This window comes from Arthrobacter sp. UNC362MFTsu5.1, from assembly GCF_000685965.1.
Lineage (GTDB): Bacteria > Actinomycetota > Actinomycetes > Actinomycetales > Micrococcaceae > Arthrobacter.
Map to the genome: position 1 here is coordinate 1 of NZ_JMLE01000034.1, position 46,402 is coordinate 46,402.

The window sequence follows — 46,402 nt, forward strand, 5'->3', positions numbered from 1 at the left end:
GCCGCCGGCTCGCGCTGGCCGGGGCGGTACTGCCGCGGACCGGGATCACCGGGCACACCCAACCACCGGAACGGCCGGAACTCGCCGCCGCCGTCGAAGCCGGGACCGTCGCGTCGCGGTCCGCGACCATCATCACGCTCGCCCTGGACAGGGTTGGCCACCACGCGGATGCGGAAGTCACCGGCCGGATGGAATATGCCCTGACCCGGGCCGCGGTGGAGCACGACACCGACTTCGTCGCCCGGGTCGCCCGGCAGTGGACAGAGGCGATCGACCAGGACGGGTCCGAACCCACCGAAACCGAGCTCCGGCAACGTCAGGGTGTCTTCCTCCGCCAGCCCCGCCGCGGACTGCAGCGGATGGAAATCTTGGCGACCAAGGAGCAATCCGAGCACCTGCTGACGGCGATGAACATCGCCACCAACCCCCGCACCCGCGCTGGTGAGGGCAGCGCCGGTGATGACGTGGAGGATCTGGACCAGCGGACCCGGCCGCAGCAGCTCCTGGACGGCCTCGTCGGCGCGGTTAAAGCAGGGCTGGCCACCGGCGGCCTTCCTGCCGCGGGCGGGCTCCGGCCCCAGGTCATGGTCACCATCGACTACCGCGACCTCCTGGCCCGGTTGGAGAACTTCGAACACGGCACCGAGACTTCTGGCACCGGCCAAGGCACCGCCACCACCACCGGCATCCCCGGCACTCGCTTCCCGGGCACGGGCTCCTTCACGTTCACCGGCCCCGTCACGCCCGCCACCGTCCGCAAAATCGCCTGCGACGCCGACATCATCCCCGTCCTGCTCGGCAGCCAGGGGCGCATCCTCGACATCGGACGGACCACCCGGGTCTTTCCGCCGCACATCCGCAAAGCCCTCACCGCCCGCGACCAAGGCTGCGCGTTCCCGGGCTGCACCATCCCCGCACCCTGGTGCGAAGCCCACCACATCACCTACTGGTCACGCGGCGGAACCACCAGCGCAGAGAACGGCACGCTGCTCTGCAGTTCCCATCACCACTTGATCCACAAGGAACAGTGGCAGATCCAGGTCAAAACCGGGATCCCCTGGTTCATCCCGCCACCCCACATCGACCCACGGCAGGTGCCGCGACGAAACAACTACTTCAGATGCTGAGAGGTGGATGCCCTGACTAGGGGCGTCGAAGGTGGTCGACGCCCGTGGCGGAGAACCTGCCTGTCCATGCCGCACTCCGGGCTATCCGACCTACTCGGCGGCGGGCGGGATGTTCTGGTTGCCGCGGAACACATTGTCCGGATCGAATTCCCGTTTGACCCGGGACATCCTGTTGAAGTTCTCATCCCCGAATGCTGCGCGGACCCGCGCCTGGCCTTCGTCGCCGATGAAGTTCAACCACACCCCGCCGGTGGCATGGGGCGCGATATCGTGGCGAAAATCCTTCACCCACGACCTGGCCTCGTCACCCTCCTGCGGTGTCTCGCCAAGGCCGAACGGGTGGCTGACCCAGCTCGCATTGCGGTTTAGCAGGGGCGTGGCGGCCGCGGCAGGTCCGCCCACTGCGCCTCCCCAGTGTGCGATCAGCTGCTGGGAGTGCTGGCCGGGCAGCTTGCGCGCCGAATCAATGATGATGTCCAGGGCGTCGTCGGAAAGTTCGTTGTGGTAGTCGGCGCTCCAGTAGTTGTACAGGCCGGGAGGGTCATCCAGCGAGCACTGGAAGTCGGCGTAGTTGGTATCCTCCACCAGATCCACCGCAGGGTTCAGAGCGCGGTACGGCTGGGCCCGCTCGGCGCCTTCACCGGCGTCGCCGGCATAGATGTACACCACGCCAAGGGCCATCTTTCCCACCATCTCCGGCGGCATGAACGGCTCGGGCGGGGCGGTGAAATAGAGCAGGGTAGCGCATTCCTCGTTGGGGGCGGCGAGGGCAAGCTCCCGATATCCGCGGCTGACTTCGGTGGCGGCCTCCCCGGGCCAGATCATCAGGCCGGCGTGTACTTTCGGCCCCAGCTCATGCAGTCCGAAGGTGAAGGATGTGGCCACGCCGAAGTTTCCGCCTCCGCCGTGCAGGGCCCAGAACAGGTCGGGGTTCTCGCTGGCGCTGGCGGTCACCAGTTCGCCGGCGGCGGTGACCAGGTCCACCGAGATCAGATGGTCGCAGGCGAATCCGAAGGCCCGTTCCAGCCAGCCGGAGCCGCCGCCCAGCGTGAAGCCGGCCAGTCCTGTGGTGGAGACGCGGCCTCCGGTCAGGGCGAGGCCGTATTCCTGGGTAGCACGGTCAAACTCCCCGCAGGTGAGGCCGGCGCCGGCCGTGATGGTGCGGTTCTCCGGATCCACACTGACCGATTTCATGGGACGCACGTCCACCACCAGGCCGCCGTCGTTCATGGACATTCCGGCCACGGAGTGCCCGCCGGCACGGACAGCCACGGCCAGTTCGTTGTCGCGGGCATGCTTCAATGCCTCGGCCACCTCGCCGGGGGTGCTGCATTGCGCAATGACGGCCGGGCGACGGTCGATCATCGCGTTGAAAAGTTTCCGGGATTCGTCATAGTCCGGACTGTCAGGCCTGATCCATTTCATGGCAACGCTCCTCGGCGCTGGCGGCTCCGCCCCCACCGGAAATCGTACTGCCGCAGCTGGCGGCGGGGCTATGGTTCACGCCAGCCAATGCCCGCGGTACGGATCGTCGGTTCCGGAACGAGTCCCAGAGTTCAGTACTTGCGGACAAATTGACCCCGTTGATCCGCAAATGAGGTTATTCTGAAGAAATGCCAACCATTCGAATTGCCGAAGCAGCCCGGTTCCTGGGTGTCAGTGACGACACCGTCCGCCGCTGGACCGAGAACGGAAGCCTCACGCCCGTGAAGGACGAAACCGGCCGCCTTGCTGTTGACGGGTTCGAGCTTGCCACCCTGGCCCGCGACCAGGCCCAGCTTCCGGAGGATCCCACCAGGGTGGGCAGTTCGGCCCGCAACCGGTTCGTCGGCCTGGTCACCGGAATCACTGCGGACAAGGTTATGGCCCAGGTCGAACTGCAGTGCGGGCCGTTCCGGGTGGTGTCGCTGATGAGCAGCGAAGCCGTGCGGGAGTTGGGTCTGGAGCTCGGGTCCATTGCCACGGCTGTCGTCAAGGCCACCACGGTGATCATTGAAACGCCACAGGGAAAGAGCATCGTGTGAAGTCCTGGATTCCGCGTGCCACCGCACTGCTGGCGGCCACCGCGCTTACTCTCGGGCTGGGTGCCTGCGCTCCGTCAGCGTCAACGTCGACAGGCACCGCGGGTGCCGGATCCTCGGAGACGGCCGGGCAGCTCTCCGGGACCCTTACCGTTTTCGCCGCGGCCTCGCTCAAGGCCACTTTCACCAAGCTCGCCAGCGACTTTGAAGCAAAGAACCCCGGCACCAAGGTGACGCTCAGCTTCGCCGGCTCCTCGGACCTGGCCACGCAGATCTCCCAAGGTGCGCCCGCTGACGTCTTTGCCTCGGCGGACACCAAAAACATGGGCAAGCTTGCCGACGCCGGACTCCTCGAAGGGGCGGCGGCGAACTTCGCCACGAACACCCTGCAGATCGCCGTCCCGCCCTCCAATCCGGCGTCGATCGCGGCCTTCGCCGACCTCGCCAAGCCGGGAGTCAAGGTGGTTGTCTGCGCCAGCCAGGTCCCGTGCGGGGCAGCATCGGACGCCGTGGAAAAGGCCGCCGGCGTCACCCTGTCGCCGGTCAGTGAGGAATCGTCAGTCACGGATGTGCTGGGCAAAGTGACCTCCGGTGAAGCCGACGCCGGCCTGGTGTACATCACGGACGTCAAGGGCGCCGGGGACAAGGTGAAGGGAATCCCGTTCGCGGAAGCCGGCAAGGCCGTCAACACGTATCCCATCGCCACAGTAGGCTCGAGCAGGAACAAGGAACTCGCCGCCGCCTTCATCGCCCAGGTGACCGGTGCCGAAGGCAGGAAGACCCTCGCCGACGCCGGTTTCGGAGCGCCGTAAGGAGACCATGAATCGGGGACGGGGAAGCGGGTACCACGGAGTCCCGCGCTGGGTCTACGCCATCGCCGCGGCGGGCGCAGTGTTCGTGCTCCTTCCGCTGGCGGCCATGGCCGCCCGCGTCAACTGGCCGCAGTTCATCCCGCTGGTCACGTCCGAATCGTCCCTGACGGCGCTCGGCCTCAGCCTGCGGACCTCGGCGGCGAGCACCGCGCTGTGCATTGTTTTTGGCGTGCCGCTGGCCCTCGTCCTGGCGCGTTCGAGCTTCCCGGGCCAGCGCCTGTTGCGTGCCTTTGTGCTGCTGCCGCTGGTGCTGCCGCCGGTGGTGGGCGGCATCGCCCTCCTGTACACCTTCGGTCGACAAGGATTGCTGGGCCGGAGCCTTGGGGCCGCCGGGATCCAGATTGCCTTTTCGACGACGGCGGTGGTGCTCGCGCAGACCTTCGTGGCACTGCCGTTCCTCGTGGTCAGCCTGGAAGGTGCGCTGCGCACCGCCGGCGGCCGGTACGAGGCGGTGGCCGCCACCCTCGGTGCCCGGCCCACCACCGTTCTGCGACGCGTCACCGTCCCGCTGGTGCTGCCCGGCCTGGCCTCCGGGGCCGTGCTGTCCTTCGCGCGGAGCCTGGGCGAATTTGGCGCGACGCTCACTTTCGCCGGGAGCCTGCAAGGGGTGACCCGGACCCTGCCGCTGGAAATCTATCTGCAGCGTGAAACGGACGCCGACGCCGCCGTCGCGCTTTCCCTGGTCCTGGTGGCCGTGGCCGTGACGGTGGTGGGACTGACGTACCGGCGCCCCGGACGGCCGGGCCAGCGCAGTTCCCCGGCGGGCGGCGCAGCCGGCGGACGCTTGGACGGTGCCCGGTGAGCTTTCGCATGCAGGCAACCGTGGGCGCCCGTGGGTTCGACGTCGGCCTGAGCCTCGCGCCGGGCGAAACGGTTGCGGTCCTTGGCCCCAACGGGGCCGGCAAATCCACCCTCCTCAGCGTCATTGCCGGACTGCTGCGGCCCGATTCCGGCCGTGCCGTCATCGATGGAAAAGTGCTGTTCGACCTCGACGGCGGAGCCAGCGTTTGGACCGCGCCGCACCACCGCCGCACGGCACTCCTCGCGCAGGAGCCGCTGCTGTTCCCGCACCTCACCGCCTTGGAAAACGTGGCCTTCGGGCCCCGCAGCGCCGGAACGGCCAGGAAAGCGGCCCGGGAGTCGGCCCGTGAGTGGCTGGCTGCGGTGGATGCCGGGGACCTCGCGGCCCGGCGGCCAGCGGAACTCTCCGGCGGCCAGGCCCAGCGCGTGGCGGTGGCCAGGGCCCTTGCGGCCAACCCTGAAGTGCTGCTGCTGGACGAGCCCATGGCGGCATTGGACATCCACGCGGCGCCGCTGCTCCGGAGGCTCCTGAAGAAGGTCCTGGCCGGGCGTCGCGCCATCATCATCACCCACGACGTCCTGGACGCCCTGATGCTTGCCGACCGGGTGGTCATCCTCGAAGGGGGCAGAATTGCCGAGGAAGGGCCCACCCGGCAGGTCCTGCAGCGGCCCCGGAGCCGGTTTGCCGCCGGGCTGGCGGGGCTGAACCTCATTCCCGGAACCATCACCGCCACCGGCATCCGGACAGCAGGGGGTCTTGAGGTGGCCGGCCACCAGGACGAGGACCTCTTTCCGGTGGGATCCGGCACGCCAAACACGGGCGGGCAGCCCGGCGTTGCCGCGTTCCCGCCGTCGGCCGTCTCCGTGTTCCTGAGCGAAGCGCACGGCAGCCCCCGGAACTCATTCCCCGTCACAGTCACGGACCTGGAACAGCACGGCGACCAGATCCGGGTCCGGGCCGGCGGGATGTCCGCCGACATCACACCGGCCGCCTCTGCGGACCTGGGGCTTGCGCCGGGTATGACTGTCTACTTCGTGATCAAGGCGGCCGCAGTGGCCGTCTACCCGGCCTAACGTCTACCAGGCCTAACGTCAGCCTGCTTGGTCAGCCTTGCGTGGTTAGGCCTGCGCGGCCGGCTGTTCCTTGGCTTCGCGCCGCACGGGGTGCTGGCTGGTGATGGATACGCGGTTGAAGGCGTTCATCGTAATCACCAGCCAGCTCACCGCAGAGTACTCGGCCGCGTTTAGGTGCTGCCGGGCGTAGGCGTCCTCCCGTTCGCGGGTGTGGGCGTCCGGAAGGGTGGTGATGGACTCCGCCAGCGCCAGGGCCGCGCGCTCCTGCTCCGTAAACAGTGCGGTGTCCCGCCAGGCGGCCAGCACCGCGAGCCGTTGGGTGGTTTCACCCTTTTTGAGGGCATCGGCAACGTGCATGTTCAGGCAGTAGGCGCAGCCGTTGATCTGCGAAATGCGAACGTTCAGCAGTTCGGTCAGGGCCCTGCTGATGCCGGCTTCATCGGCGGCTTCGCGTGCTTTCAGGCCGAGCCCGTTCAGCGCCCGCCAGACGGCCGGGCTCTCCTTGTCGATGAATATGTGCTGGGTGGTGGGGGTGCCGGCGTCCTGGGTGTGCTCCATGGCTCCCACAATACCCACCGCCGTATGACTGCTTTTGTCATCTTCGTGACATGCCGGCAAATGCATTGTAGTGTCGTCACCGGACCGTCTGCCCGCCTCGCGGCGGGCGGCGGTCCACCAGAGAAGTCTCTGTGGGGAAGGTGCACTGCGATGCGCCGGCCACACCAGCCGGAGGGCGGTTCCTTGGGGGAGCCGCCCTCCTGCGTGTCCGGGCCGGCGTGTTGCGCGAGGGCTAACGTTTCCGCGGCCGGAGTCCTACCATATGAAAATGCGTTGCCGCCTGAAGGCCCGGATTCTCCGCGCTTTGCGGGTCATGGCTGCCGCTCTGCTTCTCCTGTCGCTGACGGCGCTCCCGGCGTCGGGTACGCCGGACCCGGGCGCCGCCGGACCTTCGCGCGGCGGGACGGACATCGCCGGCGGCGAGACGGTTTCCATCGCCGAGGCCCCCTTTGCGGTGCAGATCGCCTACGGCACCGCCGGCACCAGGGTGGCCTGCACGGGCAGCCAGATTTCAGCCAGCTGGGTGATCACTGCCAGGCACTGCGACTCTGCCAGCCTTCACTCCGTCCGCCTGGACACTCCCTCCCTCGGCGCCGGTGGCGTAGTACGCACCATTGCTGCCCGCTACCCGTCGCCCGTGGGTGACGTGCTGCTGCTCAAGCTCTCCACCCCGCACCCCGGAACCTATGCCGGCCTGTCCCGAACGTTCCCGGCGGCAGGATCGGACGCGCGCGTGTTCGGCTGGGGTGACGAGACGGAGGGGGCCGGGGCCATGTCCCCGCAGGTCAAGGCTGCCGGCGTGAAGGTGTCAGGACGGGGCTCGGACGCTTTTGGCGGTTTGTCCGTGCGGACGCAATCGCAGACAGGGCACCCGCTGGCGGGGGACTCCGGCGGCCCCCTCATCGTCGGAGGAAAGCTGGTGGGTGTGTTGTCGACGTCGAGCGTCCTGCCGAGGGGGGCTCCCTCCAGTTTCACCGGCTTCTACAACGACCACGCTGCCGTCTCCCGCCATCTGGGCTGGATCACGTTGGTCACTGGCGTCGGCGCCGACTAGCAACCTGCCGCGCCCGGGATGCCGCGTCCGGGACGCCGCCCAGGGATGCCCCGCCAGGGATGCCGCGTCCGGGGGCGGGGGTCGATCGCCCCTAGACAGCCATTTCGCCGTCGGCAAACATGGACCTAGAGGCCACGTCCGGCAAAGTTGAGTCATGTACACTCAACTTTAAGAGTTGATCTATCCCCGAAAGGAGCTCTCTTTGGACGCCAAGTTCACCACCAAGAGCCAGGAGGCTCTTTCGGCAGCAGCCATGAATGCCTCCACGGCAGGAAATCCCCAGGTTGAGCCTGCCCATCTGCTCAAGGCTCTGATGGACCAGCGCGAGGGCGTCGCCGTCGCGCTCCTCCGCGCCACCGGCGCCGATCCTGACGCCGTCAGCGTCCAGGCCAGCACCGCCATCAAAGCACTGCCGGCGTCGTCCGGCACCTCGGTGCAGCAGGCCCAGCTTTCCCGCACCGCCCTGCAGGCCATCAAGAACGCCCAGAACGAAGCCGACAAGCTGGGCGACACCTTCGTTTCCACCGAGCACCTGCTGCTGGGGCTCTCCGCCGGCAGTGACGCCGTCGGGAAGTTAATGCGCGACGCCGGCGCCTCCCACGAGGCCCTGCTCGCCGCCCTGCCGGGTGTCCGGGGGGACCGCAAGGTCACCAACGCCGACCCCGAGAACACCTTCCAGGCCCTGGAGAAGTTCGGCACGGACCTCACCGCGATCGCCCGCTCCGGCAAGCTGGACCCGGTGATCGGCCGCGACGCCGAGATCCGCCGCATCATCCAGGTGCTGAGCCGCCGCACCAAGAACAACCCGGTGATCATCGGCGAGCCCGGCGTCGGCAAGACCGCCGTCGTCGAGGGCCTGGCCCAGCGGATCGTCGCCAACGACGTGCCGGAAAGCCTGCGCGGCAAGACCCTGATCGCCCTGGATCTCGCCTCGATGGTGGCCGGCGCCAAGTACCGCGGGGAGTTCGAGGAACGGCTGAAGGCCGTCCTGGAGGAGATCAAGAGCTCCGAGGGGCAGATCGTCACCTTCATCGACGAACTCCACACTGTGGTGGGCGCAGGCGCCTCCGGGGACAGCTCCATGGACGCCGGCAACATGCTCAAGCCCATGCTGGCCCGCGGTGAGCTGCGCCTGATCGGCGCCACCACACTGGACGAATACCGCGAGAACATCGAAAAGGACCCCGCCCTGGAGCGCCGCTTCCAGCAGGTGTTCGTGGGCGAGCCCAGCGTGGACGACACCATCGGCATCCTCCGCGGCCTGAAGGAACGCTACGAGGCACACCACAAGGTGTCCATCGCGGACTCCGCCCTGGTGGCTGCCGCGACGCTCTCCAACCGCTACATCTCGGGCCGTCAGCTGCCGGACAAGGCGATCGACCTCGTGGACGAGGCGGCGTCCCGGCTGCGCATGGAGATTGATTCCGCGCCGGAGGAGATCGACCAGCTGCGGCGCCAGGTGGACCGGCTGACCATGGAGGAACTGGCCCTGGCCAACGAGAAGGACGCCGCGTCCGTGGAGCGCCTCGCCGCGCTGCGGGCGGACATGGCGGACAAGAAGGAAGCGCTCTCGGCGCTGAACGCGCGCTGGGAAGCGGAGAAGGCCGGCCTCAACCACGTGGGTGACCTCAAGGCCCGGATCGACGAGCTGCGTTCGGCTGCGGAGAAGTACCAGCGCGAAGGGGACCTCGCTGCTGCCTCCCGCATCCTTTACGGCGAACTGCCCGCACTGGAGCGCGAGTTGTCCGCCGCTGCCGAGGCTGAGTCCGCCCGGGTGGCAGGCGGCGGGGCGAAGCAGGAACTCATGGTGGCCGATGAAGTCACGGCGGGTGACATCGCCGAGGTGATTTCCGCCTGGACCGGCATCCCGGCCGGACGCATGCTGCAGGGCGAGAGCCAGAAGCTGCTGCACATGGAGGAGGAGCTCGGCCGGCGGCTGATCGGCCAGAAGAAGGCCGTCACCGCGGTGTCGGACGCCGTTCGCCGTGCGCGCGCCGGCATCAGCGACCCCAACCGGCCCACCGGGTCCTTCCTGTTCCTGGGTCCCACCGGCGTGGGCAAGACCGAGCTGGCGAAGGCCCTGGCGGACTTCCTGTTCGACGACGAACGCGCCATGGTGCGGATCGACATGTCCGAGTACGGCGAGAAGCACTCCGTGGCGCGGCTGGTGGGTGCCCCTCCCGGCTACGTGGGCTACGAGGAAGGCGGCCAGCTTACGGAAGCCGTCCGCCGTCGTCCGTACTCCGTGGTGCTCCTGGACGAAGTGGAGAAGGCCCACCCGGAGGTGTTCGACATCCTCCTGCAGGTTCTCGACGACGGCCGCCTCACCGACGGCCAGGGCCGCACCGTGGACTTCCGCAACGTGATCCTGGTGCTGACCTCCAACCTGGGCAGCCAGTTCCTGGTGGACCAGACGCTGGATGCCAACGCCAAGCGCAGTGCCGTGATGGCCACGGTGCACGCGTCATTCAAGCCGGAATTCCTGAACCGGCTGGACGAAGTGGTGCTGTTTGATGCTCTGGACGTCGAGGAGCTGGCCCGGATCGTGGAACTCCAGGTGGCAGAACTCGGCAAGCGGCTGCATGACCGCCGCCTCGAGCTGGAAGTCACCGAAGGTGCCCGCGCCTGGCTGGCCATGACGGGCTTCGATCCCGCCTACGGCGCCCGGCCGCTGCGCCGGCTGGTGCAGCGCGAAATCGGCGACCGGCTGGCCAAGGCCATCCTGGCCGGCGACATCGCCGACGGGGACACTGTGCTGGTGGATACCGCGGCCGACGTCGACGAACTCACCATCGCGAGCCTGGAGCGCCAGGAGCGCGACGGCGGTGCCCTCGCCGGCAGCGGGCTGTCCGTGCGGCGGAAGGACTAGGGGATGAGGGATTCCATGATGATATTGCCCTTGTCCGCGGTGACATAGCAGTCAACCCGCCGGTCGCCCTGCTCCCAGCTGGTGTCGCTCGGGTAGGCGTTGCGCTGCATGAGGACGTAGTTGGCCACGGCGTCGGTGAGTCCGGCGTCCTGGCAGATCTCGCGGCCCTTCTCGCGCAGTGCGGCAATGCCCGGGTAGGAGTCCGATTCCGGGAACCGGTACACGGCAACCAGCTGGGCCGAGTGGCCGGTGGTGCACGCCACCACCCGTGACTCCGTGGCTTCCGGATCGAAGTTCTCGAAGCAGTCGCCCCGCTGGTAGTCCAGCGCGCTCACGCCGTCCTGCGGAAGGTCGCCGCGGGTCGGCTGCGCGGACGGCGATGTTGACTCCGACACGGCAGCGGCCGGGGGCTGGTTGGCGGCCTGCTCATTCCCGCTCGCGATCAGGGTGGCCAGCCACCACGTGAGCAGGCCCAGGAACACGAGCCCGGCCACCACGAAGCCGATCTTGAACAGGGTCTGCGGCGGCTCGCCGGCTTTCGGGGCCGGCTTGTTGTCTGCGTCGACTGTGACGTCCGGCTCGACTGTTTTGTTTGTGACGTCTGTTTCGTCTGTGACATCAGTGACGGCGGGCGGCAGGACGGGGAGGCTGCTGGTTGGCGGCCGGGAAGGCGGCGGGGGGACGACCGGTGGCATTCCGGCGCGCGGGGATGTCTCTTGGTTCCCTGTGTCCGTTCCGTTCTGGTCATTCACGTGAAGATTCACCCTTCCCGGCGTCGTAATCCTGGCTTTTTCCTTGGATGAGGGCCGCCGGTGGGCCGCCCGCCTGGAGTCGCCCAAACGACTCTACCGAAGAAAATCTGCGGACCGGAGACGGTCCGGACCTGCATAAACGTGGCGAGTGTTTCCCGGGGGCCCGATCCGGGGCGCAGTTACCGCTGAAAGCATGTAATCTAGGTGTACGACAAATTGACCAAACATTCCGGGGCCTCACTAACGCCAATGGTGACCACCTCCGGTCCGAGTACAAAAGGGGGTCACGCCATGGGGCGCGGCCGTCAAAAGGCAAAAGCTACCAAGCAGGCTCGGGATATTAAGTACTATTCCCCGAACACCGACTACTCTGCGCTTCAGCGTGAGCTCAAGAGCACTGAGGGTCGTGCACCGAGCCGTTTCTCGAGTGAGCCGGTCGAACCGGATTATTCGGCTTATGTGGATAAGTACGCGGACGATTTGGAAGACGACGACGACGAGGTTGACACCCGTCGAATCGGTTAGTTGTCGCCCACTGAACCTGCCGTAAGGCACTCAGTGGCGTGCCGCCGTCGTACCATTCACCACAGTGATCCGTACGGCTCTTCGGCTCTTCTTTTCCAGCACCCCGGGTGCTGACCTCAGATATTGGGCCCGTCAGGCCGCGCCGGCTTCCGGTGTGCCCTGACGGGCCTTCCTGTCGTCACTCCTGCGTCGTTTTGGCCCGCCGAATCGGCATCAGCGTCCGTGGCGGACCAGTGGCGGCCAGGAAAGCAAGGATGACTCGGTTGAGCGCTTCCGGCTGCTCCAGGGGGAGCCCGTGCGAAGCTGCCGGAAACACCGCCAATTCGCCATTCGGCAGGGCCTCGTACAGGGACACTGTGTGCGGCAGCGTCACCAGGTCGTCGTCGCCCGCCACAACGAGCACCGGCATGCTGATCCGGGCGATGTCGGCCGTGGACAGGGTGGGCTCCGAAGCGACCATCCGGAAACTCTTGTTCATCACGACGTCCAGATGCCCGGGACCGTCCGGGGACCGCGCGATATAGGCTTTGCCAAGTTCCTGCGGCACGGCGGAGCCCGGGTCCAGCTCCACGGGGGCAATGCCCTCGAAGTGGTAGTTTGCGCCCACCACCACAAGCTTCCGGACCAGGTCCGGGCGGCGAAGCGCCACGATCAGTGCAATGATGCCGCCGTCGCTCCACCCGACCAGGTGGGCCGGCCCGCCCACCACTTCCTCCAGCACGCCGATCGTCTCGTCCGCCATGTCCGAGTAATGGAAGTCCGCGTCCGTGTCCGCGGTATAGCCGTGACCGCGCCGGTCGAAGGCCAGGACGCGGAAACCGTCCGACAGCCCCGGACCAATGCTGTTGAGCAGATCGTCGCTGTTGCCCAGGCCGCCGTGCAGCAGCAGGAGCGGCTCCCCTTTGCCTCCGCGGTCCTCCACCCAGGTGGGGTGCCCGTTAATGTCCACACGGCCGGCCATGGCTCACTCCGTTCCGGCGGTCCTACGGCGACTCGGCTGCGGTGGACCGTCTTAGCCGCCATTGTCCTCCTGCGGCGGGATGTTGTCAGTGCCGTAGCCCCGTACTAGGTTGATCGTGGGCTGTCCCGCTGCCGGTCCGGCTGCGGTTCGAATTTAGGGTCGAAGGGAAATGATTTTATGACCGGACGCACCACCTTCAACGCAGGCGAGATCTGCTGGACGGATCTGCAGACCAAGGATGTGCAGGCGGCAAAGGCCTTCTACGCCGCCGTGTTCGGCTGGCGCTTCGAGGACTTGCCAACACCGGACGGGCGCAGCTATTCCAAGGCCTATTTGGACGACGACCTCATCACGGTCATTGCGCCCCAGAACCCTCAGCAGGAGTCCTCCGGCACGGCCGCGCAGTGGAACATCTACTTTGCTGTCGCCGATGCCGGAGCCGTCGTGGACGAAACGCCGCATGCGGGCGGCACGGTGGAGTTCGGCCCCGAGGAGGTGGAGGACACCGGAGTCATGGTGTTCCTGGCGCCGCCCGGCGGCGGCACCACCGGGGTGTGGCAGCCGGGAACGCACACCGGCACGGCAAGGTACAACGAATCCGGTGCCCTTGCCTGGGCGGAACTGCTGACTCCCGAACCGCAGGCCGCCGTCGCCTTCTTCCAGCAGCTGTTCGGGCACGAGGTGACCGAATACCCGCAGGACGACGGCGGAACGTACACCACCCTGATGGTGGACGGCGCGGAGGTGGCCGGGATCGCGCCACTGCCGCTGGAGGACGAGGAAGATGACGAGGCGGCGGACGCGGGCGCGGACGCGGATGCGGGAGCCGGCGCGGGTGCCGACACTGAAGACCAGGCCCTAAAGGCTGGCTGGCAGGTCTACTTCGGCGTCGGCAGCATCGCGGAGGCGGTGGCCGCCGCGGTGGCCGCTGGCGCCGTCGTCCTGGTCGAACCGGAGCGGGACGGCGACGAGGACGCCGGCAGGGTGGCTACGCTGAGCGACCCGCAGGGCGGAATATTCAGCCTGCTGGAGGTTTAAACGCATCGAGTGCTCCGCAACTGCCGTTATGGACCTGCTAAACGGCGGTTGCGGAGCACTCGATGAGGGTTTAAAGGCCCTTAGGCGTAGGAGTTCACCAGTCGGACTGCGCCGCCGTCAACACCCTTGGCGCCCTGGACGTAGTCCGGGCCGGTCTTCACGATGGAGTCCGAGTTCTCTTCGACGGTGCCCATGATCCAGGACGGCAGGCCGCGGTCGTTGAGGCGGTTCACGGCGGCGTCGGCGGCCTCGGGGGAGACGATGGCCACCATGCCCACGCCCAGGTTCAGGGTGCGCTCGAGGTCGGCCAGCGGGACGTTGCCCAGTTCCGAGACCAGCTTGAAGATGGCGGGAAGTTCCCACGTGGCGCGGTCCACCGTGGCGATGAGGCCCTGGGGAAGGACACGGGCCAGGTTGGCTGCGAGTCCGCCGCCGGTGACGTGGCTGAAACCGTGGACTGCCTTGCCGGCCGCGGATCCGTTCACCGGGAAGGTGCGGGCCAGGTCCAGGCAGTCAGCTGCGTAGACGCGGGTGGGTTCGAGCAGTTCCTCGCCCAGCGTGCGTCCGAGTTCGGACACCTGGCGGTCCAGTGCCCAGCCGGCGTGGTTGATGACGCGGCGTACCAGGGAGTAGCCGTTCGAGTGCAGGCCGGAGGAGGCCATGCCGATCACCACGTCGCCGGCGCGGACGCGGTCCGGGCCCAGCAGGTCGGAGGCCTCAACAACACCGGTGGCTGCGCCGGCGACGTCGTACTCGTGCTCGCCCAGCAGGCCGGGGTGTTCGGCGGTTTCGCCGCCCACCAGGGCTGTACCGGCGACGGAGCAGGCTGCGGCGATGCCGCGGACGATGTCCGCGATGCGCTCGGGGACAACCTTGCCGCAGGCGATGTAGTCGGTCATGTACAGCGGCTCGGCACCCACCACCACGATGTCGTCCACCACCATGCCCACGAGGTCGAAGCCGATGGTGTCATGGATGTCCATAGCCTGGGCGATGGCCACCTTGGTGCCCACACCGTCCGTGGACGTCGCCAGCAGAGGCCGCTTGTAAGTGAGGAGCTTCGAAACGTCGTAGAGGCCGGCAAAGCCGCCCACTCCGCCGATCACCGAAGAATTATGGGTGGCCTTGACGGCGTCCTTCATCAGTTCAACGGCGCGGTCTCCCGCTTCGACGTCAACACCGGCGGAGGCGTACGTGATGCCGGCGTTCTGGGCGGAGGAAGATGCGGAAGTCATACGGACTCTTTCTTGTCAGCGGTCAGACGGTCGGCGTCGGTCAGCAGGTTCTCGAACTCGGCGTCCGGTCCCGGGTCGCAGCCCGTGGCGCCGGGCTTGCCGGCCGGATCCTCGTCGGAGTCCACGGCTGCGGCGGCGGATGCCGGGGCGCCGGCGGCGGATCCGGCAGCAGGGAGGCCGCCGAGGTCCGTGCGCTCCAGCAGGTTCTTGCCGAGCTTGTCCGCGCCGGGCAGTTCGATGGGGTACTTGCCGGTGAAGCAGGCGGTGCAGAGCCGCTCGCGCGGCTGACGCGTGGCGTCGATCATGCCGTCTTCGGAAATGTAGGCCAGCGAGTCGGCGCCGATGGCCTGGGAGATTTCCTCGATGGTGGCGCCGTTGGCGATCAGTTCCGCGCGGGACGCGAAGTCGATGCCGTAGAAGCAGGGCCACTGCACGGGCGGGGAGGAGATCTTCACATGCACCGAGGCGGCACCGGCTTCGCGGAGCATCCGGACGATGGCGCGCTGGGTGTTGCCGCGGACGATCGAGTCATCCACCACCACAACACGCTTGCCGCGGATCACGGACTCGAGGGCGTTGAGCTTGAGCCGGATGCCCAGCTGGCGCAGCGTCTGGGAGGGCTGGATGAACGTGCGGCCCACGTAGGAGTTCTTCACGAAGCCGTGGGCGAAGGGAATGCCGGATTCCTCGGCGTAGCCCACGGCGGCCGGGGTGCCGGACTCCGGGACCGGGATGACGATGTCCGCTTCCTGGGTGTTTTCGCGGGCCAGCTGGCGGCCCATCTCCACGCGGGATTCGTACACTGAGCGTCCCGCGATGGCTGCGTCCGGACGGGCGAGGTACACGTACTCGAAAACGCAACCCGCCGGCGTCGGCTCCGCAAAGCGCTGGGACCGTACGCCGTCCTCGTCGATGGCGATGAATTCGCCGGGTTCGATTTCGCGGATGAAGCTTGCGCCCACAGTGGCCAGGGCCGACTGCTCGGAGGCGACAACCCAGCCGCGCTCCAGCCGGCCGAGGACCAGCGGGCGGATGCCGTAGGTGTCGCGCGCCGCATAGAGGGTGCCTTCGTCCATAAAGACGAAGCAGAAGCCGCCCTTGATCTTGGGCAGCAGCTCGATGGCTGTCTGTTCGAGGGACTTGCCCTCCTCGCCCTCCAGCAGCGCCGTGACCAGGGCGGTGTCCGAGGTGTTGCCCTGCTTCATTTCGCCGCTGAGCTGGCCGCCGTTGCGGTCGTTGATCATGGCGTTGAGCTCGGCAGTGTTGGTGAGGTTGCCGTTGTGGGCCAGTGCCACGGTTCCCGTGGCGGTCGCGCCAAGCGTGGGCTGGGCATTGGCCCAGTGGCTGGCGCCGGTAGTGGAATAGCGGCAGTGGCCGACGGCCAGGTGCCCGGTCAGGGTGTTCAGCGTGGTCTCGTCGAAGACCTGGGATACGAGGCCCATGTCCTTATAGACGTTGATCCGCTTGCCGTCGCTGGTTGCTATACCAGCCGACTCCTGACCGCGGTGCTGCAATGCATACAGCCCGTAATAGGTGAGTTTTGCTACTTCTTCACCTGGTGCCCAGACCCCGAAGACGCCGCAAGCGTCCTGAGGGCCTTTTTCGCCAGGGAGAAGATCATGAGAAAGTTTTCCATCGCCGCGTGCCACTGGTCGATTATCTCACGTGATGGGGTAGGACTTTCCCGGCCGCCCGATTATGACTGACGGCCGGCCTGGGGGCCGCTGTCCCCGCCGTCGTCCGGGTCGTTGCCGGAGTCGGTCTCCGGGACGGCCTCGACGACGGCGTGCTCGGCGCGGCGGACGCTGAGCCGGTCCAGCAGGAGGGCAACAATGGCGCCCAGAATCACGCCGCCGGCGCCGAAAAGGACCATAAAGAAGCCGAAGACGGAGCTGGGTTCGTAGCTCGGGTCCCCGGGCAGGGCAAACGCGATGACTGCCGCAACGATGATGCCCACGATTCCGCCGAGTATGAGGAACGGCACGTATTTGGGTGCCCGGCGCACGGTGATTTCGCGCCGTTCGGCGGGGGTGTCTTCAGAAGCCATGCCATCTAGCCTACTGCCCGGGGTTGAGTGGGTTGGCCGCCCCGGGCGTCCCCTAGCTGCCGCGGTACGTCGAGTAGGCGAACGGGCTGAGGAGCAGCGGCACGTGGTAGTGCTCGCCGGCGTCGGACACGGTGAATACCAGGTCCACTTCCGGGAAGAATGTGGCGGTGCCCAGGCCCTCGTAGTAGGCGCCCGTGGCAAAGTTCAGCCGGTAGGTCCCGGCCGGCAGGAGTTCCGGACCAAGGTCCTTCGCCCTGCCGTCGGCATCCGTGGTGCCCGAAGCAACGAGGTTCCAGCCGCCGCCGTCGCGCGCGTAAAGTACGACGGCGACGCCGGCAGCCGGGCGCCCGGCCCCGGTGTCCAGGATGTGGGTGGTCACCTGTGAAACGGTCATTCGCTGATCACTCCTTCGAGCCGGAGCAGGGCGATTTCGCGCAGCTGCTGGGCCACTATGGCGTCTTCTTCTTCGGCAGTGTGGTTGAGGCGCTCGTGCAGGGCTGCCAGGATTTCGGGAGCGGTCCGCCCGGCCGCACGGATCAGGAACACCCGGCCGAACTTTTGCTCATAGGCACGGTTGCCTTCGGCGAGTGCCGTGGTGATCGCCTGGTCCGCAGGATCCACGCCGGCCTGCTCCGAGCGGGACATGGAGGCCTCGGTGGTGGAAGCCGTGGGCCGTTCCCCGATCCGCGGGTGGTGGGCCATGGCGGCTTCCACCTCGTCGGGAGTGAACGGGCTGGCGGCGTTGCGGGCGAAGTCCAGCAGGGCCTCGCTGCTGGCAAACGGGCGTGCGTCGGCGATCTGGTCCACCCAGCGCCGGACGTCGATGCAGGGGCGAAGTGCCGCGGTGACTTCCGCGCGGTCCGCCCCGTTGAATACGGCAAGCTGCATGCTTGAACATCCCTCGTGCAAATGCTGGCATCCATGGCGTCGGCTATGCGGATAAGGGGCTGCCCCGATGCAGAGGGACGCACGGGCCGTTCCCGGCCGCAGCGCACCACTACATTCCGCATCATGGAACTGTTATTTCAGCATGCGTAATAGTCAACCCGAAATTTGCGCTTGGTGTCAAGAGACTACAGGACCCCGGCTGGCGGCATCCGGCTCCGCTAGAATCCTGCTGGGGGGACTGCGGCGCCTGGCCGGCTGTCCTGATTGGTGAGAGGGACTCCAGTGGCTCAAGCAGATGGGCACAGCCTTGTTAGCGCTGACTTTGAACGGCGCTCAGTGCTGGGCGAATACGGACTATTGCCGAGAGACCCGGCGTCCGCCGCGGACGAAGGTGCCAGCGTCAGTGCCAGTGCCAGTGCCAGCGCCGCGCGGGCCCTGAACTTCCTGGTGGACCTGGCCGCGAAGCTTTGCGGAGTGCCGTTCAGCGTAGTCAACATCATCACTCCCGAGCAGCAGCTCCAGCTTGCGGCCGCGGGCCTGGAACCCGGGCTGTGCGCCCGGGAGGACTCGATGTGTGCCAGGGTATTCCAGCAGGGCCACACCACCGTTGTGCCGGATGCCAGCGATGATCCGAGATTTGCGGACAACCCGTTTGTGACCGGCGAAATTGCGAATGTCCGGTTCTATGCCTCCTCACCGCTGCGGACCAGTTCCGGCTTCGCCCTGGGCTCCCTGTGCGTCTTCTCCGACTCGCCGGCTACCATCTCCACCGAACAGACCGCCATGCTGGACGTCCTCGCGGCGCAGGTGGTCGAAGTGTTGGAACTTCAGCACCGCACGCTGCAGCTCCAACATGCCCTGGAGGAACTCGGGCGCAGCAACCGCAAGCTCGCGGAGTTCGCCGGACGCGTCAGCCACGACCTCCGGATCCCGCTCACCACCATCCTTGGCTACGTGGAACTGAGCGAGGACGACGACGACATCCGCCCGGACAGCCCGGCGGCCGGATACCTGCAGCGCATCGGCGGCAGCGGGCGGCGGATGCTCGCCATGCTGGACGACGTCCTCAGCTACTCCCAGGTGGGCGGCATGCTGCGTCCCCGGCCGGTTTCCCTGCAAAGGGCAGTGGCCGAGGCCGTGAGCGACCTGGGCGACGGATTCGGCGCCGGAGCCTCGCTGGAATGTGAGGACGCAGAAGTGGTGGCTGATCCGGCCCAACTACGGACGCTGCTGCAGAACCTGCTGGGCAATTCATCCAACTACCGCCGCCCCGAGCAGAAACTCAAGGTCCGGATTGACGCCGTGGACGATGACCGCGGTGTCATCGTCCGGGTGGCGGACAACGGCAAGGGCATCGGGGCAGCCGACCGTGAACGGGTCCTTGAACCGCTGGTCCGGCTGCATCGGCCCGGTGACGCCCCGGGTTCGGGCCTGGGGCTCGCGACGTGCGTGCGGATCGTGCAGTCGCACGGCGGCGAACTCTCGCTCACGGAAACGCCTGGCGGCGGGACAACTGTTTCGGCGCTTTTCCCGAAAGGCGGCCGGGATGAGTCCGCTTAGAGCCTTCCTCCGTGCCTCCCTCCTGTTGCTCGCCCTGGTGCTCTTCCTGCCTGCCGGAGCCGCGCAGGCGGCCGGGGCAGCCGCTTTTTCGGCGCAGCCCGCCAGTACAACGCCAGCCGGCTTAACAGCGCCAGCCGGCCTAACAGCGCCGGCCGGCGTCCCGGCGTCGAACACTGCCGCCGGTGAGGACCTCGGGGCCGCACCCGGAAAGCCCCTCCTCGGTGCAGTGCTCGAATGGGGCGAGGACGACGCCGCCGGTTTCGCCGCCCGGCTGCAGGCCACTCCCGCGGTCCTCGGGCACGATGTTTCCTTTCCCGTCAAAGCCACGGAAAAGGCCTATCTGCGGGAGTTCCTGGCCCAAAGTGCGTCCTCCGGCGCCCACGCCCTGCTGACCGTGAACCCCGCGGTGCCCCTGACGGAGGTCACCGCGGACGCCGCCGCCGACTTCGCCGGGCAGCTCGAGGAGCTGGCGCAGGGCTTCCCCGGAAAGCTGCTGATCCGTTTCGCCCCGGACATGAACGCCAGCTGGGTTTCCTGGGGCCAGCAGCCGGGGGCCTACGTACCGGCATACCGGGCCGTGGCCCGGGCGTTCGACGCAGAATCCAACGCCGTCATGGTGTGGCAGCCCTTCCAGGCACGGGACTATCCGTTCACCCGGAACCGCAGTGCCCCGGCACCCGGCACCGCCGGGTTCGCCGCGCTGGACACGAATTCCGACGGCGCCTGGAACGGTTCGGATGCACCCTACGCGCCGTACTACCCGGGCGACGACGTGGTTGACTGGGCCGGCCTGACGGCACTCCATGACGACACCGGCGGGGGAGCCGCCGTCAATACGCTGCCAAAGGACGGGGAGCTTGCCGCCCTGTTGAATGGAACGGCCCAGGGGGCCGCGTCCGCTGCGGACGGCGGTGTGGCTTCCGACCACGGCGATGCCAACTTCTACGAGTCCTACGCCGTGAAGCGGGAGAAGCCGCTGCTGCTCCAGACTGCCGCCTACTACAGCCCGTCCGCGGGCGGGCCCTCCGAAAACGACATCAAGTCCGGCTGGTGGAAACAGGTGCTGGGCGACGCGGGGCAGGGGAAACTGGACCGGATTGCCGCCGTCGTCTGGGACGAGAAAACGGACGTGGGGGACGCCGGCAACACCATCATTGACTGGCGCCTGACCCGGAACGCGGACGTGGCGGCGGCCGCCGGCGCAGCCGTCAAGGAGTCCACGCTCACCACCGGTCCGGTCACCGCCACCGTTCAGGGGCTGGGCGGGTCATCCGGCAATGCCCTGGCGGGTGTTCCTGCGGCGGTCATGGCGGCCACCCTGCTTGCGGCCGCGGTCCTGCTGTGGCTGGTGCCGGTCCGCCTGCGTACGGCCACGAACTGGACCTACTCGGACAAGTCCTCGCGGGATGCCCGGGTGGACCTGATGCGCGGCGTGGCCATCCTGTTCGTGGTGGTGAACCACGTGGGGATGACCTCGTTCTTCCAGCTGCTGACCCAGGAAACCATCGGCTTCGTGTCCGGTGCCGAGCTGTTCGTGCTGCTCTCCGGGCTTGTCCTGGGCATGGTCTACGGACCCAAGGCCCAGGACAACATCGGCCTCGTGGCGCAAAAGACCGGCAGGCGGGCGGCCAAGCTGTACGTCACGGCGCTGGCGGTAGTTGTCCTGGTGTTCCTGCTCAGCCTCATCCCGGCCTTCAACTCCGAGGTGCTGACCACGTTCACGGACCAGGGGACCGGCGGCGCCGGCAGGTCGGGAGCGGGCCGGACCTATGACCTCTACACCGGCATGCAGGGCCTGCTCCAGTTTCCCGTGTCGGGTGCCGTCATCCCCGCGGTGCTTCTCCTGCAGTTCGGTCCGTGGCAGTTCAACGTGATGGGGCTCTATGTGATCATGCTCCTGGTCAGCCCGCTGATCCTGCTGGCCCTGGCCCGCGGCAAGGTGCTGTGGGTCCTGCTGGCCACCACCGCCCTGTACGCCGCCGGCACAGTGTTCCGTTTCCGGCTCCTGCCGTCGCAGTTCGAGGACTCCTTCCCGCTGCTGGTGTGGCAGGTCCTGTTTGTGCTGGGACTGGTGGGCGGCTACTACCGCCGGACCATCGTGGCCTGGCTGTCCGCCCACCGCTGGGTGGTGGGTGCCTGCGCGGCCGTCACGGTGGCCTTTGCGCTGATGTCCTGGGCCAATCCGTACCTGGCCAACGAGTTCGACGTCCGGCTCGCCCTGACTTCGGACGCGAATTACCGCGCCGTCTACGACCGGTTCTTCGGCCGGACCTACCTGGAGCCCGGCCGGCTCCTGAACGTGCTCACCCTGCTGGTCACGGCCTACGCGCTGCTCACGGCCTACTGGAAGCCGATTGAACGCGCTGTGGGCTGGCTGCTGATCCCGCTGGGGCAGGCAACGCTGTACGTCTTCATCATGCACGTGGTGCTCATCGCCGTGGTTGCGAACATCCCGGCCCTGCAACAGGGGAACATCTGGCTCAACACCGCCGCGTACGCCCTGATCGTGGCGCTGCTCTGGGTGATGGTCCGGACCAAGTTCCTGTTCCGCGTCATCCCCACCTGAGAGCGTTCCTGGGTCAGCGTCGGGGTCAGCGGGCGGGGGCGGCGCCGCCGAGGCGGGCTGTGACCCGGTCCGCGGCCGCCTTGCAGGACTCCCCGAGGCGCTGCAGTGTGTCCGGGGAAACCCGGAAGCGGGGCGCCGGGATGAGGACCGCCGCCACGATGTCGCCGCGGTGGTCGAAGACGGGGGCGGCCAGGCCCACCTCGTCCAGGGATGACTCGCCGTAATTGGTGGCCCAGCCGCGCTTGGCAACGTCGCCCAGCCGGATCAGGTACGCCTCGAGGCTGGTTTCGTCCAGGCCGGGATGGGCAATTTCGCCGCTCCGGAGCAATACCCGCACGCGCTCGGCCGGCTCGGCCGCAAGGAAGACCTGCACCGAGGCGCTGAGGGCATCCTTGTACCGCGCGCCCAGCGGAGTGGTGTGCTTGATCTGGTGGTGGCTGGCGATCTGCTCCACGCACATCGACTCCGACCCGTTCCACACCATGAGCGCGCTCGTTTCGCCGGTCTGCTCCGTAAGTTCGCGCAGCACGGGGTAGGCCACACGGCGCTCTTCGAGTTCGGCCAGCAGCGGTCCGGCGACGGCGATCAGGCCCAGGCCCAGACGGAACCTGCGGGTCTCCGGATCGCGTTCCACCAGGTGTTCCTGTTCGAACGTGGCCAGAATGCGGGAGACGGTGCTTTTGTGCAGCCCGACGCGGTTGGCTATCTCGGTGACGCCGAGCAGCGGCTCGTCAGCGGTAAAACTCCGCAGAACGGCGATGGCGTTGACGATGACCGACGTGCCTTTGGTGTCGCCGTTCGTAGTGGTTTCAGGAGTTTCTTCAGAGGTCATGGTGTCCACCATCATTCCGTATGAGAGCCCGAAAGCGGCGCCACGGATGACGTGGCGCCGCTTTGGGGTGTTGGCATTTTCGGTGCTGGTTAGGCCCCGATGATGTTGTATTCCGGGCCGAACGGGAACTTGGTGATGTTCTCCGCGCCGTCTTCCCCGACCACCAGGATGTCGTGCTCGCGGTAGCCGCCGGCGCCCGGCTCGCCGTCGAGGACGGTGATCATCGGTTCCATGGAAACCACCATGCCCGGTTCCAGCACGGTGTCGATGTCCTCGCGGAGTTCCAGTCCCGCCTCGCGGCCGTAGTAGTGGCTGAGGACGCCGAAGGAGTGTCCGTAGCCGAAGGTGCGGTTGGCCAGGAGGCCGTGGCCCACGTAGATCTCGTTCAGTTCAGCAGCGATGTCCTTGCAGACGGCGCCGGGCTTGATGAGTTCGAGTCCGCGCTTGTGGACCTCGACGTTGATGTTCCACAGTTCCAGCGAGCGGGCATCCGGTTCGCCGTAGAACAGGGTGCGCTCCAGCGCCGTGTAGTAGCCCGAGGTCATCGGGAAGCAGTTCAGCGACAGGATGTCGTGTTCCTGGATCTTGCGGGTGGTGGCCCAGTTGTGGGCGCCGTCCGTGTTGATGCCGGACTGGAACCAGACCCAGGTGTCGCGGATTTCGGAATCCGGGAAGGTCCGGGCAATCTCGTGGACCATGGCCTCGGTGCCGATCAGGGCGACTTCGTACTCGGTGATGCCGGCCGTGATGGCGTTGCGGATGGCCTCGCCGCCGAGGTCGCCGATGCGTGCACCGTGCTTGATGACCTCGATCTCTTCTGCGGACTTGATCATCCGCTGGCGCATCGCAGCCTGGGCCACATCCACCAGGGTGGCGCCGGCGAAGGCGGCCTGGATCTTGTTGCGGTTATCCAGCGGCAGCGAATCGTCCTCGACGCCAAGGCGGCGGGGGTTGATGCCGCGGGTGCGCAGCACTTCCTGGATGGCGAAGATGTAGTTGTCCCGGCGCCAGTCCGTGTAGACGATGTTGTCGCCGAAGCTGCGGCGCCAGGGCATGCCGGCGTCGATGTTGGCGGTGACGGTGACGGTGTCGTCCTTGGTGACAACCATGGCGTAGGAGCGGCCGAAGGTGGTGAAAAGGAAGTCGGAGTAGTACTTGATCGAGTGGTAGCTGGTCAGGACAACGGCGTCCAGATCCTTTTCCGCCATGATGCGGCGCAGGCCCGCGATGCGGCGCTCGAACTCGGTATCGGAGAATGTCAGTTTGACCTTATCGCCGTTCTTGAGGACTTTGAGTCGCTCCAGTTCGGCGACGGAGGTTGCGTTCTCGGATGCTGTGGTGGTCATTGTGGTGGTGCCTTTCTGTGGTGCAGTTACTTTGAGGTGGGAGGAAAGTCTTTATTCGTGGCGCAGCGGCTCTTTGCAGGTTTCCCTGGAGAGCGCGACGGCGATCAGGGAGATGACTGCCGCAGCGACGAGGTACCAGGCCGGCGCCAGGTCGCTGGCGGTGGCGGCGATCAGGAGCGTTGCCATGAACGGGGCGGTGCCGCCGAAGAGCGCGTTGGAGAGGTTGAAGCTGACCGCGAAGCCGCTGTAGCGGACGCGGGTGGGGAACATCTCCGCCAGGAAGCTCGGAAGCGTCCCGTCGTTGAGCGTGAGCATGGCGCCCAGCAGGATCTGGACCAGGACAATCACCAGGAAGTTGCCGGTTCCCAGAAGCGCGAACGCGGGCACCGTCAGCAGGATGAAGCTGACGGACGCGGCAATGAGTACCTTCTTGCGTCCGTAACGGTCCGACAGCATCCCCGTCAGGAAGATGAAGCCGATGTACGTCACCAGTGCGACGGTGGTGGCCAGGAATGATTCGGTCTCACCGAGGCCCAGCTCCGAGGACAGGTAGGTGGGCATGTAGCTGAGGATCACGTAGAAGCCGACGGCGTTCAGCAGCACGGCTCCGACGGCCTGCAGCAGCTGCCGCCAGTGGTTCCGGAACAAGCTTGAAACAGGTGCCTTGACGGCATCGTCTTCCGCAGCCATCTCGCGGAATACGGGGGTGTCCTCCAGCTTGGTCCGGATGTACCGTCCGATCAGACCCATCGGGGCGGCCAGCAGGAACGGCAGCCGCCAGCCCCAGCTTTGCATCGCATCGGAACTGAGCAGCATAGTCAGCAGGCCCGCCAGCAGGGAGCCAAGCAGCAAGCCTGCTGCGGTGCTCGCGGGAACCACCGCGGCGTAGAGGCCGCGCTTGTTGGCCGGGGCGTACTCGACGAGGAAGGCCGACGCTCCGGCGTACTCGCCTGAGGCTGAGAAGCCCTGAACCACCCTGATGATCAAAAGCAGGACCGGAGCCCAGAGGCCGATCGTGTCGTAGCCCGGAATGAGGGCTATGCAGAACGTCGCACCGGACATGATCAGGATGGACAGGGAGAGGGCCGTGCGCCGTCCCACCCTGTCACCAATATGGCCCCAGACGAACCCGCCCAGCGGGCGCACCAGGAATGAAATTGCGAACAGGGCGAACGTCAGCAGAAGCCCGGTCTGGGGATCTGATTCAGGGAAGAAGACGGTGGCGATCGTGACGGCCAGGTAGCCGTAAACGGCGTAGTCGAACCATTCAACGAAGTTGCCGATGAAGCTGGCCGCGATGACCCTGCGGCGCGTGTCCCTGCTGACACCGTCGTCAGCAGGTTGGAAATTCTGGCCGCTCAACGTACTGCGGCCGGCGGGACGGCCCTCATGCATGCCATCCGGCTCTGCCTCCAGGCCTCCCGCAAGAGCGGGAGAGGAAGTTTCGTTACTCATGTATCCACCAAGTTGTTGGGGTTGCATTCAGCGCAACGCTGTTGCACCAGATTAGACGTGACATGTAACACAGTCAATACCTGCGGGTTTCAGATTCGTGAACATTGCGATCCAAATTGCGCCCAGACGGATGAATCAACGCCTGGTTGATGAAAATATGTTGCATTGAGAGCGACGCTGTTGCAGAAACCTTGCCTGCCGATAAGAATCTGGAGCGCTCCCGCCTATCGCTCTTCGGCGATCTGTTGACACGCCGTGTGGCGGCTGTCATATTGCCAGTACGCGCTTTGTGCATCGTGTTGTGTAATACGCAATTCAGCGGACCTGACTCCAGGGTGTGCAGGCCGGCTTCCCGATCCAAGGGGCGGCGTTCCCCGCCGGGTCCTCACGACGCACAAGGAGACGTTGCAGAATGACAGAGAGCACCGGCGTCGTGTTCCGGCTGTTCAGCACGTACCGCCTCGCCGTCCACCGGGGCGGCGTAATCTTCGTCGGTCCAGTCGCGATTGTCGGGGCACTGCTCTACCGTCTGAAGTTCAGGCACCGGACGGGCATCCTGGCAGGGCGTGCGGCGGCGCCGTCCGCACGCAGGAAGCCGTCCGCGCGCGGGAAGCAGCGCACACCGTAGTGCAGGCCCGACTGCACGAAGATTTGGAACCGCAACGAGTCAGCTAGATTGGCAACGGGTGCCGTTGCCAACGAGTCCCCCCGGGCTCAGGAGAGGAACACACAAATCATGGTTCACAAAGTAAAAGCCGTCATCGCCAAGGAAAAGAACGCTCCGGTCTCCGTGGAGACCATACTGGTGCCGGATCCCGGCCCGGGCGAGGCGCTGGTGGATATCCTGACCTGCGGCGTTTGCCACACGGACCTGCACTACAAGCAGGGTGGAATCACCGACGATTTCCCCATCCTGCTGGGCCATGAGGCCACCGGTGTGGTCAGCGCCGTCGGACCGGACGTCACCGAAGTGGCCCCCGGCGACCGCGTGATCCTGAACTGGCGTGCCGTGTGCGGCGAATGCCGCGCCTGCGCGAAGGGCCAGCCGCAGTACTGTTTCAACACACATAATGCGACGCAGAAGATGACGCTTGAGGACGGCACGGAGCTCTCGCCCGCGCTGGGCATCGGCGCCTTCGCGGAGAAGACACTCGTCGCCGCCGGGCAGTGCACCAAGGTCGACGACGACGCCGATCCCGCCGCCGTCGGGCTCCTCGGCTGCGGTGTGATGGCAGGTATCGGCGCTGCCATCAATACCGGTGAGGTCAAGCGCGGCGAATCCGTCGCCGTCATCGGCTGCGGCGGCGTGGGCATCGCCGCGATTGCAGGCGCCAAGCTGGCCGGCGCCACCACGATCATCGCGGTGGACATCGACGCCAACAAGGTGGAAATGGCCAAGTCCCTGGGCGCCACGCACGGTGTCGACTCCAGCAAGGAAGATCCCATCGAGGCCATCCGTGCACTCACGGGAGGCAACGGCGCCGACGTCGTGATTGAAGCGGTGGGCCGCCCCGAAACGTACAAGCAGGCCTTCTACGCGCGCGACCTCGCCGGCCGCGTGGTGCTGGTGGGCGTTCCGACGCCGGACATGAAGCTCGAGCTCCCCCTGCTGGATGTCTTCGGCCGCGGCGGTTCCCTGAAGTCCTCCTGGTACGGCGACTGCCTGCCGTCCCGGGATTTCCCCATGCTCGTGGCCCAGTACAAGCTGGGCAACCTGGACCTGGACGCTTTCGTCACCGAACGCATCACCATCGACCAGGTGGAGGAGGCATTCGCCAGGATGCACGAGGGCAAGGTGCTGAGGTCCGTGGTCGAAATCCACCCGGGCGCTGAAACCGTCACCGCCGCTGAGACCGCCCCGGAAGCCGCGTCGGTATGAGCGTCACCATCGAAAACCTGGTCACCTCGGGAACGTTTTCGCTCGACGGCGGCACCTGGGACGTGGACAACAACGTCTGGATCGTGGGGAATGAGAACGAATGCGTGATCATCGACTCCCCGCACGACGCCGCTGCGATCATCAACCAGGTCCGCGGCCGTAAGGTCCTGGCCATTCTGCTCACGCACGCCCACAACGACCACATCGGGGCCGCCCGGGCCGTGGCCGAGGCCGTGGACGCGCCGATCTACCTCCACCCGGACGACCTGGTGCTGTGGGAACAGGTCTATCCCGACGTCAAGCCGGACCGCTACCTCGCGGACGGCGACGTCTTCCAGGTGGGCGGGGCCACCCTGCGCGCACTGCACACCCCGGGACACTCGCCGGGATCCACCTGCTTCAACCTCGAGGATGAAGGGACGGTCTTCACCGGAGACACGCTGTTCAACGGCGGACCAGGTGCCACGGGCAGGTCCTACAGCGACTACCCCACCATCCTCGACTCCATCCGGCAACGGCTGCTGACCCTGCCTGCCGCCACGGTGGTCCGCACGGGCCACGGCGACAACACCACCATCGGTGCGGAGCGCGAGACGCTGGCCCGGGTAAACCAGTGAATCCCCTCAAGCTCGGCCGGCAGCCGGCGCCGGTCGAGGACATCAACGAGGACAAACTCGAAGTCCACAAGCCGAAGACTGAGGCCGCGGGGGTCAAGGCCGTCATGGTGGCACTTGAGCGTGCCGTCGCGCAGGCCGGCGTGACCCGCACGGCGCAGTCTCTGCTGCGGCTGAACCAGCAGGGCGGGTTCGACTGCCCCGGCTGCGCCTGGCCGGAGTCGGCCACGAAGCGCAAAGCGGCCGAGTTCTGCGAGAACGGCGCCAAAGCAGTGGCCGAGGAGAACACCCTCCGCACGGTCGGCGCCGAGTTCTGGGCCAGGCATTCCATCGCCGAGCTTTCGGGAAAGACGGAGTACTGGCTGGGCAACCAGGGCAGGCTCAGCGAGCCCGTGGTGATCCGCGAAGGCGAGTCCCACTATTCGCCGATCTCCTGGGCGGAGGCCTTTGACCTGATCGGTGAACACATCCGGGCCTCCACCCCGGACCGCTGCGTGTTCTACACCTCCGGGCGCACGGCGAACGAGACTGCGTTTATGTACCAGCTGTTCGCCCGCGCCCTGGGCACCAACAACCTCCCGGACTGTTCCAACATGTGCCACGAATCCTCGGGTTCGGCGCTGAACCCGACCATCGGCATCGGCAAGGGGACCGTGTCCCTGGAGGACATCCACGATTCCGAGCTCATCTTCGTGGTGGGGCAGAACCCCGGCACCAACCACCCCCGGATGCTCTCGGCCCTGAAGGAGTGCAAGGACAAGGGCGGCAAGGTGGTGGCGGTCAACCCGCTGCCGGAGGCAGGGCTGTTCAACTTCAAGGATCCGCAGACCGTCTCGGGTGTGGTGGGCGGCGGCACGCCGCTGGCCGACGAGTACCTGCAGATCAAGGTGGGCGGTGACCTGGCACTGTTCCAGGCGCTGGGCCACCTGCTCCTGGTGGAGGAGGAACGCAACCCGGGCACCGTCGTCGACCGTTCCTTCATCGACGCGCAGACCGACGGGTTCGATGCCTACCGCGAGGCCCGCGGCGAGCTGGACTGGGCGGAAACCGAGAAGGCCACCGGCCTGTCCCGCGAACAGATCGAAACTGTTGCCGGGATGCTGATCCGCTCCAAGGCCACCATTTTCTGCTGGGCCCTCGGTGTAACGCAGCAGCCGCACTCGGTGGACACCATCAAGGAAATGGTGAACGTCCTGCTCCTGCAGGGGAACTTCGGCAAGCCCGGCGCGGGCGCCTGCCCGGTCCGCGGACACTCCAATGTCCAGGGTGACCGGACCATGGGAATCTGGGAAAAGCCGAAGGAGTGGCTGCTCGAGGCGCTGGACAAGGAATTCGGCATCCAGTCCCCGCGCCATCACGGTTACGACGCTGTCGAGTCGATGGAAGCCTTTGAGCGCGACGAGGTGGACGTCTTTGTCTCCATGGGCGGAAACTTCTCCCTCGCCTGCTCGGACACGGAGACGCTGGAAGCGGGCATGCAGCGGATCGGCCTGACGGTGCACATCTCCACTAAACCGAACCGTTCCCACGTGGTGCACGGCCGCACCTCGCTGATCCTGCCCACACTGGGCCGGACGGACAAGGACGACAAGCACCCGGGCGGTGCGCAGTTCCTGTCCGTGGAGGACTCCATGTCAGTGGTCCACTCCACCCAGGGCAGGCTGGCGCCGGTCTCCGACCACATGCTGGCCGAGCCGGTCATCGTGGCGCGGATGGCCGAGGCGACCTTTGGCCCCGGCCATTCCGTGGACTGGAAGGCCATGGCCGAGGACTATGACGTGGTCCGTGACCACATCTCCCGCGTCCTGCCGGGGTTCGAGGACTTCAACACCCGGGTCCGGACCAAAAACGGGTTTGTGCTGCCCAACCCGCCGCGCGACACCCGGTCCTTCAAGACGGACATCGGCCGGGGCCGCTTCACGGTCAGTCCACTGGAATACCTGACCCCGCCGGAGGGCCACCTGGTGCTCCAGACCATGCGCAGCCACGACCAGTACAACACCACGTTCTACGGGCTGGACGACCGGTACCGCGGGATCTCGGGCGGCCGGCGCGTGATCCTGGTCCACCCGGAGGACCTGGCCGAGCTCGGCTTCCAGGACCGGGACCTGGTGGACGTGGTCAGCACCTTCCGCGGGCACGACCGGCAGGCGGACAAGTTCCGCCTGGTCGCGTACCCGACGGCGAAGGGCTGCGCGGCCGCGTACTTCCCCGAAGCCAACGCCCTGGTCCACAAGGAGAACGTGGCACGGGAGTCGAACACCCCCGGCTTCAAGGCCATGTTCGTCCGCTTCGTGCCGCACCTGGCGGAGACCGTAACGCACCATGAGGGCGCGGCTGCGCAGCCTGCTGCGGCGCTGGCCGGTCCGGCGGCCGGCTAGGCCGCTAGCCGATCCCGAGCACCGCCCACCCGAAGCCGGGCAGGCTGACAACGTTCCGTTCAGGACGCTGGCGGCCCTGCCCGGCCAGCAGTGTGCCTGCCCCGGACGGCACGGGCAGGTCCGCCGGCGTGGCCGAAAGGTTCAGCGCGACTGTCAGCGCACCGCCGTCGCCTGTTTCGCCGTTGTCCGCACCGCCGTCGTCCCTGGCTTGGTAGACGAGGTGCTCGTTGCTGAGCGTCAGCACGGTGGTGCGCGCCCGGTGCAGCCAGGAATGCCGCCGCCGGAGGCTGATCAGCTCCTGGTGCAGGTGGTAAACGGGCCAGCCGGCCGCTGCCAGTTCCGCGGGGCCGGCGGGGAACGCCGGACGGACGGCGTCATCGCCGCCGGCGCGGTCCTCCTTGACGCCGCGGAAGGCCTGCTCATCGCCGTAGTAGATACTGGGCGTCCCGCCCACCGTCAGCAGGACAGTGAGTGCAAGCGCCAACTGGTCCGGGTTGTCCAGCTTGCTGGCCAGGCGGGTGACGTCGTGGTTGCCCACAAACGTGAGCGGCACAAAGCTGTCCAGGAACCCGTTGTGGCGCTCCAGGGCGGACGCGAGTTCGTAGAAGTTGGCATCGTTGAGGGAACTCCAGACCGCCTTCCACAATTCGTATTGGGTCACCGAATCCAGGGTGCTCCGCTCCACCTCTTCGGCGAAGTCGCCGTGGATGTACTCGCCCACGAAGTAGGCCTCCGGAAAGTCGCGGCGCACCTCCGCCAGCACCGGCGCCCAGTACGACGCCGGCACGGCGTACGCTGCGTCCAGCCGCCATCCGTCCGCCCCGCGCCCCAGCCAGTGCTTCATCACGTCCGTGACCAGGACGCCAACCGCGGGTTCGTCGTGGTTGAGCGCCACCAGGTGGTGGTGGCCCTCGAAGTCGTCATAGCCGGGCTCGGTCCCCGGCGTCCACCCGGACTCCGGCCACTGCAGGCGGAACCATGAGGCGGCGGGAGCGCCGGGCCCTTCGGTGAGCACGCGTTGGAAGGGCCCGAAACTGCGGCCCACATGGTTGAAGACGCCGTCGAGCAGGACCTTCAGCCCGCGGGCGTGGCACTGGGCAATGAGCTCGTCGAAGTCCGCGTCGTCGCCCAGCCGGGGGTCGATGCGGAAGTAGTCCGTGGTGTCGTAGCCGTGGGTCTCCGAGGCAAAGACCGGCCCCAGGGCCAGCCCGGAAGCTCCGAGTTCCACGACGTAATCGAGCCAGGGAACCAGCTGGCCGAGCCGGTGGTCCGCGGTCCGGTCCGGGTGCCGGTCCGCAGCGCCGGCCGCCTGCTCCGCGCCTACGAAGCCGATCGGGTACACGTGCCACCAGATAGCGTGTTGGACCCAGTCCGGTTCCGTCATCGAGATCCACCTTTCGTCGGTTTCCCAACATACTCCGTCAGCCCGCCGGCCGGGTCTTGAGCAAATCCTTGCAGAGCCTTGAGCGGACGCTGAGCTGCCTTCGCCACACTCGAAGGAAGCACTCAACGACATGGGTCGGCGCACTGGGGATGGTGAAGGTCCGCATGGAAAGAATTCACAGCGGGGAGAAACTGCTGGGCGACGCCATGGCGCGCGCCGCCGTCCGCCTGATGCAGCAAGCGCCCGGCTACAAGAAACGGGCCGTCCACCACCTGAAGCACGTTTGGAAGGTCTATGCCCTGTCCCGCGCCCTGGCCAAGGCGCTCGAAGACTCCCGGGAGGCCTCCAGCTGGCCCGGTGACAGGCTCCAAGTGGGCACGCACATGTCCAGGAGGGTGGAGCTGATCACCCGCCGGCTGAAACGTGAAACCGACGTCTACGCCGCAGGCTGACCCCCGCAAAGGCCCGCCCCGCCACCCGAGCCGCCCGAGCCATCCGCCGTCGTGACCCTGTTTAAACCGCGAACGACGGCGACACTCCGGACTTGCCGGTGTGTCGCCGTCGTTCTGGCGTAGTACAGGGTCAGGACGGCCGGTGGGCCGATCCTGTCGAGACAGGGACTCGCCCGATCACCGGTTTGGTGCCTAATGCCCGGTGTAACCCATTTTTCCGCTGATGACCAGGCCGGCGTCCCGGAGGCCCTGGATCAGGCCGGGAGTGTTTTCCGGGTCGAAGCGGAACGACGGGCCGGAGATGCTCACGGCCCCGATGACCGTTCCAGCATGGTTGCAGACCGGGACGGCAATGGCGGTGAGACCGATCTCGAACTCCTCGTGGACCACCGCGTAGCCGTCGCGGGACACGTCGAGGAGTTGCTTTTCAAGTTCCTTGCGGCTGGTGATGGTCCGCTGTGTCCGGGCTGCCAGGCCCGTCTTCTTCAGGATCCGCTCCCGTTCATCGGCCGGCAAGGCTGCCAGGAGCACCTTGCCGCTGGAGGTGGCGTGCAGGGGTGTAAGGCTGCCCACCCAGTCATAGGTGGCCAGCGTGGACGGCCCCATGGCCTGGTCCACGTTCACCGCATAGTTGGAACGAAGCACCGCGAGATTGACGGTTTCCTTGAATTCCTCGGCCAGGCTTTCGAGCACCGGGCGTGCCTCCCGCACCAGGCTCAGCCTGCCCGGAATGGAACTGGCCAGGCGGAGGACGCCAAACCCCAGCTGGTACTTTCCCCGATCACTGTTTTGGTGCACCATCTCCCGGGTCACCAGCGAGCCGAGCAACCGCGAGACGGTGGACTTGTGAACGCCCATTTCTTCGGCAATCTCGCTGACTCCGGCATGGCCGTCACGGGCAAGGATCTGCAGGATCTGGAGGGCGCGGTCCACTGACTGGACACCTCCGCCTTGGATATCCGGATCCTTGTCAGTCCCTAGTTCGTCTCTTGCAGCCATCAGAGATGCTCCCGTGTTGTTGCCGTGACCGGAGGTCAGGCTCGCCCTTGTCCCACCTGATTCCCAATTCTGATCCTAGACTGAGGCGGGCGCGCGGACGTCATCACGCGGCTTTGTGTTAGCTGCCCGGGCGTCGGATTCGCAGGGGAGATGCCAGCCGTTCCGAGGACGTGAACGCCGGCGAGGGCAGGCCCACGGCTACAGTTCCGGGCGCCAGGGGAGACCCAATGCCGCCACCGGCTCGCCCCGTTGAGCCCCGCGCGCAGGGATTACCAAGAAGCCGTCTGCGGCAGCCAGCCCGCGCAGCATTCCGGGCCCGGCGTAGCGGGCCGGAACCGCCAGGCCGCTGATCCAGCGGAACGGCATGAGCCGGGTGGAGGCAGGGTGGGCGGAGATCGTCTCACCGCAGGGTACCTGAGTGGTCTCGGCCAGCGGCTGATGGCCGAGTGCGGCCAGAAGGGGACCTCCAACAGTGAAGAGTGCCATCAGGGCTGCCAGCGGGTCGCCGGGAAGTCCGATGATGAACCGCCCGTTGGGAAGTTTGGCCAGGGCTGCGGGGTGGCCCGGCCGCACGGCCACGCCATCGATGAGGAGCCGTCCGCCAAGGGCGGCGATGGCCTTCCGGAAATGGTCCGCACCGAAGCGTCCGGTCCCGCCGGTGGTCACAACGACGTCGGGCCACTGGGCCATCGGCGCTTCGGCGGCGCCCAGCCCTGTAAGCCATTCCTCGTAGGAATCGCCGATGCGGACCAGCGGTCCAGGAGTGCCCCCGAGCATGCCGATGACGGTGCCGAGCGGGGGCCCGAACGCATCCCTGACCTGCCCGGCTGCAGGGAACCGGGAAGTCACCACCTCCGAACCGCTGACCAGTATTTTGACCAGTGGCTTGCCTCGTACTTCCAGCCGATCGAAGCCGGCAACGGCCGCCAAAGCGACATGGGCGGGATTCAGGGTTGTCCCTGCGGGAATCAGCACCTCGCCGGCCGGTGCGCTGCCGTCCACCATCAGGATGGCGTGGCTGCTCCCGAGCGGCATCCCCGGTTCCCTAAGCACCCGGGGACCATCACCGCAGACTGCCCAGCCGTCCATTGCGGACGAAGCGTAGTGCGGCATCTCTTGCAAGGTGATGAGGTCGGCGGCCAGGGTTCGTCCGTTCGCCTCGCCAAGCGGGACGCGCTCCAGCCCGAGGGGGCGGGCGCAGTCGAAAGCCAGGCGGCGTGCTGCCGCCCAGGTGTGATCGCCGACGGCGGGCCGCCCGCCGTCTGATCCCGGCCCGCCGACGATCGCAAGGGTTTGAGCTGCCACTGGGTGCTCCCTCGTTGGTTAGATGGTTGGGCGGGCCTGTTGGTTCCCGAAGACGGGGCTCTGGTCACGCCATGTTGACCGTGATGATGTCCCCGTCCGCGCGAAAGAACATGCGGCGGCCGCGCCCCAGCGATAAGACGAGCCATACGATGGCGCCATCCTCGGTGACTTCGTCAATCCAGCCTGAACATGGGACTGTGAGACCCTCCAGCACTGTGACGAAATCACCCGGGATGAGCGCGGTCCAGTCTGTCACCACCTTGGTGCCGCCCACGGCGGGATCCGCGGCGCGGGGTGATGTCGCGACGCCGGTCATGATGCAAACACCGTCGTCCGGGCGGTGCGGGACTGTTCCCGTGCCGCTTCGGCGGCGTGGAGCAGCAGCAGCGCTGTTGTAACGGAGCCCACACCGCCGGGGACCGGCGTTAGCGCGGCAGCTACCGGGCGCACGCTGGTGCCGTCCACATCGCCGGCGAGTGAGCCGTCGGAAAGCACATTGGTCCCCACATCGATGACCACGGAATGTTTGGAAACGTCGTCCCCTGTGATCAGGCCGGTGCGGCCGGCGGCAACAACCACGACGTCGGAAGTTTTTGTGTACCTCCGCAGCGGACCGGACCTGGAGTGGCAGACGGTGGTGGTGGCGTCCTTCTGCAACAGCAGCAGGGCCAGCGGCTTGCCGACCACCGTGGAACGGCCCACAACCACCACGTGCCGCCCGGCCACCGGAATTTCAAAGTAGTCCAGCATTTCGACGACGGCGCGTGCCGTTGCTGGCGCGAAGGCGCGTTCACCCACGGCCAGGAGCCCCAGGCTCAGCGGGTTTGCGCCGTCGATGTCCTTGGCCGGGGAAATGTGCTTGGCCAGTTCGTCGGCCTTCACGCCGGGAGGCAGGGGAGTCTGCAGAATGATTCCGTTGACGGACGGCTCAGCGCTGAGGTCCTTCAGCACGGCGACGAGCACCTGTTCGGTGGCGTCATGGCCCACGTCGATGATCCTGCAGCCGATGCCGGCGTTTTCCGCGGCGCGCTCGATGGAACGCACATACCAGTGTGTAGAGCTGTCCTCCGTGGCAACCACGACGGCGAGGGTTGGAGCCGATCCCTCGTCGGCCAGGGCCTTGGCTTCGGCCCGGGCCTTCTCCTGGATCAGCTTGGCAAGAGGCTTGCCGGAGAGCACGGATGCGTCGGCCAGCCCCAGCGCTTCGCCGATGAGCTCGTCGGCCGCGGCCGCACCACCGCCGGGCGTGGGCTGCTGCGATGCAAGCCTGCCGTGGTTGTCGATAGTTTTTTCTGAACCGATCATTTGTCCATTCCTGGCTGCTAGGGGCTGGGGCGGAAAGGGTGCCGTGTGTTCCCGAGGGGCTTTGCGTGCTGGTTGACCGCCCAGCACGGTCACGAGGCTTGGCCGCAGTGGCGTACCTGCTGTCTACCGGAACCCGATGGAAGGCGGCAGATATATGACTAATAACTTTATTGATATATCAGTGATTCTGGCAAGCGTATACTGACGAGCCGGCGCGGTCAATAGCCGGTTTTGGCCGCCACCACTGACCAGACAAAAGGCTGTGTCCCCGTCGCTGACTGCGACGGGGACACGTGCGGGTGCGCGACGCGCACGAGCCGGTGGAGAATGCGTGCCGGTTAGGCCCGGGCAGCTCCCGCCGAGGCTTCGGCGCGCTGCTCGAACGGCGTCTCGTCCCATTCGATGAAGGGATCGTTGTCCTGGGCTGCGATGAGCGCGTGCGCTTCGGCTGCGGTGTCCACGCTCGGCATGGAGCCGGGCAGCGGGCGGCGTGCAGATTCCTTCAGGAAATAGATGGCGATCGCGCCGATCACCGATGTCGCCATCAGATAGTACGCGGGGGCCATGTCATCGCCCGTGGCCTCAATCAGGCCCTGCACCAGGAAGGGCGTTGTCCCGCCAAAAATCGCAACGGAGAAGTTGTAGGCGATGCCCATGCTGCTATACCGGCACGAAGTGGGGAACAGCGCCGGCAGCGCCGAGGCCAGGTTGGCTACGTAGAACGTCACGGGGAAGGCGACCAGGGACAGTCCGGCCAGGGTCGACCAGATCTCGCCCATCCCGATCAGGAGGAACGCGGGGACGGCAAACAGGATGGTGCTTCCGGCTCCGATCCACAGCACCGGGCGGCGCCCGATGCGGTCCGAGAGCTTCCCTGTGAGCGGAATGCACAGTGACATCACCACCAGCACGGGAATGGTCAGCAGCGTGCCGTGGACCGGGTCATAGCCCTTGGATTCGGTCAGGTATGTCGGCATGTAGGACGTCAGGGCGTAGCCCACGGTATTGGCCGCGCCCGCGAGGATCATGGCCAGCACGATCGGGCGCCAGTAGGTCCGCATGACGCCCAGCGGACCGCCGGCAACATCCTTGTCGCCCGCGGCAGCTTCGACGGCGGCCCCCTCCTGCGCGTCAAGGGTTGCCTGGAACTGGGGCGATTCCTCGATCTTGTTCCGGAAGTAGATTGCAACCAGGCCCAGCGGCCCGGCCACCAGGAACGGGATCCGCCAGCCCCAGTCCTCCATGGCCGCCTGCCCCAGGGTGACCTGCAGGAGGGACACCGTGGCAGCGCCCAGGGCAAATCCGATGTAGGAGCCCATGTCCAGGAAGCTGGCGAAGAACCCGCGCCGCTTGTCCGGGGCGTATTCGCACACGAAGGTTGTGGCGCCGGCGTACTCGCCGCCCGTGGAGAATCCTTGCACGAGCTTCAGGAGCACCAGCAGCGCGGCCGCCCAGATGCCAACTTGTGCGTACCCCGGCAGGAGGCCGACGGCGAAGGTGCTTGCCGCCATCAGCATGAGGGTCGCTGCCAGCACCTTTTGGCGGCCCACCTTATCGCCCAGCCAGCCGAAGACCATGCCGCCGAGAGGGCGGGCGATAAACGTTGCGGCAAAGGTGCCAAGCAGGAACAGGGTCTGGACGCCCTTGTCTGCCTCCGGCAGGAATACGGGTCCCATGGTGGTGATGAGATAGCCGAACACGCCGACGTCGTACCACTCCATGGTGTTGCCCACGATGGTGCCGCCGAGGGCCTTCTTAAGCATCCGCTGGTCCACGATGTTGATGTCGGACATCGTTAGCCTGCGGGAGTTCTGTCTGTCTTTGCTTCTTTGAGCGGTTGTTATGTCACCTTTGTTTGTCATAAAGGTTTCCTTACTGAGTATTGGCGGGGCTTCGATGCAGGGTGCCTGCGCAGGCCCCGCGGACAGGTTCGGTGGGTCCTCGGAGGTCAGGGCCATAAAGGCGCAGTCCAGGACCATGACTTTCTACGAAGGGAACTGGCACGCCGGGTGAGGACCGGATCGGTCGTTGCCTTCGTGTTCCGCAGTGATCAACAAGGTTCAGCTTATGCAACAGAGTGCGGTAGCTCACAGGCGTTGTCAAGAATATGACCTGACCCCTGCAGCGGACGTTCGAACGCTCCCGCCATACCCCCACCCGTTCGGGTAGGCGAAACCGTCCGATCATGCAGTGGCATCAGTCCGGGCCTGGGGGGAGGATGGCAGGAAGCACATTCGAATGGGCTCGGAACCGCTGCGGGGCCGGCGGTCAGCGCAGGTCGCGGCGCATCAGCACGCGCGGGAAACCGTTGAGGACGGAGTCGGTGTCCGCGGCCTTGGTGAAGCCTGCCTTCTCGAAAAGCCCGCGTGTGCCGACATAGGCCATCGTCAGATCCACTTTCCTGCCCTGGTTATCCACCGGGTAACCCTCAATGGCGGGGGCGCCGTATGAGCGCGCAAACTCGACCGCGCCCTGCAGCAGCTGATGGGAGATCCCCCTGCCGCGATATCCCGGCCGCACCCTGATGCACCAGACCGACCACGCCGGCAGATTGTCCACGTGGGGGATCCGGCGGTTTCGGGCGAAGCCGGTATCGGTGCGCGGATGGACGCCTGCCCAGCCCACTACCTCCCCGCCGTCATACGCCAGAACTCCGGGCGGCGGATCCTGCGCCACCAGCTCCTGCACCAGTTCCCCGCGGGCAGTGCTCTTCAGCGCCGCGTTCTGTTTGGCGGGAATGCGGTAGCTCAGGCACCAGCACACCGTCGCGTCCGGACGCCTGGGCCCCACCATCGTCTTGACGTCCTCAAACTCCGTTGCCGGACGAACTTCGATTCCCATTTAGTTGCGCAGCCCGTTGCTGTGCGCCAAGGCGATGGCCTCGGTGCGGGATGTGGCTCCGAGTTTGCGGTAGATGTTGCGCAGGTGGAACTTGACGGTGTTCTCGCTGACATGCAGTTTTCCGGCGATCGCGCGGTTCCGCTGCCCGGCGGCAAGCAGTTGCAGCACTTCCAATTCGCGGTCGCCCAGGTTCCAGGCGGCGACGTCGGGCAACGTGCGCCCGGGCGGGTCCAGCGGAATGGTGACGGCGACGTCGGCACCCCAGCCTTGCATGAGGTCGATCGCCATCCGGCCGTCCAAGACTTCCACCCGCTGCGCCAGGCGGGCGATGCTGGGGGCCTCTGCGGAGAGGCTGCCCAGGCCGTCGTCGCGCACATTGATGAGGAGGTTCGCGCCGTCGCAATCCCACTGGGTCCGGATGCGCCGAACATCCGGCTGTTCAACCATGGCGAGCACCAGTCCGCGGACGATCGCCCGGGCGGCATGCGCAACTTCCCCGGGGAGGGCGCGGCCGTTGACGGGCGGCTCGATGAACTGGACGTCGATACCGCTGAAGTGCATGAGGGGGCGGAGATCCTCGCGGAGGCGCTGGAACGCCGTGGCCACGGGTTCTTCGACGAGTTCGGTGGTGCGGTCGTTGAGTGTCCGCAGCTCCACAAGCGCTTTGGCGGCGAAGTCGGTGGCGGACTTTCGTGCAGTTTCGTCCGGAAGGGTGGGGGAGCGGAGGGCGGCGAGCAGGGTCTCCAGGGTTGTCGAGTGCCGGTCCACCAGCTCCGCCGTCACCCTGACGCGTTCGGCTGAAGCCGCCCGGGACTCAATGAGGTACGACGGCGGTGCATCCGCCACCTTTTCCCGGATCCGCTCGGCGGCGAGGTTCCAGAGGTAGCCGACCTGCCACGGCAGCTGTGCTTCCCCGCCGGTTCCGCCGGCTCCGGTGTCTAGGCTGGCTTGCCCCACGGGTTGCGGGTCGGTGAGGACCAGCAACGCGTTTGTGGGTGAACCCAGGGCCAGGGCCGTGCGGTCCGTGCCCCCGATCGCGGCCGTGCCGCGCCAGGTTCCACTCGAATTCAGCGACGTCCTGATGTGGTCCAGCTCGGCGATGGAGACCCTGCTGATGACGGACTCGTCGCCGGACTTCTTCTGCGGACGCCCCGTGCAGTCTTCGGTAAAGATCACCAGGGCGCTGCTGCGCAGGTACGGCGCAGTGGCCTGGTGCAGCCTCTGGGCAATCTCGGTCAGCGGAGCCGCGGACAGGCGTGTGATCGCCTCCAGCAGCGGCATCAGGCCCGCGGGCGGCTCAGGCGTGAGGGTGGAAAGGGTGGCTTCTGCGGTGACTGGCACCCATCCATTGTATGGAAATTCTCGGTTATGCCTATCCCTTTGGGTGGGGAAAACCGTCCGATTATGCCGTGGCGCCCACCCGTTCGGCGTCAGAGGATTGAAGGACAGCAACCGCCCCGAAGGAGGTAATCCCTTGAGTGTCATCACGGACGCCGAACCTGCAGCCCTGGCTGGAACGCCGGACACAGCCGAAGCAACATCGGTCACCAGGAACCAGCTCCTGGTGCTGGACGAGATCCAGCGGACAGCCGCCCGGGTGGATCCGAACCAGGTTGCCGCCCTTGCCGCGGAAATCCGCTACGGGAAGCGGATCTTCGTCACCGGCGCCGGCCGCAGCGGCCTCGTCCTGAAAATGGCCGCCATGAGGCTCATGCACCTGGGGCTGGCGGTTCATGTGGTGGGCGAGACCACCGCCCCTGCCATTACGGCCGGAGACGTGCTGCTCGCCGCCTCCGGCTCCGGCACCACGTCCAGTGTTGTCAAAGCGGCACAGACCGCAGCTGCCCAGGGCGCGCGGGTGGCCGTGTACACCACCAACCCGGGTTCACCGCTCGCGGAGGCGGCGTCCGCCGTCGTCGTAATTCCCGCCGCACAAAAGACGGACCACGGTTCGGCTGTCTCCCGGCAGTATTCGGGCAGCCTCTTCGAACAGGTGCTGTTCACCACCACGGAAGCGGTGTTCCAAAGCCTCTGGGATGAAGAAGCCATCGCGCCGGAAGACCTGTGGCTCCGCCACGCAAATCTCGAATAGCCGCACCAAACCAAGCCAACCAAACCCCTCAACAAGCAAGGAACAGACACATGAAACTGCAAGTCGCCATGGACGTCCTGACCGTCGAAGCAGCCCTCGAACTCGCCGGCAAGGTTGCCGAATACGTCGACATCATCGAGCTCGGCACTCCGCTGGTGAAGAACGCAGGCCTGTCCGCCGTGACCGCCATCAAGACCGCCCACCCGGACAAGATCGTTTTCGCTGACCTCAAAACGATGGACGCGGGCGAACTGGAAGCAGAGATCGCCTTCAGTGCAGGCGCGGACCTGGTGTCCGTCCTCGGCGGCGCGGACGATTCCACCATCGCCGGCGCGGTCAAAGCAGCCAAGGCCCACAACAAGGGCATCGTCGTTGACCTGATCGGCGTCGCGGACAAAGTCACCCGCGCCAAGGAAGCCCGTGCCCTCGGTGCCAAGTTCATCGAGTTCCACGCCGGCCTGGATGAGCAGGCCAAGCCGGGCTACAACCTGGATGTGCTGCTGAACGCCGGCGAGGAAGCCCGCGTGCCGTTCTCCGTGGCCGGCGGAGTGAACCTTTCCACCATCGAAGCTGTGCAGCGCGCGGGCGCGGACGTCGCCGTCGTCGGCGGTTCCATCTACAGCGCCGACGATCCCGCGCTCGCCGCCAAGCAGCTCCGCGCGGCGATTATCTAACGAGTATTCCTCGCTCTTTTCGGTGTATTACAAGGGCCGGATTCGAGTAGTGCGGGCCGTTCCGTCCGGGCCGCGGCCGTGCCACACTTGGTGGACTATCGATTGACTGGGGGGATCCACGTCAGGAGATTGATATGCGATCATCGATGCCCGCCAAGTGTCCACGCCGCAGGTTGGTGGTGAACAAGCCATGATGATCGGCTGGGCCTACCTCATGGCCGCAATCATGACCATTGACTCGCTCCTGCTGGGTCTGCTGCTGCTGAACGTCCGGTGGCCGAAGAGCTGGAAAAGAAACGGCTGAACCGCCACATTCAGGCAGCCATGACAGATGAATGACCTCCCGGCCCGCTTTCACAGCCTGCCGACAGGATCCGAACAGCAGTGCCCTATGTTGGCGCTGCATCTTTGAGTGAAGGACGGTGCATACCGGCCGTTCTTCCCAAAGAGCCGTTCACACGGCGGATCGAGGAGACATCAGATGTCACGCACAAAGAGAATAACCCTTGGCCTGACGGCCGGGGCCTTGGCGCTCGGCGCCGGCCTGGGAGTCACCGGAATGGCGTCGGCCGCCGAAACCCCGACGCCGAGTGCCACGGCGTCGGCGTCGGCAAGCACCGACGGCACCGCGGCCACCGACAGCGGAAAGCGGGGCGGCCACAAGGGAGGGGACCGCGGCCAGCTGGCCGCTGACCTTGCCACGAAGCTTGGCGTTGAGGAAGCCAAGGTGACCGAAGCGATCCAGGCCTTCCGGGACGCCAACAAGCCCACCGAGGCGGCAGACGGCACCGCGCCGGCCGAGGGTACGGCGCCAGCCGAAGGCACCAAACCGGACCGCTCCGCCATGGACGCGGCGATGGCCAAGTCCCTGGCGGAGTCGCTCGGCGTCGAGGAATCCAAGGTCACCGCAGCCCTGGAGGAAATCCGGGCTGCGGGCCAGGCCGAACGTGCCGCCGCCCTCAAGACCAGGCTGGACACCGCCGTTACCGACGGCAAGTTGACCCAGGCCGAGGCGGACGCCGTCACGAAGGCCGTGGAAGCCGGGGTGATCGGCGGAGGCGGCCGGTAAGGCTGCCAGCCCCCACGGGACGCTCTCTCACTTCCTGCCGCTTCAGGGGGAACGCTCTCTCACTTTCTTGAGGGAAGTGAGAGAGCGTTCCGTTGTTAACGGCGGAAAGTGAGAGAGCGTTTAGAGCACCTTGCGGATGGTCTCTTCGAAGCTCGTCACGTGGTGCAGGGCCAGCTCGCCCGCTTTGTCGGCGTCGCCCGCCGCCACTGCCTTGAGCAGCTCGACGTGTTCGGTGACGTGGCCGCTCACCGAGGGCACCTTGTCCAGGACCAGGCACCAGATGCGGGTGGCCAGGTTGTCGTAGCGGATCAAGGTGTCTTCCAGGTGCGGGTTGGCTGCGGCCTTGTAGATCAGCCGGTGCACGGTCAGGTCGTAGCGCATGAGGTCGCGGGACTGGCTGGGATTCGGATCCAGCCCGGCAATGGTGTCGGCAACGTGCAGCAGCTCGCGGCGCATGGCGGCGTTTGCTCTCGTGGCCGCGCTGCGTGCCGCCAGGGGCTCCAGCAGCTCCCGGACCTCCGAAACATCGGCCAGTTCCGTGAAGTCCACGGTCGTGGCAAAGGTTCCCCGGCGCGGATAGGACACCACCAGGTGGTCCACTTCCAGCCGCTTGATTGCCTCGCGCACCGGAGTGCGGCCGTACCCGAGCTCGGCCGCCAGCTGACCGTCGTTGATGGGTTCGCCCGGCCGGATCTCGAGCATGATCAGCTTGTCGCGCAGCTGCCGATAGGCGGCCTCCGCCTGGGACAGTACTTCGTCCTCGGCGGGTGGCAAAACAGGAAGTGCATTCAAGGTGCCGCTCCGTTCATGGCTACTCAGTTCTTCATCGCCCAGCTTCACTACCGGGCGATCGGGTCCTAACCGGAAGCCCAGTGCCACTTGCTTCCCGCTATTGACTCTTTTGTGATACCAATCATACCATTGACCTCACACTAATATATTAGTTACAGCAAGAGTGGTATCTCAAAGGAGCATCCGTGGTTGAGCAGTTGAACGAGCGACTTTCCGTAGTCGATCCCGAGGTCCAGCAGGCCATTGCCAATGAGCTGGGCCGCCAGCAGTCCACCCTGGAAATGATTGCGTCGGAGAATTTCGCCCCGTCCGCCGTCATGGAGGCGCAGGGCTCAGTGCTGACAAACAAATACGCCGAGGGCTACCCCGGCAAGCGCTACTACGGCGGCTGCGAGCACGTGGACGTCATCGAGCAGCTGGCCATCGATCGCGTCAAGGCGCTCTTCGGTGCTGAATTCGCCAATGTACAGCCGCACTCCGGCGCGCAGGCCAACGCCGCCGCCATGTTCGCCCTGCTGAACCCGGGCGACACCATCATGGGCCTGAGCCTGGCCCACGGCGGCCACCTCACCCACGGCATGAAGATCAACTTCTCCGGCAAGCTCTACAACGTGGTCCCATACAACGTGCGGGAGTCCGACCTCCGGATCGACATGGCTGAAGTCGAAGCGCTGGCGCTGGAGCACCGCCCGAAGCTCATCGTTGCCGGCTGGTCTGCCTACTCCCGCCAGCTCGATTTCGCCGAGTTCCGCCGGATCGCGGACCTCGTGGGGGCCTACCTGATGGTGGACATGGCCCACTTCGCCGGCCTGGTAGCCGCAGGGCTGCACCCCAACCCGGTGCCGTACGCCGACGTCGTCACCACCACCACCCACAAAACCCTCGGCGGCCCCCGCGGCGGTGTCATCCTCGCCAAGGAGCAGTACGCCAAGAAGATCAACAGCGCAGTCTTCCCCGGCCAGCAGGGCGGCCCCCTGGAGCACGTCATCGCCGCCAAAGCCGTGGCCTTCAAGCTCGCCGGCTCCCCGGAGTTCAAGGAACGCCAGGAGCGCGTCCTGCAGGGTTCGAAGCTTCTGGCCGACCGGCTCCTCCAGGCGGACGTTGCCGCGGCAGGCATCTCCGTGGTCAACGGCGGCACCGACGTCCACCTTGTCCTGGTGGACCTGCGGAACTCTGAACTGGACGGCCAGCAGGCCGAAGACGCCCTGCACCGGATCGGTATCACCGTGAACCGCAACGCCGTGCCGTTCGACCCGCGCCCGCCGATGGTGTCCTCCGGCCTCCGGATCGGCACGCCGGCCCTGGCCACCCGCGGCTTCGGCGCCGAGGAATTCACCGAAGTAGCGGACATCATCGCGACGGCGCTGATTGCGTCCGCGAGCACCGGCACCTTGGGTGACAGCACCGTCGTCGAACTCCGCGCCCGGGTGACCGCCCTCGCCGAACAGTTCCCCCTCTACCCCCACCTCAACAGCGGCACCGACACTGCCGCCTTCGAAGCAGACCTGATTGGAGCAGCCCAGTGAGCACCCACCAGCTCCCCGAGCACCCGGATTTCCTTTGGCGTAACCCGGAGCCTAAGTCCTCTTATGACGCGGTGATTGTGGGCGGCGGCGGGCACGGCCTGGCTACGGCGTATTTCCTGGCGAAGAACCATGGCATGACCAACATCGCGGTCCTGGAAAAGGGCTGGCTGGCCGGCGGAAACATGGCCCGGAACACCACCATCATCCGTTCCAATTACCTTTGGGACGAGAGCGCGGCCATTTATGAGCACGCCCTGAAGCTGTGGGAGATCCTGCCCGAGGAACTCGAGTACGACTTCCTGTTCAGCCAGCGCGGCGTGATGAACCTCGCCCACACCCTGGGCGATGTCCGCGAGAGCATGCGCCGCGTGGGTGCAAACCAGCTCAACGGTGTGGACGCGGAGTGGCTGGACCCGAAGCAGGTCAAGGAACTCTGCCCGATCCTGAACATCAGCGACAACATCCGCTACCCCGTCATGGGCGCCACCTACCAGCCGCGCGCCGGCATCGCCAAGCACGACCACGTGGCCTGGGCCTTCGCCCGCAAATGCGACGAACTCGGCGTGGACATCATCCAGAACTGTGAAGTCACCGGCTTCATCAAGGACGGCAACCGCGTGGTGGGTGTCAAGACCAACAAGGGCACGATCAACACCGAAAAGGTGGGCCTCGCAGCCGCCGGGCACAGCTCGGTCCTGGCCGAAATGGCCGGATTCCGGCTCCCCATCCAGTCCCACCCGCTCCAGGCACTGGTTTCCGAACTGCACGAACCGGTCCACCCGACCGTGGTGATGTCCAACCACGTGCACGTGTACGTCTCCCAGGCCCATAAGGGCGAACTGGTGATGGGCGCGGGCGTGGATTCCTATAACGGTTACGGCCAGCGCGGGTCCTTCCATGTGATTGAGCACCAGATGGCCGCCGCGGTCGAGCTGTTCCCCATTTTTGCCCGGGCGCATGTGCTGCGGACCTGGGGCGGGATTGTGGACACGACCCTGGATGCTTCCCCGATCGTGGGCAACACCCCGGTGGAGAACATGTTTGTGAACTGCGGCTGGGGCACGGGCGGTTTCAAGGCGACCCCGGCTGCCGGGCTGACGTTCGCGCATAACATCGCCACGGGTGCCCCGCACAAGCTGAATAAGCCGTTTGCGCTGGAACGTTTTGAAACCGGTGCCCTGATCGATGAACACGGCGCAGCCGCCGTCGCCCACTAGCACCCAGAAAGAAGACGCACATGCTGCTCATCTCCTGCCCCAACTGCGGCTCGCGCGACGAGACCGAATTCCACTACGGCGGCCAGGCCCACGTGGCCTACCCGGAAAACCCGAATGACCTGACTGACCGCGAGTGGGCCGAGTACCTGTTCTACCGCGATAACACCAAGGGCACGTTCGCCGAGCGCTGGCTGCACAGCACCGGCTGCCGCCAGTGGTTCAACATGCTCCGCGACACCGTCACCTACGACATCCAGGCCGTCTACCCGATGGGCGCGCCCCGGCCGGACA

The 46,402-nt window shown here is 66.4% G+C and carries 44 protein-coding genes; 23 read left to right on the plus strand and 21 right to left on the minus strand.

Annotation, left to right across the window (positions count from 1 at the left end; all coding sequences use genetic code 11):
• Positions 1-1,127 (plus strand): HNH endonuclease signature motif containing protein (locus BS38_RS0121310; RefSeq protein WP_028272607.1); only part of this gene is annotated, 1,127 nt, incomplete at its 5' end.
• Between the two features lie 90 nt (positions 1,128-1,217).
• Here BS38_RS0121310 and BS38_RS0121315 read toward each other — a convergent pair.
• A complete protein-coding gene (locus BS38_RS0121315) occupies positions 1,218-2,552 on the minus strand; it encodes an FAD-binding oxidoreductase (RefSeq protein WP_028272608.1) in 1,335 nt (444 codons plus the stop codon).
• 188 nt (positions 2,553-2,740) lie between these two features.
• Between BS38_RS0121315 and BS38_RS0121320 the strand changes: the two genes are divergently transcribed.
• From BS38_RS0121320 to BS38_RS0121335, 4 genes are read left to right on the plus strand one after another with little or no spacing between them, the layout of a single operon-like run.
• On the plus strand, positions 2,741-3,151 hold the full coding sequence (locus BS38_RS0121320) for a TOBE domain-containing protein (RefSeq protein ID WP_028272609.1): 411 nt from the start codon (positions 2,741-2,743) through the stop codon (positions 3,149-3,151).
• Positions 3,148-3,960: a molybdate ABC transporter substrate-binding protein gene (modA, locus tag BS38_RS0121325; protein WP_028272610.1), complete on the plus strand. Its 813-nt coding sequence runs from the start codon at positions 3,148-3,150 to the stop codon at positions 3,958-3,960. The genes BS38_RS0121320 and modA overlap by 4 nt, the downstream gene beginning before the upstream one ends.
• 7 nt (positions 3,961-3,967) lie before the next feature.
• Positions 3,968-4,822 carry an ABC transporter permease gene (locus BS38_RS25905; RefSeq protein ID WP_043439545.1) on the plus strand — a complete coding sequence of 285 codons (855 nt, stop codon included), beginning with the start codon at positions 3,968-3,970 and terminating at the stop codon, positions 4,820-4,822.
• Complete coding sequence (locus BS38_RS0121335) at positions 4,819-5,895, plus strand: sulfate/molybdate ABC transporter ATP-binding protein (RefSeq protein WP_028272611.1); 1,077 nt, start codon at positions 4,819-4,821, stop codon at positions 5,893-5,895. Before BS38_RS25905 ends, BS38_RS0121335 begins: the two co-directional genes overlap by 4 nt.
• 45 nt (positions 5,896-5,940) lie before the next feature.
• Here the strand turns inward: BS38_RS0121335 and BS38_RS0121340 are convergent, their stop codons facing one another.
• Positions 5,941-6,453: a carboxymuconolactone decarboxylase family protein gene (locus BS38_RS0121340; protein ID WP_051629077.1), complete on the minus strand. Its 513-nt coding sequence runs from the start codon at positions 6,451-6,453 to the stop codon at positions 5,941-5,943.
• A gap of 268 nt (positions 6,454-6,721) precedes the next feature.
• Between BS38_RS0121340 and BS38_RS0121345 the strand changes: the two genes are divergently transcribed.
• Both BS38_RS0121345 and clpB read left to right on the plus strand, forming a co-directional pair.
• Entirely contained in the window at positions 6,722-7,507 is a 786-nt protein-coding gene (locus BS38_RS0121345) for a S1 family peptidase (RefSeq protein ID WP_231511382.1), read from the plus strand.
• A gap of 202 nt (positions 7,508-7,709) precedes the next feature.
• A complete protein-coding gene (clpB, locus tag BS38_RS0121350; RefSeq protein ID WP_028272614.1) occupies positions 7,710-10,376 on the plus strand; it encodes an ATP-dependent chaperone ClpB in 2,667 nt (888 codons plus the stop codon).
• On the opposite strand, the gene BS38_RS25910 is transcribed toward clpB, so the two are convergent.
• On the minus strand, positions 10,373-11,071 hold the full coding sequence (locus BS38_RS25910) for a septum formation family protein (RefSeq protein ID WP_156037208.1): 699 nt from the start codon (positions 11,069-11,071) through the stop codon (positions 10,373-10,375). The two genes, clpB and BS38_RS25910, sit on opposite strands and share 4 nt — an antisense overlap.
• 348 nt (positions 11,072-11,419) lie before the next feature.
• Between BS38_RS25910 and BS38_RS0121360 the strand changes: the two genes are divergently transcribed.
• Complete coding sequence (locus BS38_RS0121360; RefSeq protein ID WP_028272615.1) at positions 11,420-11,653, plus strand: DUF3073 domain-containing protein; 234 nt, start codon at positions 11,420-11,422, stop codon at positions 11,651-11,653.
• Positions 11,654-11,831: 178 nt separating this feature from the next.
• On the opposite strand, the gene BS38_RS0121365 is transcribed toward BS38_RS0121360, so the two are convergent.
• Positions 11,832-12,614, minus strand: coding sequence for an alpha/beta fold hydrolase (locus tag BS38_RS0121365; protein ID WP_028272616.1), 783 nt, complete (start codon positions 12,612-12,614; stop codon positions 11,832-11,834).
• Positions 12,615-12,791: 177 nt separating this feature from the next.
• Between BS38_RS0121365 and BS38_RS0121370 the strand changes: the two genes are divergently transcribed.
• Complete coding sequence (locus BS38_RS0121370) at positions 12,792-13,652, plus strand: VOC family protein (RefSeq protein WP_028272617.1); 861 nt, start codon at positions 12,792-12,794, stop codon at positions 13,650-13,652.
• An 80-nt stretch (positions 13,653-13,732) separates the two neighbouring features.
• On the opposite strand, the gene purM is transcribed toward BS38_RS0121370, so the two are convergent.
• From purM to uraD, 5 genes are read right to left on the minus strand one after another with little or no spacing between them, the layout of a single operon-like run.
• Positions 13,733-14,887, minus strand: a complete 1,155-nt coding sequence (gene purM, locus BS38_RS0121375; RefSeq protein WP_028272618.1) for a phosphoribosylformylglycinamidine cyclo-ligase — start codon at positions 14,885-14,887, stop codon at positions 13,733-13,735.
• Positions 14,884-16,536 (minus strand): amidophosphoribosyltransferase, encoded by a 1,653-nt coding sequence (gene purF, locus BS38_RS0121380; RefSeq protein WP_028272619.1) that lies wholly within the window; start codon positions 16,534-16,536, stop codon positions 14,884-14,886. Before purF ends, purM begins: the two co-directional genes overlap by 4 nt.
• 47 nt (positions 16,537-16,583) lie before the next feature.
• On the minus strand, positions 16,584-16,934 hold the full coding sequence (locus BS38_RS0121385) for a hypothetical protein (RefSeq protein WP_028272620.1): 351 nt from the start codon (positions 16,932-16,934) through the stop codon (positions 16,584-16,586).
• 52 nt (positions 16,935-16,986) lie between these two features.
• Positions 16,987-17,328 (minus strand): hydroxyisourate hydrolase, encoded by a 342-nt coding sequence (gene uraH / locus BS38_RS0121390; RefSeq protein WP_028272621.1) that lies wholly within the window; start codon positions 17,326-17,328, stop codon positions 16,987-16,989.
• Positions 17,325-17,822, minus strand: coding sequence for a 2-oxo-4-hydroxy-4-carboxy-5-ureidoimidazoline decarboxylase (gene uraD, locus BS38_RS0121395; RefSeq protein WP_028272622.1), 498 nt, complete (start codon positions 17,820-17,822; stop codon positions 17,325-17,327). The genes uraH and uraD overlap by 4 nt, the downstream gene beginning before the upstream one ends.
• A 282-nt stretch (positions 17,823-18,104) precedes the next feature.
• Between uraD and BS38_RS0121400 the strand changes: the two genes are divergently transcribed.
• Together BS38_RS0121400 and opgC are read left to right on the plus strand one after the other, a co-directional pair.
• Positions 18,105-19,382, plus strand: coding sequence for a GAF domain-containing sensor histidine kinase (locus BS38_RS0121400; RefSeq protein ID WP_028272623.1), 1,278 nt, complete (start codon positions 18,105-18,107; stop codon positions 19,380-19,382).
• Entirely contained in the window at positions 19,369-21,948 is a 2,580-nt protein-coding gene (opgC, locus tag BS38_RS0121405; protein ID WP_231511385.1) for an OpgC domain-containing protein, read from the plus strand. The genes BS38_RS0121400 and opgC overlap by 14 nt, the downstream gene beginning before the upstream one ends.
• Before the next feature lie 25 nt (positions 21,949-21,973).
• Here the strand turns inward: opgC and BS38_RS0121410 are convergent, their stop codons facing one another.
• The 3 genes from BS38_RS0121410 to BS38_RS0121420 form a co-directional block, all read right to left on the minus strand.
• Entirely contained in the window at positions 21,974-22,792 is an 819-nt protein-coding gene (locus tag BS38_RS0121410; RefSeq protein WP_043439548.1) for an IclR family transcriptional regulator, read from the minus strand.
• 77 nt (positions 22,793-22,869) lie between these two features.
• Positions 22,870-24,126: an aminopeptidase P family protein gene (locus BS38_RS0121415; RefSeq protein WP_028272626.1), complete on the minus strand. Its 1,257-nt coding sequence runs from the start codon at positions 24,124-24,126 to the stop codon at positions 22,870-22,872.
• 51 nt (positions 24,127-24,177) lie between these two features.
• Positions 24,178-25,581, minus strand: a complete 1,404-nt coding sequence (locus BS38_RS0121420; RefSeq protein WP_028272627.1) for an MFS transporter — start codon at positions 25,579-25,581, stop codon at positions 24,178-24,180.
• Positions 25,582-25,993: 412 nt separating this feature from the next.
• On the opposite strand from BS38_RS0121420, the gene BS38_RS0121425 reads away from it, so the two are divergent.
• From BS38_RS0121425 to BS38_RS0121440, 4 genes are all read left to right on the plus strand, one after another.
• Positions 25,994-26,209 carry a hypothetical protein gene (locus BS38_RS0121425; RefSeq protein WP_028272628.1) on the plus strand — a complete coding sequence of 72 codons (216 nt, stop codon included), beginning with the start codon at positions 25,994-25,996 and terminating at the stop codon, positions 26,207-26,209.
• A gap of 108 nt (positions 26,210-26,317) precedes the next feature.
• Positions 26,318-27,460 (plus strand): S-(hydroxymethyl)mycothiol dehydrogenase, encoded by a 1,143-nt coding sequence (locus tag BS38_RS25915; RefSeq protein WP_043439550.1) that lies wholly within the window; start codon positions 26,318-26,320, stop codon positions 27,458-27,460.
• Entirely contained in the window at positions 27,457-28,077 is a 621-nt protein-coding gene (locus tag BS38_RS0121435; protein WP_028272629.1) for an MBL fold metallo-hydrolase, read from the plus strand. Before BS38_RS25915 ends, BS38_RS0121435 begins: the two co-directional genes overlap by 4 nt.
• Positions 28,074-30,455 carry an FdhF/YdeP family oxidoreductase gene (locus BS38_RS0121440; RefSeq protein WP_028272630.1) on the plus strand — a complete coding sequence of 794 codons (2,382 nt, stop codon included), beginning with the start codon at positions 28,074-28,076 and terminating at the stop codon, positions 30,453-30,455. The genes BS38_RS0121435 and BS38_RS0121440 overlap by 4 nt, the downstream gene beginning before the upstream one ends.
• 4 nt (positions 30,456-30,459) lie before the next feature.
• On the opposite strand, the gene BS38_RS0121445 is transcribed toward BS38_RS0121440, so the two are convergent.
• Complete coding sequence (locus tag BS38_RS0121445; RefSeq protein WP_028272631.1) at positions 30,460-31,839, minus strand: alpha-amylase family glycosyl hydrolase; 1,380 nt, start codon at positions 31,837-31,839, stop codon at positions 30,460-30,462.
• A gap of 164 nt (positions 31,840-32,003) precedes the next feature.
• Here BS38_RS0121445 and BS38_RS25920 point away from each other — a divergent pair, with 164 nt between their 5' ends.
• Positions 32,004-32,291 carry a hypothetical protein gene (locus tag BS38_RS25920; protein ID WP_156037209.1) on the plus strand — a complete coding sequence of 96 codons (288 nt, stop codon included), beginning with the start codon at positions 32,004-32,006 and terminating at the stop codon, positions 32,289-32,291.
• A gap of 192 nt (positions 32,292-32,483) precedes the next feature.
• On the opposite strand, the gene BS38_RS0121455 is transcribed toward BS38_RS25920, so the two are convergent.
• From BS38_RS0121455 to BS38_RS0121485, 7 genes are all read right to left on the minus strand, one after another.
• On the minus strand, positions 32,484-33,290 hold the full coding sequence (locus tag BS38_RS0121455) for an IclR family transcriptional regulator (protein ID WP_028272632.1): 807 nt from the start codon (positions 33,288-33,290) through the stop codon (positions 32,484-32,486).
• 198 nt (positions 33,291-33,488) lie between these two features.
• Entirely contained in the window at positions 33,489-34,595 is a 1,107-nt protein-coding gene (locus BS38_RS0121460) for a molybdopterin-binding protein (protein ID WP_051629074.1), read from the minus strand.
• Between the two features lie 64 nt (positions 34,596-34,659).
• A complete protein-coding gene (locus BS38_RS25925) occupies positions 34,660-34,911 on the minus strand; it encodes a hypothetical protein (protein ID WP_043439554.1) in 252 nt (83 codons plus the stop codon).
• On the minus strand, positions 34,908-35,900 hold the full coding sequence (locus BS38_RS0121470; protein ID WP_081819003.1) for a bifunctional 5,10-methylenetetrahydrofolate dehydrogenase/5,10-methenyltetrahydrofolate cyclohydrolase: 993 nt from the start codon (positions 35,898-35,900) through the stop codon (positions 34,908-34,910). The genes BS38_RS25925 and BS38_RS0121470 overlap by 4 nt, the downstream gene beginning before the upstream one ends.
• 338 nt (positions 35,901-36,238) lie before the next feature.
• On the minus strand, positions 36,239-37,762 hold the full coding sequence (locus BS38_RS25930; RefSeq protein ID WP_051629075.1) for an MFS transporter: 1,524 nt from the start codon (positions 37,760-37,762) through the stop codon (positions 36,239-36,241).
• Between the two features lie 406 nt (positions 37,763-38,168).
• Positions 38,169-38,741: a GNAT family N-acetyltransferase gene (locus BS38_RS0121480; protein WP_028272635.1), complete on the minus strand. Its 573-nt coding sequence runs from the start codon at positions 38,739-38,741 to the stop codon at positions 38,169-38,171.
• Complete coding sequence (locus BS38_RS0121485) at positions 38,742-40,022, minus strand: helix-turn-helix transcriptional regulator (protein WP_043439572.1); 1,281 nt, start codon at positions 40,020-40,022, stop codon at positions 38,742-38,744.
• A 193-nt stretch (positions 40,023-40,215) separates the two neighbouring features.
• On the opposite strand from BS38_RS0121485, the gene hxlB reads away from it, so the two are divergent.
• The 4 genes from hxlB to BS38_RS0121505 all read left to right on the plus strand — a co-directional run bounded on the left by hxlB (position 40,216) and on the right by BS38_RS0121505 (position 42,576).
• Positions 40,216-40,833: a 6-phospho-3-hexuloisomerase gene (gene hxlB / locus BS38_RS0121490; RefSeq protein ID WP_051629076.1), complete on the plus strand. Its 618-nt coding sequence runs from the start codon at positions 40,216-40,218 to the stop codon at positions 40,831-40,833.
• A gap of 50 nt (positions 40,834-40,883) precedes the next feature.
• A complete protein-coding gene (gene hxlA / locus BS38_RS0121495; RefSeq protein WP_028272638.1) occupies positions 40,884-41,507 on the plus strand; it encodes a 3-hexulose-6-phosphate synthase in 624 nt (207 codons plus the stop codon).
• A gap of 157 nt (positions 41,508-41,664) precedes the next feature.
• Positions 41,665-41,811, plus strand: a complete 147-nt coding sequence (locus tag BS38_RS27250; protein WP_156037210.1) for a hypothetical protein — start codon at positions 41,665-41,667, stop codon at positions 41,809-41,811.
• A 177-nt stretch (positions 41,812-41,988) separates the two neighbouring features.
• Positions 41,989-42,576, plus strand: coding sequence for a hypothetical protein (locus tag BS38_RS0121505; RefSeq protein ID WP_028272639.1), 588 nt, complete (start codon positions 41,989-41,991; stop codon positions 42,574-42,576).
• Between the two features lie 120 nt (positions 42,577-42,696).
• Here BS38_RS0121505 and BS38_RS0121510 read toward each other — a convergent pair whose 3' ends face one another.
• Entirely contained in the window at positions 42,697-43,368 is a 672-nt protein-coding gene (locus BS38_RS0121510) for a GntR family transcriptional regulator (RefSeq protein WP_043439575.1), read from the minus strand.
• 185 nt (positions 43,369-43,553) lie between these two features.
• On the opposite strand from BS38_RS0121510, the gene glyA reads away from it, so the two are divergent.
• The 3 genes from glyA to BS38_RS0121525 form a co-directional block, all read left to right on the plus strand.
• Positions 43,554-44,894 carry a serine hydroxymethyltransferase gene (gene glyA, locus BS38_RS0121515; protein WP_028272641.1) on the plus strand — a complete coding sequence of 447 codons (1,341 nt, stop codon included), beginning with the start codon at positions 43,554-43,556 and terminating at the stop codon, positions 44,892-44,894.
• Complete coding sequence (locus tag BS38_RS0121520) at positions 44,891-46,111, plus strand: sarcosine oxidase subunit beta family protein (protein WP_028272642.1); 1,221 nt, start codon at positions 44,891-44,893, stop codon at positions 46,109-46,111. Before glyA ends, BS38_RS0121520 begins: the two co-directional genes overlap by 4 nt.
• A gap of 20 nt (positions 46,112-46,131) precedes the next feature.
• A partial coding sequence (locus tag BS38_RS0121525; RefSeq protein WP_028272643.1) for a sarcosine oxidase subunit delta occupies positions 46,132-46,402 on the plus strand: 271 nt, incomplete at its 3' end.

Bases quoted from the DNA above. Each gene is read 5' to 3' on its own strand.
- uraH (WP_028272621.1), bottom strand. From the start codon at position 17,328: ATGACCGTTTCACAGGTGACCACCCACATCCTGGACACCGGGGCCGGG.
- BS38_RS0121485 (WP_043439572.1), bottom strand. From the start codon at position 40,022: ATGCCGCTGCTGGAGGCGATCACACGCCTGTCCGCGGCTCCGCTGACC.
- BS38_RS25915 (WP_043439550.1), top strand. From the start codon at position 26,318: ATGGTTCACAAAGTAAAAGCCGTCATCGCCAAGGAAAAGAACGCTCCG.
- BS38_RS25930 (WP_051629075.1), bottom strand. From the start codon at position 37,762: ATGACAAACAAAGGTGACATAACAACCGCTCAAAGAAGCAAAGACAGA.
- opgC (WP_231511385.1), top strand. From the start codon at position 19,369: ATGAGTCCGCTTAGAGCCTTCCTCCGTGCCTCCCTCCTGTTGCTCGCC.
- BS38_RS0121470 (WP_081819003.1), bottom strand. From the start codon at position 35,900: ATGATCGGTTCAGAAAAAACTATCGACAACCACGGCAGGCTTGCATCG.
- BS38_RS25925 (WP_043439554.1), bottom strand. From the start codon at position 34,911: ATGACCGGCGTCGCGACATCACCCCGCGCCGCGGATCCCGCCGTGGGC.
- BS38_RS0121320 (WP_028272609.1), top strand. From the start codon at position 2,741: ATGCCAACCATTCGAATTGCCGAAGCAGCCCGGTTCCTGGGTGTCAGT.
- BS38_RS0121415 (WP_028272626.1), bottom strand. From the start codon at position 24,126: ATGACCACCACAGCATCCGAGAACGCAACCTCCGTCGCCGAACTGGAG.
- BS38_RS0121425 (WP_028272628.1), top strand. From the start codon at position 25,994: ATGACAGAGAGCACCGGCGTCGTGTTCCGGCTGTTCAGCACGTACCGC.
- BS38_RS0121420 (WP_028272627.1), bottom strand. From the start codon at position 25,581: ATGAGTAACGAAACTTCCTCTCCCGCTCTTGCGGGAGGCCTGGAGGCA.
- BS38_RS0121340 (WP_051629077.1), bottom strand. From the start codon at position 6,453: ATGGAGCACACCCAGGACGCCGGCACCCCCACCACCCAGCACATATTC.
- BS38_RS25905 (WP_043439545.1), top strand. From the start codon at position 3,968: ATGAATCGGGGACGGGGAAGCGGGTACCACGGAGTCCCGCGCTGGGTC.
- BS38_RS0121385 (WP_028272620.1), bottom strand. From the start codon at position 16,934: ATGGCTTCTGAAGACACCCCCGCCGAACGGCGCGAAATCACCGTGCGC.
- BS38_RS0121410 (WP_043439548.1), bottom strand. From the start codon at position 22,792: ATGGTGGACACCATGACCTCTGAAGAAACTCCTGAAACCACTACGAAC.
- BS38_RS0121505 (WP_028272639.1), top strand. From the start codon at position 41,989: ATGTCACGCACAAAGAGAATAACCCTTGGCCTGACGGCCGGGGCCTTG.
- uraD (WP_028272622.1), bottom strand. From the start codon at position 17,822: ATGCAGCTTGCCGTATTCAACGGGGCGGACCGCGCGGAAGTCACCGCG.
- BS38_RS25910 (WP_156037208.1), bottom strand. From the start codon at position 11,071: ATGCCACCGGTCGTCCCCCCGCCGCCTTCCCGGCCGCCAACCAGCAGC.
- BS38_RS25920 (WP_156037209.1), top strand. From the start codon at position 32,004: ATGGAAAGAATTCACAGCGGGGAGAAACTGCTGGGCGACGCCATGGCG.
- hxlA (WP_028272638.1), top strand. From the start codon at position 40,884: ATGAAACTGCAAGTCGCCATGGACGTCCTGACCGTCGAAGCAGCCCTC.
- BS38_RS0121455 (WP_028272632.1), bottom strand. From the start codon at position 33,290: ATGGCTGCAAGAGACGAACTAGGGACTGACAAGGATCCGGATATCCAA.
- BS38_RS0121370 (WP_028272617.1), top strand. From the start codon at position 12,792: ATGACCGGACGCACCACCTTCAACGCAGGCGAGATCTGCTGGACGGAT.
- purM (WP_028272618.1), bottom strand. From the start codon at position 14,887: ATGACTTCCGCATCTTCCTCCGCCCAGAACGCCGGCATCACGTACGCC.
- BS38_RS0121435 (WP_028272629.1), top strand. From the start codon at position 27,457: ATGAGCGTCACCATCGAAAACCTGGTCACCTCGGGAACGTTTTCGCTC.
- BS38_RS0121445 (WP_028272631.1), bottom strand. From the start codon at position 31,839: ATGACGGAACCGGACTGGGTCCAACACGCTATCTGGTGGCACGTGTAC.
- BS38_RS0121365 (WP_028272616.1), bottom strand. From the start codon at position 12,614: ATGGCCGGCCGTGTGGACATTAACGGGCACCCCACCTGGGTGGAGGAC.
- BS38_RS0121315 (WP_028272608.1), bottom strand. From the start codon at position 2,552: ATGAAATGGATCAGGCCTGACAGTCCGGACTATGACGAATCCCGGAAA.
- BS38_RS0121345 (WP_231511382.1), top strand. From the start codon at position 6,722: ATGCGTTGCCGCCTGAAGGCCCGGATTCTCCGCGCTTTGCGGGTCATG.
- BS38_RS0121360 (WP_028272615.1), top strand. From the start codon at position 11,420: ATGGGGCGCGGCCGTCAAAAGGCAAAAGCTACCAAGCAGGCTCGGGAT.
- BS38_RS0121480 (WP_028272635.1), bottom strand. From the start codon at position 38,741: ATGGGAATCGAAGTTCGTCCGGCAACGGAGTTTGAGGACGTCAAGACG.